The sequence below is a fragment of the Mycolicibacter nonchromogenicus genome (assembly GCF_002101775.1).
Lineage (GTDB): Bacteria > Actinomycetota > Actinomycetes > Mycobacteriales > Mycobacteriaceae > Mycobacterium > Mycobacterium nonchromogenicum.
Window position 1 is genome coordinate 1 of sequence record NZ_LQPI01000033.1, and the last position, 56,503, is coordinate 56,503.

Sequence of the window (56,503 nt, forward strand, 5' to 3'; positions counted from 1 at the left end):
GGGTGGGTACTTTTATCTGGCCACCAGCGGGGACTTCTACGTGGCCACCAGTGGGTACTTTTTCATGGCCACGGACACCCTCGAATGCCGACGGTGGTGCGGGCGCGCTGGGGTACGCAGCCGCGCTGGCCGCAGCGGACATCGGCGATGCGGCCGCCACAATCGGCACAGCGGCCGCGACAATAACGCCACCCACCTTGCCGAGCGACTTCGGCAACATCGCAATCTCGATCAGCGGTCTCGATCTGAGCCTGGGCACCGCGTCCGCGTCGTCGAGCTTAGGCAACTTCGCGTTCGCCTTCGGCGACTCTGCCAGCGCCTACGCCAACGACGGGTACTTCAACTTCGCCTCTGCCTTCGGCGACCAGACTTCCGCGGGTAACAGGTCAGACGGATCGTTCAACTTCGCCACCGCGATCGGATTCGGCGCCGGTGCCGGAGTTTTCGGGGGCGACAGCAACACCGCGACCGCGATCGGCGACGGCGCATTCGCAGCCGTCGGCCCATACATGCTGGGTAATAATTACGACTTCAGTTTCAACACCGCCACAGCCGAAGGCGCGGGAGCCCTCGCCTGGGCCGGCTGGGAGGCGACCAGCGGCAACGTCGCTTCGGCGATCGGTGACAATGTCCAAGCCGTCACGCCCAACGGTGATCCCTATGGACCCTGGCCCGCCGCCGCCGATGTCGATCTGATCAGCGGAGACAGCGGCGCCGACTTCTGGACCGCCCTGTGGGACCTGTTCACCGGTTAGCCGAATCCATTCGGGAGCAAAATATTTCGGGGTGAATACGTCAGCCGCCGAACAGATCCATCAGGTCGAAGCTCGGGGTGCCGGCGATCAGGTCGGCCATGTTGGCCCACTGCTGGGCGGCCTGCTCACTCAGCTCGGTCGGCCATGCGTCGTTGGCGGTCAAGATCACCGTCGCCAGATCGTCCCGGGCGTTGAGCAGTCCGGCCAGGATGCTGGTGTTCGGGTTGAACAGCGCGTCGTTGATCGCGGTCATGAACATCTGCGGCATCACCACCGACAGTGCGGTCTGCGTCATCGCCAGCGCGATGGGCAAGGTGATGTCGCTGGCCAGCACCGGCAGATTGTTGAGCACCGCCGAAAGGCTCTCGGCCGGGTTCTCCACGACGCTGTTCCAGACGGCGCCCCAGTCCGGGCTGAGCGCGTCGGTGAATCGCAGCTCGATCGGGGTGGAGGGCTGGATGCCGAACACCGACTCGTAGTCCTCGCTCCCCATCAGCGCTTCCATCACGTTCATCACCAGATGCTGCAACACCCACGCAGGCTGGGCGCCCATCCGGGACACGTCCAGGGCGTAGTCGTAGGAGAACACCCGTTGGGCCATGTCGGCGGCGAATTCGGCGGGGCTGACGGTGGGAGTGTCGCTGGGCAGATATTGCGCGATGTCGCTTAGCGGCACCACCTGAGCGCTCACACCCAGACCGATGGCGGCGTCGCGGTCGTCGACGTTTTCGTAGCGCGCGAAGATCTCTCCCCGGGTCAGGCCACCGGTGTCGAGCCAGTTGGCCACGCCCGGATTGGTCGCGCTGACAACGTAATAGGTGTAGCCGTCGTCGGCGTTGTAGGCCGTGGCGTGGTTGAGGGTGGTCTGGGCCATGACGAAGGGCAGCGCGCCACCGTAGACATTCATCAGCTCGATACCGCGATAGGCCGCGTCCACGGTCGGCAGCTTCAGGATCAGCGCCTCGTCGGGATCCAGATCCCAGTTGCCGCCGGTGACGATCGCGGATTCCAGACCGACGCCGTAGCTGGTCTCGGGTGCCAGCGTCATCATGGTGTTGGCGGGCACCTCCATGCCCACCGACGCGCCGCCCTCGATGCTGCGCTGGTTGAACGGGCCGACGATCTGAGCGAAGGCGCTGAACAGCATGGTCAACACATCATCGACGGAGCCGATACTGCCCGGCTCGGAGGGGGCATCGCTGTCACCGTCGGTGGGGAAGAAGCCGCCGGCGGGGATGGCGAAGAACGGCGGGCAGTCCGCCACGCACTGAATGCTGACGTTGCCCGGCCCCTTGGCCCAGTCGCCCAGCATGTCGCGGATCAGCAGGGATGCGGCGCCACCGACCGTGGCATCGGTGGTGTCCAGGAAGTTGACCGCTCCCGGCGGTGCCTCCGGCCCGATGTAGACGGTGAAGTTGCCGTTGGCGTCGACCACCAGACCGTGGCCCAGTTCCAGGTCTTCGATGGCGTGGGCTGTGGCACCGGTGACCGCGGTGGTGCTGATCGAGAAGTGCTCGGTGCCGCCACCGAGGTTTCCGGTGAGCACGTAGGTCGCGCCGGGTGCCAGCCCAGCGGTGACGTGGTAGTAGATGTCCGGGGTGAAGTAGTCGAAGTACTGGCGCGAGTCGGCGACGGTGCCGGCAACCACTTCCGGGGATTGGAAGAACACCCCGTTGAACAACTCGGTGACCCGTGACAGCCCGGCGGTGAACAGCTGATAGTTGGTGTTCCGCAGCATCGTCATCAGCACGTCAGCGTCGTCGGGCGAGGCGTAGGGCAAAGACAGATCGAAGGTGCGCGCCTGCTCCATGGCGGCGAGCAGATCGTCGAGAGCCTGCTGATATCCGGCGGTCAACACCACCCCGGGGGAGGCGCTGCCCGCGGTGTCCGGCGCGGTGGCCACGGTCAGCGCCAGCACACTGCTGATAGCCGCAGCAGCTACGCCGACCCGCCTCGCGCGGCCCGCAGGGGAAGGCCACGCAGACGCCCTGACATGGCGATTTGCTTCGACATTGCCCGAGACGTCCACGGCCGCTCCCCGCTCCCGCTCATTGTTTTCTATTTTTACTCACGGTGATTTTTTAATATTTGCCGACGATACGTCCGCGCCTGAGGCGTTGCAATAGCCGCCGCACGTTTATCCCGCCGTGTCGACAAACCCATTGCCGACACCGGCTAGAGCCGACCCGGTAGGTTGCGCTGCATGTCCATGCGATGGCTTTCTGCATGCGCCGCGGCGACGATCACCCTGGTTCTGAGCGGATGTGGGCTCACGGTGACCAAGACCGGCACCGACCCGGTGGCGAACCTGGCTCCGCGCAGCACCCCCAATGGCATGGTGTTGGTGTCGCCGGACAATTTCGTGCGGGCCGCCACCGACCAGGAATTCACCAACATCGTCAACGAGAACGGTTTCGGCCGTTTCTTCCACATGCGCGACGTCACCCCGGTCGACCGCCAGCTGGTGGTCCGCCCCAACCGGGACACCTTGTATTCGGCGGCGGTGTTCGACCTGCAGGCCAGTCCGGTGACACTGACCCTGCCCGAACCCGGTCAGCGGTACATGTCGGCGCAGGTGATCAACCAGGACGAATACGTCACGGACATGTTCTACGGAGGCGGCGAACACACGCTGGATCAGCAGCATGTCGGCACCCGCTATGTGGCCGTTGCCATTCGCATCCTGGCCAACCCCAACGATCCCGCAGACCTCGCCGCAGCACATCGCCTGCAGGACGCGATCACAGCGCACCAAGACGACACGGGCAGCTTCGACGTGCCCCGATGGGACCCCGTCACCCAGAAGAAGGTCAGCGATGCGTTGTTGGAGCTGGCCCAGACCATTCCCGACACCCGGGGCATGTTCGGCACCGAAGCCGACACGGACCCGGTACGGCATCTGATCGGGGCCGCCGCGGCGTGGGGCGGCAACTCCGAGAAGGAAGCGCTCTACCTCAACGTCAGCCCGGCCCGCAACGACGGCAACACGGTGTACCGCCTGACCGTCAAAGACGTTCCGGTGAAAGCGTTCTGGTCGGTCACCGTCTACAACAAGAACGGGTATCTGACGGAGAACCCCCAGCAGGCGTACTCGGTCAACAACATCACCGCGAACAAGGCAGCCGACGGATCGGTGACCGTGCAGTTCGGGGGTTGTTCCGACGACGTCGCCAACTGCCTGCCCACCACACCGGGATGGAACTACCTGGTCCGGCTCTACCAGCCGGAAAAGGAGATCTTGTCCGGCAAGTGGGTATTCCCGGCGGCGCAACCGGAGGAGTCGACGAGCAGCGAAGCCCGGTCTCCGGCACCGGCGCCCCCTGCGGCGCCTCGCCCCGCACCTCCGCCCGCGCCGTCGCGCCCGGCACGCTGACCACGACAAGCCCGTGCTCGGCGGAGCCGGTTGAGGAGGTAATCGGTGGACAAGCAGTTTCGCTTCGGCGTGGGCCTGCACCCGATCCGGTCGGCAACCGAACTCGCCGAGACCGCGCGCCGGCTGGAGGGTTTCGGATTCGATGTCCTGCACGTGCCCGACCATCTGGGCGCCCCGGCCCCGTTCCCCCTACTGGTCGCCGCTGCCGCGGCCACCTCGACCATCCGGGTGGGCACCTACGTGCTCAACGCCGGCTTCTACAAGCCTGCCCTGCTGACTCGCGACATCGCTGACACCGATGTGCTCTCGGATGGCCGACTGGAGGTGGGTCTGGGTGCGGGTTACGTGCGCGCGGAATTCGAGGCCGCCGAGCTGCCTTTTCCGATCGCCGGTCGCCGCATCGATTACCTCGAGCACATGGCGGAATACGTGACGATGCACCAGCCGCGGGTGCCGCTCCTAATCGCCGGGAGCGGTGATCGGCTACTGACGGTGGCGGCTCGCCACGCCGACATCGTCGGATTGACCGGCGCGCGGGTGGACGGTGCCGACGATTCCCTGGCTGATCGGATCGGCTTGATTCGGGCGGCCGCCGGTGAGCGCTTCGATGCCCTGGAACTGAACCTGGCCATCACTGCGGTGCCGACCGACGGCTCGGGTATGCCCAACCTGTCGCTGACCCGCCGATTCGCGCCCACCCTGTCGGACGAGGAACTGCTGGCCTCCCCCGCGGTGCTGTCCGGGTCAGTCGACGACATGGCCGATACGCTGCGCGAATGCCGCCGCCGCTACGGCATCAGCTACTTCACCGTCCAGCAGGCGCACGCCGAAGCATTCGCAGCCGTCATTGCCGCACTGCGGTGATCAGTGCCCACGACGAGAACACCAGTGCGCCCACCGCGGCGACGGCGCCGATGTAGAGCCCGTAGCCCGCGGTGATCGGTGCAGCGACGTTCAGCCGGTAGTACCAGATGCCCAGTGCGGCGATGAGCGCCGAGTCCAGCACGGCGACCACCGCGGCCAACCGGGTGAAGAGTTCCCGGGCCACCATCGCGCCGGCCACCAGGAGAACCGACGCCAGCAGCACGATCAGCTGACCGACCCCGAAGCGGGGCGGTAGCTCGATGGCACCGGCGCTGCCACCGATCGCGCTGGCATGCCCGCCGCCGTTGGCCGAGGTGCTCAACCACGGCAGCCATGCGCTGCCCGACAGCAGGGCCGCGCACAGCGCGATCAGCCATCCGGGACGCGCGTGAGTCATGTTGTGACACTAACGCGTATCGGCTACCACCCCACTGCGCGACATCGTCAATGTTCGCCTCAGGTGCAGCCGGGCCAGGAACTCGTCGTCGTGGCTGACCACGATGAAGGCGCCGCGATAGCCTGCCAGCGCGTCGACAAGCTGACCGACGCTGTTCAGATCGAGGTTGTTGGTCGGCTCGTCGAGCAATAACAGCTGCGGCGGCGGATCGGCGAGCAGAAGCTGGGCCAGCGCGACACGGAATCGCTCACCACCGGAGAGGGTACCGATAGGCCGGGCCACCGCCTCAGCGGTCAACAGGAACCGGGCCAGCTGGGCCCGCACCGCCTGCGGTGTTCTGCCGGAGACCGCCGACACCGCGTCGAATGCGGACACGGTGTCGTCCAGATGATCCAGACGTTGCGGCAGGTATCCGACTCGGTCGCTCAGCAGGCGCCCGGCGTCACCGGTCAACAGCGCTTCCAGCAGCGTCGTCTTACCCACGCCGTTCGGGCCGTGCAGGGCAATACGTTCCGGTCCCTGCACGATGATCGGCTCGTCGGCGCCCGGAAGCTCGGCCAACCGGCGACTGGTGGGCACGTCCGGGTCGGGCAGGTCGAGGCGAATGTGGTCGTCGTGGCGAACCCGAACGGTCGCGGCATCCAGCTCGGCTTGCGCGTCGCGGACCCTCCCCTCAAGGTGCCCCCGTAGTTTGCCCGCCGAAACCTGGGCATTGGCAGCGTTCTGGTTCATCACGATCTTCGCGGCACGCTTGTTCTGGCGGGCGACCTGGGCCGCCCGGTTACGTCTGGCCAGTTTGGTCTCGGCTTCCACGCGTTGGCGCCTCTTGACCTTGACCAGTTGTTCTGCGGCGCGCGTCGCCGTCCGGGCGGCGGCCTGCTCGGCATCCAGGTGCGCCCGCCAGGCGCTGTAAGGGCCGCCGTAGGTGCGGAGCCGACCGTCGTACAGCTCTGCGGTGCAGTCCATCTGCTCCAGCAGCGCCGTGTCATGGCTGGCGACGATGAGCGTTCCCGGCCAGGTGTCGACCAGCCGCGCCAGCCCGGCACGCGCGGCGCGGTCCAGATTGTTGGTCGGCTCATCGAGCAGGGTGATCGGGGCGGCCGCCTGCCGCAGCCCGGCCAACGCCACCAGCATGACCTCCCCGCCGGACAGCTCGGCGACGCGGCGGTCGAGGTCGCCCGACCCGAACCCGATGTCGCGCAATGCCGCATCGGCGCGCGAGTCGATGTCCCAGTCGTCTCCGATCACGTGGAAATGACGCTCGGCGGCATCACCGCCCTCGATCGCCCGCAGCGCGGCAACTTGATCGGCGACCCCGAGCAACGCCGCGACTGAGGCGTCGGTGTCGAGGGTGAGCAGCTGCGGCAGGTAGGCCAGTTGCCCGGCCACCGCGATATGTCCGGTTGTGGGCCGCAGTTCGCCGGCGATGAGCCGAAGCAGGGTGGACTTGCCCGCGCCGTTGGCGCCGACCAGGCCGGTACGGCCGGCACCGAACGACCCGGTGATGTCGGCCAGCGCTGCACTGCCGTCGGGCCAGGTGAAGCTGACATCTGTCAGGGTGACGACAGCCTGGGAGTCAGAAAATGGGAAAGACATGCGGTCTCCGGGAGGGTCAGCGGGGACGCTGACGACCGGGACCGGGCTACGGCAACTCGGCGGTGATCAGCGCGCGGACAGCGGCGTGAGACCGACGATGCCTGTCATTCCATGACCTCCTGTGCGGGGACGTCCGTCACCCTAGGGCGCGACCGCACGATGAGCAACCGATTAATTCGGCGCGAAGACCGTGACGAACTTGTGCAGCGACTCGTTGATGTCGCTCTTGAGCGCAGCGGCCACCAGCATGCCGATCGGGCCGAACAACGCCGGACCACCCAGGTGCACGTCAAAACTGACCTTGGACCCGTCGCCTTCCGGTGCGACCTTGGCGAGCAGCTTGATCTTGACCCCACCCTTGCCGTCACCGTTGAGCGTCATGCCGGTGGGCGGCTTGTAGTTCACGATCGTCCACGAGATCCTGTTGTACATGCCCTTGACCTCGACGATCGACTCCAGCTTGGTGCCCTTTTCGAGGGTCTCCGGCAGCGTGCTGCGCCACACCCGGTGAATGGTCAGCCACTCTTTGTAGCGGGATAGATCCGAGGCGTGTGCCCAGGCCTCTTCGGGAGGCAGCGGGACATCGATGGATCCGGAGAGCTTGGCCATGTCGTGCTTTCCCCTTGTGTCGCGGTTTTATCGCTGGGACATTGTGGCCGGTGCCGACTCCCGCCACAACTTCGGCCGCTCTCCGAGCAGGCCGCCCCTGGCCCACCACATCGCCTCGATGGCGGCCGCCCCGAGCGCGCCGATACCCAGCGCCAGCAGCGTCAGTTCCACATTGGACGGGTCCAGCAGGAACTTCTCCCGGGTCAGCGGCATCGCGAAGATCGCCACATAGGCCAACCCGCAGCAGATCACCAACAGCAGCCGCCACCATTGATAGGGCCGGGCCACCACGGCCAGCACCCAGCCTGCCGTGGTCAGCAGGGTGATCAGCGCGCTGGTGGACGCCTGGATCTGCTGGACCGAGGTGGCTTCGCTGCCGCGGTAGGCCACCAGGTAGGTCGCGAATGTGGCAATACCCACCACCACGCCGGAGGGCAGCGCCCCGCTCATCACTCGCCGTACGAATCCGGGGTGGGCCCGTTCGTTGTTCGGCGCCAGCGACAGAATGAAGGCCGGGATGCCGATGGTGAACCACGCCGCGACCGTGACGTGGATCGGCTGGAACGGATACAACAACGGTTTGGTGCCGAACAGTGCCGAGGCCAGCCCGACCAGCCCGACCAGCAGTGCGAGCAACACGGAGTACACCGTTTTGGTCAAGAACAGGTTCGCCACCCGCTCGATGTTGCCGATCACCCGGCGGCCCTCCCCCACCACGTAGGGAAGGGTGGCGAACTTGTTGTCCAGCAACACGATCTGGGCAACCGCGCGAGCCGCGGAGCTGCCGGCACCCATCGCGACACCGATGTCGGCGTCCTTGAGCGCCAGCACATCGTTGACGCCGTCGCCGGTCATCGCCACCGTGTGGTCGCGTGCCTGCAAGGCGTGCACCATGGCGCGTTTCTGATCGGGTCGCACCCGGCCGAACACGGTGTGTTCCTCCAGTGCACCGGCCAGTCGGTCCGGTTCGGCGGGCAGCTTGCGGGCGTCGATCGCGTCGCCGTCCAACCCGAGTTCGGCGGCCACCGCACCCACCGAGATCGCGTTGTCGCCGGAGATGACCTTCACCGACACTTTCTGCGCGGCAAAATAATCCAGGGTCTGACGGGCGTCTGGTCGTATTTTCTGCTCCAGCACCACCAGTGCCACCGGGGTCACCCGGCCCGGGGCGTCGGGATGGTCGACGGGCTGGTCGCTGACACCCAACAGCAGGACCCGCAGGCCGCGGGCTCCGATCTGTTCGGCCTGCTCGGCGGCCGCTGAGGACGGCTCCAGCAGCACGTCGGGGGCCCCGATCACCCAGTTGCCGTGCTCGGAAAAAGAGACACCGCTCCATTTCGTGGCCGACTTGAACGGCGCACACGCAGTCGACGTCCACCCCGGCGCTGTCGGGAACGCCTCGGCGATGGCCTGGATGCTGGCATTGGGGCGGGCATCCTCGGCGGCCAGCGCGGCCAGCGCTTGCTGCACCGGAAGGCCTTCGGCGCCATCGAGTTCGGCGACCTCCGACACCCTCATCCCGGTCTCGGTGAGGGTGCCGGTCTTGTCGGCGCACACCACGTCCACGCGGGCGAGGCCTTCGATCGCCGGCAGTTCCTGTACCAGGCACTGCCGCTGTCCCAGCCGCACCACCCCCACCGCGAACGCCAGCGACGTCATCAGCACCAGGCCCTCGGGAACCATCGGCACCAGTGCGCCCACCATCGCCAGCACCGAGGCCCGCCAACCCACGTCGGTGGTGAACAGCTGCGTGTAGATGATCAACAGACCGGCCGGGATCAACAGATAGGTGATGAATTTCAGGATCTGGTTGATGCCGTTGCGCAGCTCGGATTTCACCAGGGTGAACTTGCTGGCCTCCTCGGCCAGTTTGGCCGCGTAGGCCTCACGACCAACCCGGGTGGCCCGGTAGGCACCACTGCCGGAGATCACGAAACTGCCCGACATCACCGCATCGCCGAGGTCTTTACTGATCGGGTCGGCTTCACCGGTCAGCAGCGACTCATCGACCTCAAGGTCGGATGACTCCACGACCTCGCCGTCCACCACGATCTGGTCGCCGGGGCCCAGTTCGATGATGTCGTCGAGTACCACCTGTCGCGGCGGGAGCTGTCGTGTACCGGACTGCCTGCGCACCAACGGTTTCGCCTGGCCGACGATGGCCAGCTTGTCCAGTGTCTGCTTGGCCCGGATCTCCTGCACCATGCCGATGACGCTGTTGAAGACGATGAGCAGCCCGAACAGTCCGTTGATCAGCGAGCCGGTGGTGATCACGATCGCCAACAGGACACCCAGTATCGCATTGATCCTGGTGAAGACGTTGGCTCGAATGATTTCACCCACGCTGCGCGCGGCGCGGGCCGGAATGTCATTGGTCTGGCCCTGCGCAACCCGCTGGTCGACCTGCGCGTCAGTGAGTCCTGCGGTTCGCGCTGTCGTCAACGGGTGAACCTTCCCAGCTTGTCGTGGTCGAAGTACTCCAGCTCCACCGCGTCGGTGGTGAAGGTCGCTTTGGACACCGTTCCCTCCGGAGCATTCTCGCCCTGCAGGGCGAAGGTGAAGGTGTCACCGTCGTAGTGGCTCAACCGGAATCGTCGGTGTTGCGGCCCGAGCGTGACAACGAGTGCACCATGGTCCTCGGCGACAGTGGCCGGGCCCCAGTAGGGGTTGGCATACTCCCCGACGTAGGCCGACAGTGGCCGGGCGGGAGCCGGATGAGCCGGTGGCGGGGCGCCCACCAGCGCGCCCTCCGGCTGCGACATCGGCTCCAGTACCTGTCGATACAGTGCCGGCCAGTCTTCGCGGATCTCGCCGTACTGGACCAGATCCAGGAATTGGGCGGCCAGGCTCTCCGGAACCCCGACCGGCGTGGCGTTGGTGAGCACGACGATTCCGACGTCCTGCGACGGCAGTGCCGAGAAGGCGGTCGCGGCGCCCAGCAGAAAGGCACCCGAGTGGCTGTACTGGGTGCGCCCCGATGAGGTGATCGACACGTTGAATCCCTCGCCGTAGAAACCGGCCCGGGCGGTGCCCGTCGCGGCGGGGGCACTGATCATCTGCGGCGTGATCGCGGGAAGCAGCGCTTCCGGAGCGATGATCGCGTTGCCCTCGTAGCTGCCGCCGGCCAGCACCATGGCCAACCAGCGGGCCATATCGTTGACCGAGGAACTGACGCCGCCGGCCGGCGACTGGGCGTCCGGATTGCGTTGGTATCGAGGCTGATAACCGTCGTCGGTCTTGACGTGGGTGAGTGCGCGGTTGGGTCGGGCGAGGAAGTCCGCGTAGCGGGAACTGGTCGAGGTCATCCCCAGCGGGCGGTAGAGCACGTCGGCCGATAGCTGTTCCCAGGGGACACCGGCGGCGGCGGCGATCGCCTCGGCGGCGGCGGTCAGGCCGAAGTTGGTGTAGTCGTAGTGGTTGCGGAACGGGGCCAGTGGCAGGTATCTGAGCCGCTGCAACACCTCGCGGCGGTCATAGCCGAGGTCTTCGAGCCGGTCTCCGGCGTGATCAGGCAGCCCGGACCGATGGGCGTACAGGTCGGCGATGGTGACGTGGTCGGTGACGTAGGGATCGGACAGTGCGAACCAGGGCAGCTGCGACACCACCGGGGTGTCCCAGGAGATGTTCCCCGCGCTGATCTGCTGCGCCACCACGGTCGCACCGACGGGCTTGGACATCGAGGCGAGCTGGAACACCGTATCCGGGTTGACCGCGTTGTCGGGCCCGTCGCCGGCGCGAGTGTCCCGAACGCCAAAGCCCTTGGCGTACACGGTCTTCCCACCGTGAACCACCGCGACCGCCAACCCGGGTATTCCGGTGCTGTCCATCAGCTCCCGCGCCAGCCCGTCGAGTTTGGCCACCGCGGCATCGACGCGGCCCGCGGGGATATCAACACCGGACACCTCATTGGGCAAAATGTCGTGCCGCACGGTCGGAGTCGCCGCCGGAGTGCACGCACTCACCGCAACGGCCAGCACAGCGGCCCCGGCCGCAGCCGCCCACCTGGTCATGGCGCTAGAGCCTCCACCAGGCCGTGGGCGCGGCGGCGTCGAGCCTCACTGAACCGCCGGGCCCATCCGGCGGCTCCAGCTTCGCCTCTCCTCCGTCGAGCCTCACTGAACCGCCGGGCCTAGGCACTGCCGTCGCTATCCCCGCGGCGTCGGCGGCGACCAGCAACCGCTCCACCGGCTCGGCCCAGCGGTGCGGCGCCAACCGGAACGTGCCCCAGTGGATCGGCACCAGCAGTCCCGACGCCGAGGCGTTCAGGTCGAGGTGCGCCTGGACCGCTTCCTCCGGGTTCATGTGGACGTCGGGCCAGGCGGTGTTGTAGGCCCCGATCGGCAGCAGCGTGACGTCGAATGGGCCGTGCTGGGCGCCGATCGTGCTGAAGCTGCCGGTGTATCCGCTGTCTCCGCCGAAGTAGACCCGGTGGTCGGGACCGGCGATCACCCACGACGCCCACAGGGTCTGGTTGCGGGTCAGGAATCGTCCGGAGAAATGCCGCGCCGGGGTGCAGGTCACGGTGAGATCGCCCAGCGTGGTGTTCTCGTCCCAGTCGAGTTCGATCACCCGCTCGGGGGGAATGCCCCACGCCCGCAGGTGCGCCCCGACGCCCAGCGGGACCACAAACGGCGCCCGCTGGCTGCGGGCGAGCGCGGTGACGGTGTCGATGTCGAGGTGGTCGTAGTGGTCGTGGCTGACCACGATCGCGTCGACCGCGGGCAGCTTCGCGATCCCCACCGGCGGGGGGTGCAGCCGCCGCGGTCCGACGGCATCCGAGGGCGAGCAGCGCTCGCTCCAGACCGGGTCGGTCAGTACCCGATAGCCGTCGATCTCCACCAGGGCCGTCGCGTGTCCCAGCCAGGTGATCGCCAGTTGCTCGACGTCGATGCTGAAATCGGGCACGTCCAACGGGATCGGCGCCGAAGGTCGCCGGCCGATGCGATCGGCGAACAGCTCGCGCACCATCAGTCGCTGTTGCTCGCGGTCCATGTTGACCATTGCGGCGCGTTCGAGGTTGTGAAAGACGCCGTCGCGGTAGTTCGGCGATCGGGTGGCCACGGCATCGATGGCGGTGGGCGCCGCACCCAAGGCGGCGGGCGTGCCGCGCAACGCACGAACCGTCCAGCCGCCGGCGACCAGCGACACGGTGGTACCCGCCAGTCGAAGTGCGCCACGCAGCATGACAACGAGTCTATGGTGGCGCCCGGCGGGCGCCGGGCCGATTAAGCGCCCTGGAACTTCGGCGGCCGCTTCTCCACCCGCGCCACCTGGGCCTCGATGACGTCCTGGCTGGCCCAGGCCTTGTCGAACAGCTCCTTGTGCACGGGCAGCTGCTCCTCGTAGGCGCCGTCGTCGTTGAGCACCCGCTTGGCGTGCTGCAGCGCAAGCGGCGCCAGCCCGGCGATCTCGTGCGCCCAGGCCTGCGCGTCGGCGAGGGTGCCGATCCGGTTGGCCATCCCGGTCAGCAGTGCCGTGTCGGCCGGCAGCTTCTCGGCGGTCAGCATCATCGCCCGGGCCCGCCCGTAGCCGACCAGCGAGGTCAGCCGCCGAATGCTCCAGTTGTCCAGTGCCAGACCGTACTTGGCGACCGGGAACTGAAAGAACGCCTCGGGGGCGGCAACTCGCAGATCGCAGACCATCGCCAGCTGCAGGCCGGCGCCGATCGCGGCCCCGTTGACGGCGGCGATCACCGGCACCGGAACGTCGGCGATGCTCTGGTGCAGGGCGAGCAGCTTGTCGGGGTAGTCGGCGGCGAAGGCATCCCCGGACAGATCAGCGCCGGCGCAGAACACCGTGCCCTGCCCGGTCAGCACGATGGCCCGCACGTCGTGGGTGGCGGCGTCCAGGACCGCCTCCCGCAACTCGGTGACGAGCTGGGAGTTCAGGGCGTTGCGACGCTCGGGGCGCTGCAGCTCGATAGTCGTGACGGCTTCATCGCGAGTAACACCGATCATGAGACGCCAGCCTATTCAAGCGTGTCGGGCGACTTTGCCCGGGTTTCGGTGATCCCGCTCACAGCGGGAATCTCCCGCCGAACAGCCTGCTTGACCTGATCAGGCTGAACCAACCGGTTCGAGAGACTTTTGGGGGTATCCGAGATGAGCACAGCAACGCTGGCCGGACGGCGAGCACTGGTCACCGGAGGTTCGCGCGGAATCGGCGCGGGGATCGTGCGGCGGCTTGCGGCCGACGGCGCCGCGGTGGCGTTCACCTATGCCTCATCGGCCGTCGAGGCCGACGCGCTGGCCGCCGAACTGACCGCCGAGGGCGCCACGGCGGTGGCCATCCAGGCCGACAGCGCCGATCCGGCGCAGGTGGGCGCCGCGGTCGAGCAGGCCGTGGCTGAACTCGGCGGGTTGGACATCTTGGTCAACAACGCCGGGACCGTGTACGTCGCGCCGATCGACCAATTCCCCCAGGAGCAGTTCGACCGTTTGGTGGCGCTCAATATCGGCGGGGTGTACTCGGCGATCCGCAGCGCGATCGGCCACCTCGGCGAGGGTTCGCGGATCATCAACATCGGCAGCATCAACGCCGACCGCGTCCCGGTGGGCGGGCTGGCCGTCTACGCGATGACCAAGGGCGCGGTCGCCTCCCTGACCCGTGGACTGGCCCGCGAACTCGGGCCGCGCGGAATCACCGTCAACAATGTGCAGCCGGGTCCGATCGACACCGACTTGAATCCCGCCACCGGCGAATTCGCCGACACCATGCGGAAAGTCATGGCGTTGGACCACTACGGGCACACCGGCGACATCGCTGCCGTGGTCAGTTTCCTGGCCGGCCCGGAGTCGGGATTCGTGACAGGCGCCAATTGGAACGTTGACGGCGGATACACCACCTGACGGTTAGCCTCGTGCTGTGAGCCGGACCGGGGCCGACGACGTGCGCGACGCCGTGCTGGATCGCGGCTCGTTCCTCAGTTGGGACGCCGCTGCACTGACCGTGCCGGTCAGCGACAGTTATGCCGCCGAGCTGGCCGCGGCGCGGGCTGCCACCGGCCGCGACGAAGCCGTCCTCACCGGCGAGGGCCGGATCAACGGCCGCCGGGTCGCGGTGATCGCCAGCGACTTCGACTTCCTGGCGGGCTCCATCGGCGTGGCGGCCGCCGAACGGATCACCGCCGCCATCCAGCGGGCCACCGCCGAGCGACTGCCGCTGCTGGCGTCGCCGAGTTCGGGCGGCACACGGATGCAGGAGGGCACCGTCGCGTTCCTGCAGATGGTGAAGATCGCCGCCGCGGTCGAGCTGCACAAGCGCGCGCACCTGCCCTATCTGGTCTACCTGCGCCACCCCACCACCGGCGGGGTGTTCGCGTCCTGGGGTTCGCTCGGGCACATCACGCTGTCCGAGCCCGGGGCGCTGCTGGGTTTCCTGGGGCCGCGGGTCTACGAACAGCTCTACGGCGCCCCGTTCCCGCCGGGCGTTCAGACTGCCGAGAACCTGCAGGCCTACGGGGTGATCGACGGCGTCATCCCGCTGAAGTGGTTGCGGCGCACCTGCGCACGGGCGCTGAAGGTGATGCTCGACGAGCCGGGTCCGGCCCCGGCGAAGCCGGCGCCGGAGCCGATCCCCGACGTCCCGGCGTGGGACTCCGTGTGCGCCTCGCGACGGCCCGATCGGCCGGGTGTCGGGTTTCTGCTGCGGCACGGTGCCACCGAGCGCGTGTTCTTGGCGGGCACCGGCAGCGCCGATCGCGGCGCCACGATCCTGCTGGCGTTGGCACGCTTCGGCGGGCAGCCCACCGTGGTGTTGGGGCAGCTGCGGGGCGCAGATCAGCTGACCGACCCGGCGGCGCTGCGCGATGCCCGCCGAGGCATGGCCCTGGCCGCGGGCCTGCGGCTACCACTGGTGCTGGTCATCGACACCCCGGGCCCGGCGCTGTCGGTGGAGGCCGAGCAGGGCGGATTGGCGGCCCAGATCGCGGCATGCCTGGCCGAGCTGGTCACGCTCGAGGTACCGACGGTGTCGGTGCTGCTGGGCCAGGGCAGTGGCGGTCCGGCGCTGGCGATGGTGCCGGCGGATCGGGTGCTGGCGGCGTTGCACGGCTGGCTGGCGCCACTGCCGCCCGAGGGTGCCAGCGCCATCGTGTTCCGCGACACCGAGCATGCCCCCGAGCTCTCGGCGGCTCAGGGCATCCGTTCGGCGGACCTGCAGGCCCACGGGATCGTGGATGTGATCGTGGGCGAGCACCCGGATGCCGCCGAGGAGCCGATCGACTTCGCCAAGCGCATGTCGCGAATCATCGCCGGCGAGCTGTCAGCGCTGCGCGCCGTGCCCGTCGAGGAGCGGATGGCGGCCCGGCTGGAGCGCTACCGCCGGATCGGGCTGCCCGGGACAGCCACCTAGGCGCTAGACGGTGATCATCGCCACGGCCGCCCCTGCCAGGACCATCCCCACCACCTGCCGACGACGCACCCGCTCCCCCAGCAGCACCACCGCCAAGATCACCGTGGTCGCCGGGTACAGCGAGATCAGCACGCTGGCCAGCGAGAGCATGGCGTGCTTCAACGCGAACAGCATGGTGATGTTGGCGGCGGTGTCGAGCAGTCCGATTAGGAACGCCAGTCGCAGCGGGGTGCCTGTCGGCGCAGCGAGGTTGCGGCTCAGCGCCGCGACGACGATCACCAGGATGGTGGCCGCGGCACGCGCGAACAACAGGGGCCACAGCCCGGAATCTGACGGCGTGCGGTCTAAGAAGACGAAGTTCAACCCCAGGGCCACCCCCGCGGCGACCGTCAACCAGAGCGCCCGGTGGGTGAGCCCCGGCCGATGCATGCCGTCGTCGCCGGCGTGCCAGCTGATCAACACCACCGCGGCCAATGCCACCGCGATACCTGCGCTGGCGAGCACGCCGGGACGGTCCCCCAGCATCCGCCCGACGCATACCGGCACGCCGGCGTCCACCACCGCGGCCAGCGGCGATACCACCGAGATGGGTCCTGCGGCCATGGCGGCGTAGAACCACCAGATGCCCAGGGCCTGGCTGAGTCCACCGAGGACGCCCAAGACGACCGTGTTGGTGGTGATGTGCCCGCCGCCGATCATCGCGAGGATTCCGAGCAGCACACCCGAGACCGGGGTGGACACCAAGATCACCCGCAGCGCGGCGACTCGCCGTGACGCGACCCCGCCCACGAAGTCGCTGATCCCGAAACTGGTGGCTGACGCCAACGCCAGTCCCTGTGCGACAGGGGAAACGATCATGAGGCTGCCTCGGCGGCTTCAGTCGGGGTGACGATCACGGCGGACAGCATAGGTGGGCGATTTGCCGGGAAAGTCCTGCGTTTGCGGGATCTTTGCGCCCACCGGCCCGAGGTCGCAGGTCGGCGCCGTGAAATTCATGGGGCGTTCACCCGCTCCGAGGCGCTCGAGGCCGCCGTTTCAGGCCAAGGAGCGCAGCCACGCGTCGTGCAGGGCGGCGTAGTGGCCCTCGGCGCGGATCAGCTCGGCCGGCGCGCCGTCTTCGATGATGCGCCCGTCCTCGATCACCAGCACCCGGTCGGCGATCTCGACCGTGGAGAGCCGGTGGGCGATCACCAGGGCGGTCCGTTGCGCCAGGACGCTGCGCAGCGCCTTCTGCACCATCCGCTCGCCGGGGATGTCCAGCGATGACGTCGCCTCGTCGAGGATCAGCACCGCCGGATCAGCGAGGAAGGCGCGGGCGAACGCCACGAGCTGGCGCTGGCCGGCCGAGAGCCGCCCGCCGCGCTTGGCGACGTCGGTCTGGTAGCCGTCGGGCAGGGCGGTGATGAACGCGTCAGCGCCCACGCTCGTCGCCGCGGCAACCACCTCGTCGTCGGTCGCGTCGGGTCGGCCGAAGCGGATGTTGTCGGCCACGCTGCCGGTGAACAGAAAATTCTCTTGGGTGACCATCACGACGTGACGACGCAGCGTCGCCTGGGTGAGCGCCCGCAGGTCAACGCCGTCCAGCGTCACCGCTCCGGAGACCGGATCGTAGAAGCGGGCGATCAACTTGGCGATGGTGGACTTTCCCGCGCCGGTGCTGCCGACCAGCGCGACGGTCTGGCCGGCCGGGATCTCCAGCGACAGGCCGGCCAGCACCGGCTTGCCGCCCCGGTAGCCGAAGTGCACGTCGTGCAGGGCGATCTCGCCGCGCACTGCGCTCAGAGCGGTCGGCGGGCCGGGTGGGTCGGTGACGGCGGGCGTTTCGGCCAGCACCCCGGACAGCTTCTGCAGTGCGGCGGTCGCCGAGGAGAAGATGTTGAGGAACTGGCTGATGTCCTGCATCGGATCGAAGAACATCCGCAGGTACAGCAGGAACGCGGTGAAGGTCCCGATCGTCATGTGCCCGTGCAGAACTCGCCAGCCCCCGTAGAGCAGCACAACGCCGGTGGTGAGGTTTCCCACCAGTTTGATGCCCGGCGAAAAGATCGCCACCAGTTTGAAGGCCCTCTCGTTCACCGCCCGGTAGCGGTCGGCCACGCTCGCGAAGATCTCCTGATTGCGGGCCTCACGCCGGTAGGCCTGGACCGCCTTGATCCCGGTCATGGTCTCGGTGAACTGGACGATCACCCGTGCCGCATGCTCGCGCACGGCGGTGTAGGTCTTGGCGGATTCGTCCTGGAACCAGCGCAGCAACACCACCAGCGCCGGGAAGGCGGTCAGGCACATCAGGCCCAACCGCCAGTCCAACACGATGAGCAGCGTCGCCGTGCCTGCCATCGTGAGCGCGGCGCTGACCAGTCCGTCGAGCCCGGACTGCAGCAACTCTTGGATGGCGTCGACGTCGTTGGTCAGCCGGCTGACCACTCGGCCGGAGGTGTAGCGCTCGTGAAACCCCACGTCCAGCCGCTGAAAATGCCGGAAGAGCCGTCGGCGCAACTCCAGCAGCACCTGCTGGCCGATCTTGCCCGACCACTGCAGAAAGACCATCCGGGTGCCGGCCTGGGTGAGCACCACGATCGCCAGCGCAATCACGATCACGCTCAGCTGCCGAGTCGACCCGTCGGCGGCGATCGGCGGGATGCCCCGGTCGATACCCCGCTGCGCCAGCAGCGGAACCGCCAGCCGGGCAGCGTTTTCCACCACCACGGCCAAGCTCAGCAGCAGCGCCGCGCCGCGGTGGGGACGCAGCAATGACCACAGCAGGGCCCGCGCCGCGGCCCGGCCCGGCTCGGCCGTCACCGTTGCGCCCAATTGACGAGGTGTTCCGCGCCGTCGTCGAGCTCGTCGTCGGCCGCCAGCAGGTGGCGGTACCGCGGCACCGTGGCCAGCAGCTCGGCGTGGGTGCCGACCGCGGTGATGGTCCCCTCTTCGAGCAGCGCCACCCGATCGGCCAGTGCCACGGTGGATGCCCGGTTGGCCACCACCAGCCCGGTGATCGGCTGCGGCCCGGATGCCAGCACCCGCCGCAGCGCATCGGTCACGGCGGCCTCGGTGTGCACATCCAGGGCCGACAACGTGTCGTCGAGCACCAGGATCGTCGGCGCCGCCACCAGCGCCCGGGCCAACGACAGCCGCTGGCGCTGCCCACCGGACAGGCTCATCCCCTGCTCCCCGATGCGGGTGTCCAGCCCGTACGGCAGGTCGTAGACGAAATCCGCCGACGCCACTGCCAGAGCACGCGCCAGCTCCGCCTCGTCGGCATCGGGGCGCCCCAGCCGCAGGTTCTCGGCCACCGACATGGAGAACAGCGTGGGGTCGTCGAAGGCGGTCACCACCGCCGAGCGCAGCGCCGCCAGCGTCAGCGTCCGAATGTCACGCCCGCCGATGAGGATCTGTCCCTCGGTCACGTCGTAGAGCCGCGAGAGCAGCATCGCCAGCACCGATTTCCCGGAGCCGGTGGCGCCCACCAACGCGACGGTCTCGCCGGGCTCGACGGTGAGGTTGACCCCGCGCAGCACCCAGGGCGCAGTCGAAGCGGCGGGATCCGCCTCGGTGGCAAACCGGAATCCGACGTCGCGCAGCTCCAGCCGGCCCGACGGCGGCACCGGGTCGTCCTCCCCGTCGGTGATCTCGATGGGCGCCCGGAAGATCTCGGTGATCCGATCGGCGGCGGTCATGGCCTCATGGGTGGCCGACAGCAGAAAGCCCAGCGCCGACAACGGCCAGATCAGCGACAGCATCAGCGTGATGAACGCGACCAGGGTGCCCATCGTGACCAGCTGGTGCCCGGCGGCGTACGCGCCGAACGCCACCACGGAGATCAGGGTGAAGTTCGGGATCACTTCCAGCAGCGTCCAAAACTTCGACGACACCACCACCTTCTCCACGCCCAGGTCGCGCAGCTTCGCGGCCTGGCGGTCGAAACGGTCGAACACGTAGTCCTCGCGTCCGAACGCCTTGATGGTGCGCAGGCCCACCGCGGACTCCTCGACCACGGTGGCCACCTGGCCGGCCTGATCCTGGGCTTGGCGGGTGAGCCGGGTGTACTGGCGCCGGAAGTGCCCGATGGCCAGCATCACCGGCAAGATCGACGCGGTCACCACCACACCCAGCGGCCAATAGAGCACCAACAGAATCGTCGTCACCACGATGATCTGCACCGTGTTGAGCACCAGGAACACCACCACGAACGACAGGAAGCGCCGCACGGCCGACAGGTCGTTCATGATCCGCGACAGCAGCTGTCCGGACTGCCAGCGGCCATGAAAGGTCAGCGGCAGAATCTGCAGCCGGGCGTACAGGTCCTTGCGGATATCGGCTTCCACGCCCATGGTGCCGTGTGCGATCAGCCAGCGCCGTACGAACCACAGCAGCGCCTCGAGGACCCCGAGCGCAGTCGCCGCGGTGCCCAGCGTCCACAAGCCGCGCTGGTCCTGGTGCAGCACCGGCCCGTCGATGACGGCCTTGGTCATCAGTGGGATCACCACGGCGGCGCCCAGGCAGAGCACCGCCGCCGTCACCATGGTGATCCACCGTGCCCGGTAGGGCCGCAGGTAGGGCAACAGGCTGCGCAGCGCTGATGCCGAGGTCACAGATTCGACCCTAGATGCGACAGCGCCGACCCGCCGCACCCGACTCCGTCGCGCTTGCGATCGGCGCGATCGATGGCGCCGACCCGCGGCACATCCCCCGCCAGAGCCCCACGTTCAGGCAAAATGGCGTGCATGGACAACGCCGCTGCCTCGCCCCGAGTCTTGGTCGTCGACGACGACTCCGACGTGCTCGCCTCGCTGGAACGTGGACTGCGCTTGTCCGGCTTCGAGGTGGCGACGGCCGCCGACGGCGCCGAAGCGTTGCGCAGCGCCAAGGAAACCCGTCCCGACGCCATCGTGCTCGACATCAACATGCCGGTGCTCGACGGCGTGAGCGTGGTGACGGCATTGCGGGCCATGGGTGACGACGTGCCGGTCTGCGTGTTGTCCGCGCGCAGTTCGGTCGACGACCGGGTGGCCGGGCTCGAGGCGGGCGCCGACGACTACCTGGTCAAGCCGTTCGTGCTCGCCGAGCTGGTGGCGCGGGTTCGGGCGATGCTGCGCCGGCGCGGGTCGGCGGCCAGCTCCTCCTCCGAGACGATCACGGTGGGTCCGCTGGAAGTCGACATCCCGGGCCGGCGGGCCCGGGTCAAGGGTGTCGACGTGGACCTGACCAAGCGGGAGTTCGACCTGTTGGCGGTGCTCGCCGAGCACAAGACCGCGGTGTTGTCGCGCGCACAGCTGCTCGAGCTGGTCTGGGGCTACGACTTCGCCGCCGACACCAACGTGGTCGACGTGTTCATCGGTTACCTGCGCCGCAAGCTGGAGGCCGGTGGCGCGCCGCGGCTGTTGCACACCGTGCGCGGGGTCGGCTTCGTGCTGCGAACGCAGTGAGGGCCGGCATGAATGTCATGAAGCTGTTGCGGCGCGTGTTCGCCCGAACACCGTCGCTGCGGACCCGGGTGATGCTGGCGACGGCGATCGGCACCGCGATCGTGACGGTCATCATCGGCGCCATCGTGTGGGTCGGTATCACCAACGACCGCAAGTATTGGCTGGACCGCCGCCTCGACGAGGCGGCCGGTCTGACCGTCCCGCTGATCGGCCTGGGTGAACTGCCCCGGTCTGCCGGCGGCACCGACGCGGTGATCACGCTGCGGCGGGCCAACGAAGTGACGTCGAACTCCGCGGTGGTGCTGCCGGAGCTGCCGCCGGGTTACGCCGACACCGAGATCGACGGCGTGCGCTACCGGGTTCGCACCGTCGACATTCCCGGACCGGGCCCGCGGACACTGGCCGTCGGCGCCACCTACGACGCCACCCTTGCCGACACCAACAACCTGCACCGACGGGTGATCCTGCTCTGCACAGCCGCGATCGGGGCGGCCGCGCTGCTGGGCTGGCTGCTGACCGCCTTCGCGGTCCGGCCGCTGCGACGGCTGGCACAGCAGGCGCGATCGATCGACGCCGGCGATGAGCGGCCCGACATCGAAGTGCGCGGCGCCACCGAGGCGGTGGAGATCGCCGAGGCGATGCGCGGCATGCTGCAGCGGATCTGGACCGAGCAGGACCGGACCAAAGAGGCGCTGGCCTCCGCCCGCGACTTCGCCGCGGTGTCCTCCCACGAGCTGCGGACCCCGCTGACCGCGATGCGCACCAACCTCGAGGTGCTGACCACCCTGGACCTGCCCGACGACCAGCGCAAGGAGGTTCTGCACGACGTGGTGCGGACCCAGACGCGCATCGAGGCGACCTTGTCGGCCCTGGAGCGACTGGCGCAGGGCGAGTTGTCGACCTCCGACGACCACGTTCCGGTCGACATCACCGATCTGCTCGACCGGGCGGCGCATGACGCCATGCGGGTCTTCCCCGACCTGAATGTCTCGCTGGTGCCGTCACCGACCTGCATCATCGTCGGGCTGCCGGCCGGATTGCGGCTGGCCGTGGACAACGCGATCGCCAACGCGGTCAAGCACGGTGGCGCAACCGAGGTGCAGTTGTCGGCGGTCACCTCGCGCGACGGGGTGGAGATCGCCATCGACGACAACGGCGGCGGGGTGCCAGAGGAAGAGCGTCGCGTGGTCTTCGAGCGGTTCTCCCGCGGGTCGACAGCCTCGCATTCGGGCTCCGGCCTGGGACTGGCCCTGGTGGCGCAACAAGCCGAACTTCACGGCGGCACAGCGTCTTTGGAGGAAAGCCCGTTGGGCGGGGCACGCCTGATGCTGCGGCTGCCACCGCCGCGCTGACCGAACCTGCGTCGGCGATCAGTCGTTCTCGGAGGGCTTTTCCCCGCGCTGCGAACCGGTTGCCAGGTCATTGACGATGTGGGCCCGCGTCCAGGCGTCTTCGGCCGCGGACTGCACCGCGTCCCCCTCATCGGCCTTCGCCGCGGTCCCGCGCAGGGTCACCGTGTCGCCGGTGATCTCCACGCTGAAATCGCCGATGCCCGCAGCCGCCTCGAATACCGGTGCGGCACCGGTGAAGTCGATGTTCGCCGCGGTGGGCGTCACCCGGAGCAGGTCGACGACGGTCACGTCGTCGCTTGAGGCGATCACGGCGTCCAGCAGTTCTCGCTTGGCTGCCGGATCGGCGACGTCGCCGGTCAGGGTGAATTCACTGCCGCGCCGGATCACCGACACCGGTGCCGGCGCTGCCGGCGCGGCGGCGGGCTGCGCAGCAGCGCCGGGCCGGTGCGCACGTTCGGCCAGGCCGTAACCGATCCCGGCCAGCAGGACCGCTGCCAGCGCCGCTGTGATCAGCCGGGCACGCACTCAGCGGGTGCCGAGGAGGTCGATCACAAAGACCAGGGTCTTACCGGCCAGCGGGTGTCCGGTTCCGTCTGGTCCGTAGGCCAGCTCCGGCGGGATCACCAGCTGACGCCGGCCGCCCACCTTCATGCCCGGAATGCCGTCCTGCCAACCGGCGATGAGGCCGTCCAGCGGAAATTCCAGCGATTCGCCGCGATTCCAGGAGCTGTCGAACTCCGCGCCGGTGTCGTAGTCGACGCCGAGGTAGTGCACGTTGACGACCCCACCGGGGACGGCCGCGGGGCCTTCCCCGACGACGATGTCCTCGATGACCAGGTCGGCGGGCGCCGGGCCGGTCGGAACGGTGATCTGCGGCTTGCCCGAATTCGTCATGGAGTTACCGGCCGCCGATGCCGACGTAGTCACGCTCGGTGTAGCCGGTGTAGATCTGGCGGGGACGGCCGATTTTGCTGTCGCCCTCGTCGTGCATCTCACGCCAGTGCGCGATCCACCCGGGCAGTCGGCCCAGCGCGAACAGCACCGTGAACATCTGGGCCGGGAAGCCGATCGCCCGGTAGATCAGGCCGGTGTAGAAGTCGACGTTCGGGTAGAGCTTGCGCTCGACGAAGTAGTCATCGGTCAGCGCGGCCTCTTCGAGGTCCTTGGCGATGTTGAGCAGTTCGTCGTCACCGCCGAGCTTGCCGAGGATCTTGTCGGCCTGCTCCTTGACGATGCGCGCCCGCGGGTCGTAGTTCTTGTAGACCCGGTGGCCGAAGCCCATCAGCTTCACGCCGTCTTCGCGGTTCTTGACCTTGCGAACGAAGTCGGTGACGTTGCCGTCCTGCTGGTCGCGGATCTGCTCGAGCATCTCCAGCACCGCCTGGTTGGCGCCACCGTGCAGCGGGCCCCACAACGCGTTGATGCCACCGGAGATCGAGGTGAACAGGTTGGCCCGCGAGGAGCCCACCAGCCGCACCGTCGACGTCGAGCAGTTCTGCTCGTGGTCGGCGTGCAGGATGAACAGCATGTCCAGGGCGCGGACCACCTCGGGGTCGGCTTCGTAGGGCTCGGCCGGCAGACCGAACGTCATCCGCAGGAAGTTCTCCACCAGGGTCAGCGAGTTGTCCGGGTACAGGAACGGCTGGCCGGCCGACTTCTTGTAGGCGTAGGCGGCGATGGTGGGCAGCTTGCCCAGCAGCCGGATGGTCGACAGCTCCACCTGGTCGTTGTCCGACGGGTCCAGCGAGTCCTGGTAGTAGGCGCTCAACGCGTTGACCACGCTGGAGAGCACCGGCATCGGGTGGGCGTTGCGCGGGAAACCGTCGAAGAACCGCTTCAGGTCCTCGTGCAGCATGGTGTGCCGCTGGATCCGGCCGGTGAACGCGGCCAGCTGGTCAGACGTGGGCAGTTCGCCGTAGATCAGCAGGTAGCTGACCTCGATGAAGGTCGACTTCTCGGCCAGCTGCTCAATCGGGTAGCCGCGGTAGCGCAGGATGCCCGCGTCCCCGTCGATGTAGGTGATGGCGCTCTTGACCGGCGAGGTGTTGGCGTAGCCGTTGTCGAACGTGGTGTAGCCGGTCTTGGCGAGCAGCGAACCGATGGCGAGAGCGTCGGACCCCTCGGTCGCCTCAACGATCGGCAGTTCTAGCTCGCCGCCCGGATACCGGAGAGTGGCGGTGTCATCAGTTGCGGCCACGGAGTACCCCTTTGCGCTTCAGGCTGACCAGATTGGGCGTGTACTAGGAAAAGGTAGTCGGTTCCTGGCCGACGCGCCCGCCCGGGGGCGAGGTAGCTTCCAATCTGCGCTACGGTGGCGGCCCTCGGTGTACCTCGCCGGGCCGCCGATAACGCAGGAATGCGGGCGCCGCCAGGGCCGCGATCACCACGCCCACCACCACCAGCGCCCCGCCGCCGGCCGACGCCGCGGCCGTCCCGACCACCGCGCCGGCGGCGCCGTGCACGGCATCGGCGAGCCGCGGGCCACCCGCGACGATCACGGTGAACACCCCCTGCAGCCGCCCGCGGATCTCGTCGGAAGCGGCCTGTTGCAGCATCGTTGAGCGGAACGCCGCCGACACCATGTCCGCGGCCCCACCGACCGCCAGGAACAGCAGCGCCACCCACAGCGCACGGCCCGCGTGCCCTCCCCCGTGTCCGACCGCGAGCCCGAAGCCGATCATGGCCACTCCCCAGACCACGATCGCGGCCACGACCGCCAGGCCTTGACGGGTGATCCGCGGCAGCCATCCCGAGAAGACCCCGCCGAGCACCGCTCCAGCCGACATGGCCGCCGCCAGCAGCGCCATGGTGGTGCCGCCCTCGATCGGACCGCCGAAGTCCGCGCTGGCGATCTGCGGGAACAGCGCCCGCGGCATCCCGAGGATCATCGCGATCAGGTCCACGACGAACGACATCAGCACCACGGTGTTGCCGGCCAGGTAACGGAACCCGTCCAGCACCGCCGCGATCCCGAAGCTGGATGGTCCGGCCGATTCGAGCGGTGGCATGGGCACCAGTCGGACCGTTGCCCAGATCGGGAAGATGCAGGTCGCCGCGTCGATCAGGTACAGGGTGGACAGATCCACCCAGCCGAGCAGCAGCCCGGCCAACAGCGGCCCGACGATCGCCCCGAACTGCATGACGGTCATGTTCAGCGAATTGGCGGCGGGCAGATCCCTGCCTGCCACCAGTCGCGGGATCGCCGCGGATCGAGTCGGGGCGTTGACCGCGTAGAACCCCTGCTGCACGCCCAGCAGTACGAGCACTACCCAGACGTTGTCGACGCCGGCCGCGGCCTGGATCCAGAGCAGCAGTGAGGCCACCGCCAGCCCGCAGGAGGCGATGATCAGCAGCTTGCGGCGGTCCATGGCGTCGGCCCATGCCCCGCCGAGCAGACCGAAGACCACCAGCGGCACGAGCGCGAACAGGCCCGCCAGTCCGACGTAGGCCGAACTTCGGGTCAGCGCGTAGATCTGCACCGGCACCGCGAAGATGGTCAGGTTCGCCCCGATGACGGTGGGAATGCCGGCCATCCACAGCCGCCGAAAGTCGGGGCTGCGCAACGGTGTGGTGTCGGCGAAAATACTCACCGCGGCGGTACCGGACTCACGGCTGGAGTCGCTCCACCCGCCCGCCGATCACCCGAATCCGGTTGTGCAACCGGCCTTCCCGGCCCTGCCAGAACTCCACCACTTCCGGGGCGATCCGGTACCCACGCCAGTTCGGCGGTGCCGGGATCGTCTCGGCGTCGGCGAATTGCGCTGTCACCGCCTCCAATTGCTGCAGCAGTGCGGCGCGCGACGCGATCGGCTGCGACTGCTGCGATGCGCAGAAGCCCAACTGGGATGCCCGCGGCCGATGCGCCCAGTACTCGGCGCTGACCGACTCGTCGAGCTGGGTGACCGGTCCACGAATGTGGACTTGGCGGCCCAGCTGGTACCAGGGAAATGTCGCCGATGCGTAGGGGGTCGCGGCCAGCTCGGCCGCCTTGGCGGAGTCGGAGTCGGTGAAAAACGTCACACCGTGCTCGTCGAGGTTCTTGCACAACACCGAGCGGCTGACCGGGCGGCCGGCGTCGACGGTCGCCAGCACCATGGCGTTGGGTTCGGCGATCCCTGCGCGCTCGGCGTCGCCGATCCAGTTGCGCAGCAAAACCTCCCAGCCTGCCTCGAGCCAGTCCGCGTCGAGGTCGCCGCTGTTGTCCTTCTCCTGGTATTCCACTCGCATCGCCGCCAAGTGCTCGTTGTCGGGGCCCGTCCTGTGCACCGCCCAACGCTACGCCCCGCCGCAGACCAGCTGTCGTTACCGGCCGGTAGCCATCGCCGGGCGCCGAGGTGGAAGAATCCCAGGCATGACTGCTGCGGTCCCGGAGAACTTTGTCCCCGGTTTGGAAGGCACGGTTGCCTTCACCACTGAAATCGCTGAACCGGACAAGGACGGCGGCGCGCTGCGCTACCGCGGTGTCGACATCGAGGACCTGGCCGGCCGGGTCGGCTTCGGCGATGTGTGGGCCCTGCTGGTCGACGGAGACTTCAGCCGTCCGCTGGCGCCCGCCGAACCGCTGGAGGTGCCGATTCGCACCGGCGACGTCCGGGTCGACGCCCAGGCCGGGGTGGCGATGCTTGCGCCGCAGTGGGGCTTTGGTCCGTTGCTCGACACCGACGACGCCACCGCCCGCGATCAGTTGGCCCGCGCGTCGGTGATGGTGCTGTCCTTCGTCGCGCAGTCGGCTCGGGGCGAAGAGCCTGCGGTGTCGCAGCAGACGATCGACGGCTGCTCCACCATCACCGAGCGGTTCATGACCCGCTGGCGTGGCGAGCCGGACCCGCGGCACACCGAGGCGATCGACGCCTACTGGGTGTCGGCGGCCGAACACGGCATGAACGCTTCGACCTTCACCGCCCGGGTGATCGCCTCCACCGGCGCCGACGTCGGCGCAGCGTTGTCCGGTGCGATCGGCGCGATGAGCGGCCCGCTGCACGGCGGCGCCCCGGCGCGGGTGATCCCGATGATCGCCGAGGCCGAACGCACCGGTGACGCACGCGCGGTGGTCAAGGGCATCCTGGACCGGCGCGAGAAGCTGATGGGCTTCGGGCACCGGGTGTACCGGGCCGAGGACCCGCGCGCCCGGGTGCTGCGGGCCACCGCCAAGCGACTGGCGGCGCCGCGTTTCGAGGTGGCCGCGGCGTTGGAGCAGGCGGCGCTGGCCGAGCTGCGGGAACGTCGCCCCGACCGGGCAATCGAGACCAACGTGGAGTTCTGGGCGGCGGTGATCCTGGACTTCGCCGAGGTGCCCCCGGCGATGATGCCGGCGATGTTCACCTGTGGCCGCACCGCGGGCTGGTGCGCCCACATCATGGAGCAGAAGCGACTGGGCAAGCTGGTGCGCCCGTCGGCGATCTACGTCGGGCCTCCGCCGCGCAGCGCGGAATCCGTTGCGGGCTGGGAACACGTCACCACGGCCTGACCCGCTGGGTCAGCCCGGCGCCACTGCGCCGAACGTGTAATCAGGGCGAGACTCTGCGCGGCGAATTTCTGGTCTGATTGCAGGCTCGGCGCGAGTGTGCGACTGAAACTCAGTGCCGCCGCAATGCGGCGAGCAGGTTCTGCAACAGCGGCAGATCCGCGTGATCCTTGACCACCTCGAGCATGTCGGGAACCCGGGTGAATTTCACCCGCGGCCGGTCCTGCGCTTCGCCGCGGACGATCTCGGCCTTGTCGATGGCCTTCCAGCCGGCGGCGTCGATGACGTCGGGCTGACGCTCATGCACCAGCCGGGCGATTGCCCGGGGTCCAGCGATCGGCTCGGTCAGCAGGTCTGCGTTGTAGTCGGCGGCCAGCGTCTGGATCGTCTTGAGCGAGTCCGCCTTGTTGGAGCCGATAAACCCATTGGTACCGCGCTTGATCCAGCCAGAGACGTAGGCTCCCGGGATTCGCTCGCCGGTCGCCGGGTCGATCACGCGGCCGCCCTCGTTCGGGACGACGCCGGCGGCCTCGTCGAACGGCAGGTCGGCGATGGGCGTGCCGTGGTAGCCGATCGATGACAGCACCATTCCCGCCTCGATGCGCTGCACCTCGTCTGTTCCGGTGACGGTGAACTCCACTGCGCTGCACCGGCCATCACCGAGAACCCGCGCCGGGGTCAACTCGAAGGCGAATCGAATCCGGGGGCGAGTGATCGGCGCCGAGGCATCGCCCAGCTTGCTCAATACCTCCAGCTTCTGCCGAGTCAAAGTGTCGTGAACCTTCGTCAGGTCCTCGCGCACCCGAGCATGATCCTGCGCGTCGAGGACCACCTCGGCGGTCTGGGTCAGCCCCACCAGTTCGGGCAGTGTGAACGCAGAAGCCGCCGGACCACGCCGGGCGACGATCACCACTTCCGATACCGCCGAGTCGCGCAGCGCCGCCAGCGCGTAATCGGCGATGTCGGTGCGGGCCAGCCGGTCCGGATCGGCGGTGAGAATGCGTGCCACGTCGAGGGCGACGTTGCCGTTGCCCACGATCACCACCCGGCCGCAGCTGAGATCGACCGGCACATCTGCGAACTCGGGATGACCGTTGTACCAGCCGACGATCTCGGTCGCCGTGCCCGTTCCGGGCAGACCCATCCCGTCGATCTCGAGCCGCTTGTCGTGCAGCGCGCCTGAGGCGTAGAGCACGGCGTGGTGGTGTTGCAGCAGGTCAGTGTGGCTCAGATGCTTGCCGACCTCGACGTTGAGGAAGAACTGGAAACCGCGGCGCTGCGAGATCTCGTCGAACAACCGGGTGGCCAGTTTGGTGCGCTGGTGATCCGGTGCCACGCCGGCACGGACCAATCCGTAAGGGGTGGGAAGCTTCTCGAACATGTTCACCAGCACGCCCTGCTGGGTCAGCAGTTCGTCGGCCGCGTACATGGCCGCCGGCCCGGAACCGACGATCGCCACGGTCAGCGGATATTTGCCGCGCTGGTGCAGCTCGGCGGCCGGCAGGATGGGCGCCAGCTTGGAGGTCGGCGGCAGCTTCACCCCAGCAGGTCGTTCCGGGTAGAACGACCGGTTGATCTCCACGAACGGCAACTGCTCGGTCATCACCTTGGTGTGCGGGACGATCGCGTCGACCGGGCACGCGCGCACGCAGGCCCCGCAGTCCACACACGCATCGGGGTCGATGTAGAGCATCTCCGACGTGGCGAATTCGGGCTCGTCCGGTGTGGGGTGAATGCAGTTGACCGGGCAGGCGAACACACACGACGCGTCGTTACAACACGCCTGGGTAATTACGTGCGGCATGACCTGAGGGTGCCGCTACGCGACCGACGCCACGGGCGTGAGGTGCGCGCGCTGCGGCTGGCTGCGGAACCGGGACGGCTCGCCGTGGATCCGGCAGATCCGCCACATCAGCTTGGCGACCGGGTTCATCAGGCCCGTGTCGTGGCAGAGCATCCGGACGTCGCCGAACATGTCCTGCAACATCTGTCGAGCTTCCGCCGACCGGAAGAAGATGTCCTTGCGGACCTCACGCGGGATGTTGAACTCGGTCCAGAACGCCTTGGGCGGCACCACGATCGCCGAACACAGCACGCGCATCACGATCGGCACGTACAGCGACAGCCAGAACCGCTTGCGACGAGGCAGATTCGGAATGCGCTTCTGCAGGTACTCGTGCGCGAACGAGATGTGTCGCGCCTCCTCGGCCACGTGGATGGCCATCACCCGTTCCATGATCGGGTGCAGGGTCTTGCCCTCGCGCAGGATGGCCTTCTGGATGTGGTCGATCGGCTCCTCGCCGGCCAGGATGCCGAACCAGAACGGGATCGGCAGCGGCCCGGCAACCAGCGGGATGGTCGGCTGAATCCATTTGAGCAGCCGCGGCATGCCGGGCACGTCAGCGCCGATGTGGTTCACCATCTCCTGGAACATCATGGTGTGGTTGCACTCCTCTACCGCCTCGTGCAGGCAGTAGCGGTATTCGGGTGAGCCGTTGGGCACCCAGAACGCGTATTCCATCAGGCCGCGGATCAGGATCGACTCGAAGTGCAACCCGACCTTGGCGACGTTGGCCTGGCGCCACATCCCGATCTTGATCTGAACGTCCTGCGGCTGGGACTGGTACCACCAGTGCCGGCCGATCGGGTCGGTGCCCGGCAGGATCCAGCGCGGGTCGTTTTCGGTGACCTTGAACTCGGGGCTGTCCCAGTCGATGTCGGTGTACGGATTGAAGTTCCGTCGGACCGACCCTTCCGACAAGGTGTTGAGCATCTCGACGTACTTCTTGTCGTCGGTCACGTCCATGTTGGCTCGCCACCGGCGCACAATACGGGTTCGAGCGGCTTTCTGAGCCATCGGAGACACCTCCACCTGTCGTTTACATTTACTAGGCTTATGTATAACGGTACCGCAGGTACTGGGTACCCGTCCAGGCTGCGAATTAACACTGTGGGCGTGACAGGTGTCGAGTACGTTCGGTGATTTAGATCACACTAAACCTGCCCTGCGAGGTCGTGTCGTCCGCTGTCTACGCTAGAGGCCATGGCTGAGCAGCTCACGATCCCGGACTCCATCAAACCCGCCGACGGACGGTTTGGCTGCGGCCCGTCGAAGGTCCGCCCGGAACAGTTGAATGCGCTGGTCACCACCGCCGCGCCGCTGTTCGGCACCTCACATCGGCAGGCACCGGTCAAGGATCTGGTCGGCCGGGTCCGCAGCGGGCTGCGCGAACTGTTCTCGGTGCCCGACGACTACGAGGTGGTGCTGGGCAACGGCGGCTCCACCGCATTCTGGGATGCCGCCGCATTCGGCCTGGTCGACAAGCGCTCGCTGCACCTGACCTACGGCGAGTTCAGCGCGAAGTTCGCCTCGGCGGTGGCCAAGAACCCCTTCGTCGGCGACCCGATCATCATCAAGGCCGACGCGGGCAGCGCCCCCGAGCCGGTGTCCGATCCGTCGGTCGACGTGATCGCCTGGGCACACAACGAGACCTCGACCGGCGTGGCGGTGCCGGTGCGCCGGCCCAGCGGCTCCGAGAACGCCCTGATCGTGATCGACGCGACGTCGGGAGCCGGCGGCCTACCGGTCGACATCACCGAGGTCGATGCCTACTACTTCGCACCGCAGAAGAACTTCGCCTCCGACGGCGGGCTGTGGCTGTCCATCATGAGCCCCGCCGCGCTGGCCCGCATCGAGGCGATCGCCGCGTCCGGCCGCTGGGTGCCGGAGTTCCTGTCGCTGCCGATCGCGGTGGACAACAGCACCAAGAACCAGACCTACAACACCCCGGCGATCGCCACCCTGGTGCTGCTGGCCGAGCAGCTGGACTGGCTGCTGGGCAACGGCGGGTTGGACTGGGCGGTCAAGCGCACCGCGGACTCGTCCCAGCGGCTGTACTCCTGGGCCGAGGAGCGCTCGTTCACCACCCCGTTCGTCGCCGACCCGGCCCTGCGCTCGCAGGTGGTCGGCACCATCGACTTCGTCGACGAGGTGGATGCGGCGGCGGTGGCCAAGGTGCTGCGGGCCAACGGCATCGTCGACACCGAGCCCTACCGCAAGCTGGGCCGCAACCAGCTGCGGGTCGCGATGTTCCCGGCGGTGGAGCCCGACGACGTCAGCGCCCTGACCCAGTGCGTGGACTGGGTGGTCGAACGCCTCTGAGCGCAACCTCCGAGCTGAAGCGGACCACGCCGTAATCGGATCGTTATAACCCCCGCGTGTCACGGCGGGCGGGGCCATTCACTGGACTAGAGTCCGCACGTAACCGGGCGTTCGCGAGGAGAAGTCATGCGGGAACTGAGGGCCATCGGCCTCGACGTTGACGGCAAGCACATCATCTGCGAAAGCGCCGGAGACGGCGAAGAGCACACCGAGATGTTCCGGGTCCGCATCGACGACCGGCTGCGCGGTGCGGTCCGCGGCGAGGGTCACCGAGTCGGTCAGAGCTCGGCGGATGCGGGCAGCAGCATGCTGCGCCCCAAAGACATCCAGGCACGCATCCGCGCTGGAGCATCGGTGGAACAGGTGGCCGCCGCGGCCGGTGTGGACGTCGCCCGCGTGGAGCGCTTCGCCCACCCGGTGCTGCTGGAGCGGTCCCGCGCCGCAGAGCTCGCGACCGCTGCCCACCCGGTGTTGTCCGACGGCCCAGCGGTCCAGACGCTGCTCGACGTCGTCACCTCCGCACTGGTGTCGCGGGGCCTGAACTCCGACAGCACCAGCTGGGACGCGTGGCGCAATGACGACGGACGCTGGACGGTGCAGCTGGGCTGGAAGGCCGGCCGTTCGGACAACGTCGCACACTTCTGGTTCACCCCGGGGGCGCACGGCGGGACGGTGACCGCGGTCGACGACGCGGCCAAGGAGTTGATCGACCCCGGTTTCGGTCGTCCGCTGCGGCCGGTTGCTGCGGTGGCCGAGTTGGACTTCGAAGCTCCGGCTGCCCCCGCGGTGGTCGAAGAGGAGCCGGTGCAGCAGCGCGCGGGCACCCGCGCCCGCCGCAGCAAGCCCGAAGTCCCGGGGTGGGAGGACGTCCTGCTCGGGGTCCGCTCGACCGGTCAGCGCTGAGCAGCCAGCGCCAGCAGCACCAGCCACCCGCCTGCCACGCCGATTCCGGCCCCCAGGGCCAGCCATCGCAGCACCGGAGTGCGACGCCAGCCCCACACCGTCGGCGCCAGGCCGCCCACCGCAATCAGATTGAGCACCACCGCCACTGCCGGATGCACGCGCAGCAGGCCCAGGCTCAACACCGCGATCGCGGTTCCGGTCACCGCCGCGACGAACCCCGCCACCGTCAGACCCGTCCCCCACGGCGTACTCGGGGTGGACGTCATTCCGGCAGCCTAATGCGCTCGTAGAAGGCCAGCGCGGCTGCGGTGGCGACGTTGAGGGAATCGGTTCCCCGCGACATCGGAATGCGGACCCGCATGTCGCTGGCGCGCATCGCCCGCTCTGAGAGGCCCGGTCCCTCCGCACCGACCAGCACCGCCACCGGCTCATCGCGCAGCTTCGTCATCGCGCTCGACAACTGCTCGGCCCGCGGGTCCGGAGTCATCGCCAGCAGACGGAAGCCCTGCTCCCGCAGCATCGTCAGATCCCCGGGCCAGTCCGTCGAACGCGCGAAGGGCACCAGCAGGGCGTGCCCCATCGAGACCCGCACCGAGCGCCGGTAGAGCGGGTCGGCGCAGCCGCTGCCGAACACCACCGCATCCACGCCCAACCCGGCACCGTTGCGAAAGATCGAGCCCAGATTCTCGTGGTCGTTGACGCCCTCGAGCACCGCGATCGTCCGGGCCCGGGCGACCAGGTCAGCCACCGACGGCTCGGGCACCCGCGAGGCGGCGGCCAGCACACCACGGTTGAGGTGAAATCCCACCACCTCGGCCATCACCTCGGCGGACACCCGGTAGTACGGGACGGCCGGCGCATCCGGTGCGGTCAGGTCGGGAGTCAACTCTGTCAGCCGGCGGTCGGTGCCCAGCAGCGCCCGCGGGGTGAACCGCGATGCCAGCATCCGCTGCACCACCAGCACCCCTTCGGCGATCACCAGCCCCTTGCCGGTGGGCAGGTCCGGGCGACGATCGATGCTGTTCAGATCGCGGAAGTCATCCAGCCGGGAATCGCCGGGGTCATCGATATCGACTACGTCGACGAGCCTGGCCACTGCGGGAACTTTACCGGCGAGGCGCTAACGTCAACGGCGATGACCCCTCAGCCCGCCCCGGAGCCCGCCCCCGAGCCACCACCGCTGCCGACCGCGCTTCTGCGGGTCTGGCCGGTGATCGGCGCCGGGGTCACCGGTTTCTGCGTGGCGACCATCGCCGCCTTCACGGTGCCGGCACTGGAGGGATGGCGTCCGGTGAGCGTTGCGGGGCTCGGTGTCGGGATGGTGGGCACCACAATCTTTCTGGTGCAACGCGGGGCGGCACGACGCGGTGCGCGCGGAGCCCAAACCGGGCTGGAACACGAATAGAGTCAGATCCGACGATTCGAGGAGGAATGCCATGGCAGCCCCGCTGTTGACGGCACAGGTCGACATCAATGCACCGGTGGCCAAGGTCTGGGCGCTGATCTCCGACTTCCGAAAGATGCCCGAGTGGAGCCCGCAGTGCCGGTGGATGAAGCCGCTCGGTGCCGTGCGCCAGGGAACCCGCACGATCAACTTCAACCGGCGCGGCCGAATGTTCTGGCCCACCACCTCGGTCATCACCGAGTACGTCCCGGAGCGCAAGCTGGCCTTCCGCGTCGCCGAGAACCGCAGTGTGTGGACCTATGAACTCGAGCCGACTGCCACCGGCACGCGGGTGACCGAGAGCCGGCGCGTCGACAACGGCCAGACCACCGCCGTCTCGGCGTTCTTGGTGGACAAGTTCATGGGCGGGACACCCACCTTCGAACACGAACTGGTCGAGGGTATGAACGCGTCGCTGAGCAAGATCAAGGCCGCCGCAGAGAACGCGTGACGGCGCTGCGGGGGCGGAGTAGCGTGCCCTGATACGGCGGGATATTGGGAGGGATCCATGGAAACCGTGAAATCCGTAGTGCGAATGCCCAGCGTCGCCTTCGCAGCGACCGCTCTGGTGGCCGCCGGCCTGACTCCGCTGGCGGCGCCGCCCGAGATCAGCACGCGCGCCGTGGCTGCGGTGTCGAACGAGGTGGCGCTGACCGCCAACGCGGTCGTCGACAGCTATGAGACCCTCGCCGGGCTCGCGCCGTTCGACATCTCCGGCATCGCAGAGGAACTCAACGCCGCAGACGCTGTCGACCTGTCCGAATTGCTGCCCGGTTCGGTCGACCTGTCCGACGTCCTGCCCGGCACGGTCGACCTGTCGGATGTCCTACCCGGCGCTGCCAGCGCGTTCGACGTGCCCGGCGCCGCCGAGGCCTTCGACATCATCGGCCTGATCAACGCGGAAGTGGCGGCCGCCGTAGGGCTGTTCAACCGCTTCATCAGCCTGCCGTTCACGTTGTACAACGACTTCTCGAACGTGGTGACCAGCCTGCTCAACCTCGACTTCGGGATGGCCTTCAGTCAGGCGGTCACCATCCCGTTGGACGTCGTCAACTACGTGCTCGGCCTACCGGGAGCGGTGGTCAACACCGTCTTCAACATGCTCTTGGTGATCCCAGGCGAGTACCTGTTCAACTTCGGCTAGGCGTTTACAGGTCGCCGGATTCCCCTGGGGCATCCGCGATGTCGGCGGGCGCTTCGACGACGGCCTCTGCTGCCTCGGTCTCGGTTTCGGCAGGTTCCTGTGGCGCTGCCGTTTCGGCGACAGGCTCGGTCGGCGCTTCGACGACGGAATTCTCCACCGGCTCGGCCTGGGCTTCCGTGATGGCCACCGGCTCAGCCTCGGCCACCTCTTGCGCCGCGTCGGTCAGCCCGTCAGCCGGCTCGCTCACGTCTTCAGCCGCGCCGATCGCGTCTTCAGCCGCGTCGGGCGCCGCGTCGGACGCTTCGGCCACCTCGTCAACCGTCTCGGTCACCTCGTCAGCCGGCGCGGCGGCGGGAAGCGCGGTGACATCGACGATCTCCACCACACCGTCGTCGAAGGGCTCGTAGGCCGGCGACCCGGTTCCTGCCGGCGCGGGCGTGTCACTGTGCGCGCCGCAGCCGTATCGGTTGTCGACCACGTGTCCGTCAGCGGACATTTCATTGGCGCAGACGCCGAAGACCGTGCCCAGCTCACCGGCGAGCGGCAGATAGAAGCCACAATCACGGCAGATCCGTTTGGTGGATCGTGCCATCGCCGAATCCGGACCGTGCTCGCCGTCGTGCCAGCGCTGCGCGGCCGCGGCGCGGCCCACCGGGCTCATCAGCCAGCGTCGGCCCAGACCGATCTCGCCGGCCACTTCGTCGAGCTGCGGGTCGCCGCTCGAGGTGTAGCCGGGAACCAGTCGCGGATCGCCTGCGGGCGGGGCCAGCAGATCGCCCGGACCCAGGTCGCCGGGCCGCACCCGCTGATCCCAGGGCACCCACTCCGGAGCCAGCAGGGCCGTAGGCCCGGGGACCAGCACAACCTCGCTGACGGTGGGCTCTGCGGCGCCCGGAATCGCCGCGACCACGACAGCCCACTGCCAGCCCCCATAACCGGGCAGCACCGCAGCGAACCGGTGCGTGGCGGCGGTCGGGTCTTCGTAGTCGACCCCCAGGTGCTCGCCGACGGTGTCGGCGCCGCTGAACTCGGCAATAGCCGAGCGAGCGCGCTCGACGGCCTCGGCCAGCACCGTGGGCACGGCGATGGTCGCGGTGGCTGATTCTGCGCTGGGTCCGGTCACGCGGGTCCCTTCCGTTCAACTGACGTCACTCATACTGCCGCAGCCCGGCTCCATCAGCCACATGCAGGCACGATCGCGCCTACGCGGTCGGGCGGCAGACATAGGGAAGAATCGCGGATGTGTCTGCACGGCGTCGCGATCTCCCCGAACCGGGTCGGCGCAGCCGTCCGTCTTCGGTCTCCGGCCGAGGTGCGCGCAACGGCTCGGCCGATCAGCATCCCGGCATGGCCAACTACCCCAGCAGTAACGCCGGTGGCCAGCGGCCGCGCAAGCCCATGCCCAGCGCCAATCGCTACCTACCACCGCTACGTGAAAACACCGGCACGTCACGCCGCCCCGAGCCATCGGGCGGTTCCGGGGACAACGATCGCGTCACAGTCACCCGGGCTGCGGCGGCGCGCAGTCGCGAAATGGGCTCGCGGATGTATGGGCTGGTGCAACGGGCCGCCACCGCCGACGGCGCCGACAAGTCCGGGCTGACCGCACTGACCTGGCCGGTGGTGGCGAACTTCGCGGTAGACGCGGCGATGGCCGTCGCGCTCGCCAACACCTTGTTCTTCGCGGCGGCCGCCGGCGAGAGCAAGGGCCGGGTGGCGCTGTATCTGTTGGTGACCATCGCACCGTTCGCGGTGGTCGCACCGCTGATCGGTCCCGCCCTGGACCGCGTCCAGCACGGCCGGCGCGCAGCATTGGCCATGTCGTTCTCGTTGCGGACCCTGCTGGCCCTGGTGCTGATCGCCAACTACGACGGTGTCGCGGGCACCTTCGGCTCCTGGGTGCTCTACCCGTGTGCGTTGGCGATGATGGCGCTGTCGAAGTCGTTCACGGTGTTGCGCAGCGCGGTGACGCCACGGGTGATGCCGCCGTCGATCGATCTGGTGCGGGTCAATTCCCGGCTGACCATGTTCGGTCTGCTCGGCGGCACGATCGTCGGCGGTGGTGTCGCCGCGGCAGCCGAGTACATCTTCACCCGCCTGCTCCAGCTGCCCGGGGCCCTGTTGGTTCTCGTGGCGGTCTCGATCGCCGGGGCGGTCCTGTCGATGCGGATCCCGCGATGGGTGGAGGTGACCGCCGGCGAGGTCCCGGCCACGTTGAGCTACCGCTTCGACGAGCGGCCCCGAAGTTGGCCCGAGCAGGTCCGGCGGGCCGGCGGGGCGCTGAGCCAACCGCTGCGGCAACCGCTGGGCCGCAACATCATCGCCGCGCTGTGGGGCAATTGCACCATCAAGGCCATGGTCGGGTTCTTGTTCTTGTACCCGGCGTTCGTGGCCAAGCAGCACAATGCCACCGGCTGGGTGCAGCTGGGCATCCTGGGACTGATCGGTGCAGCCGCCGGGGCAGGAAATTTCGCCGGCAACTTCACCAGCGCCCGACTGCAACTGGGCCGCCCCGCGGTGCTGGTGGTGCGCTGCACCATGGCGGTGACCGCGGTCGCGGTGGCGGCAGCGGTGGCCGGCACGTTGGTGATGGCCGCGATCGCCGCACTGGTGACGTCGGGGGCCAGTGCGATCTCCAAGGCCTCGCTGGATGCCGCACTGCAGGACGACCTGCCGGAGGAGTCGCGGGCGTCGGCGTTCGGCCGCACCGAGTCCACCCTGCAACTGGCCTGGGTGTTGGGCGGCGCGCTGGGCGTGCTGGTATACACCGATCTGTGGGTGGGCTTCACCGCGATCAGCGCGCTGCTGATCCCGGGTCTGGCCCAGACCATCCTGTCGTTTCACGGTGACTCGTTGATTCCCGGCCTGGGGGGCAACCGGCCGGTGCTGATCGAGCAGGACGGTTCCCGCCTCGATCCGGCAAGACAGGGGTGATGTGGCAGTGAAACGCTCGACGGCGGTGCTGGTGGCGGTGCTGACGGCGGTGACCGCCGTACTCGCCGGATTCGGCACCTGGTGGTTCACCCGGGCCGAGGAGCCGCTGCCGCCGCAGATCAGCGCGTACTCCAACGGCCAGCTGGCCCGCACCGGACCGTACCTGTACTGCAGCGTCCTCGACCTGGGCGAATGCCTGCTGACCGAAGACCGCGGCACGTTGGCGGTCGACTCACGGCACCCGGTGCAACTGGCGGTGGACAACCGCATCGGCCGCGCGCCGTGGCAGCTGCTGCGGCTCTACGACGACCCCGCCGACTCCACCGGCCAGATATATCCGCCGGGCAGCACCCTGGCGGTCACCGTCCCCACCGTCGATCCCCAGCGCGGTCCGCTGCGCGGGCTGGTGGTGCAGCTGCTCACCCTGGTCGTCGACGCCGGTACCGGCGAGCCGTTCGCGGTGCCGCACGCCGAGTGGGCGGTGGGCATGCGCTGGAAGCCGCATCCGGCGACGGTCGGCTAGGGCTGAGCCCCGTGGCCGGGTGGTACCTGCTCGCCGTCAGGCACCGGTCCCGGCGGAGTTCCATCGCCGAACGGCCTGCCGCCCAATGCTTCTCGTCCATGCGGTGACAGCCAGTTCGTCAGATCCGGCCCATCGGGGACGATCTGCGACGGGTTGATGTCGGCGTGCACCACGTAGTAGTGCTGTTTGATCTGGACGAAGTCGATGGTGTCTCCGAACCCGGGCGTCTGGAACAGATCCCGGGCGTAGGCCCACAGCACCGGCATCTCCGACAGCTTCTGCCGATTGCACTTGAAGTGGCCGTGATAGACCGGGTCGAACCTCGCCAATGTGGTGAAGAGTCGCACGTCGGCCTCGGTGATGGTGTCCCCCACCAGGTATCGCTGGTCGGCGAGCCGGGCGCTGACCCAGTCCAGCGCGGTGAACAGCCGGCCGTAGGCGGCGTCGTAGGCCTCCTGGGTGCCGGCGAAGCCGCACCGGTAGACCCCGTTGTTGATCTCGGTGTAGATCCGCTTGCTCACCTCGTCAATCTCGTCACGCAGCGGTTCGGGATACAACTGCGGAGCCCCGTCGCGGTGGTAGGTGGTCCACTCGGTGGAGAAGTCCAGGGTCATCTGGGCGAAGTCGTTGGTCACCACCGCGCCGGTGGGCACGTCGACCAGCGCCGGAACGGTGATCCCCAACGGATAGTCCGGAATGCGCTTGAAGTAGGCGTCTTGTAGTCGTGGGATCTGCAGCACGGGGTCGACGCCACCGGGATCCAGATCGAAGGTCCAGCTGCGCTGATCGTGGGTGGGTCCGCAAAAGCCAATGGAGATAACCTTTTCCAGACCCAGCAGCCGCCGCACGATTATGGTGCGATTGGCCCACGGGCAGGCCCGCGCGACCACCAGCCGGTACCGGCCCGGTTCGACGGGATACCCATCACGGCCGTCGGCGGTGATCCGGGTGGAGATGTAGTTGGTGTCGCGCGTGAAATCGCCGCCGGCGAGGTAGCTGGCCATGAGATCCAGGGTGCCACGGTTCGAACTCTGCGGGCCGGTTTCACGGCGCCGCGGCTGGTCAGCCGGTCGGTGTCGCTGCGTGCAGGTTTCGCACCGTCGGCGAAGATTCCACCGTGCGCGGATCGGGGTAGGTGCCGAGCAGACGGTCGGCGGTCCCGGAGCTGGTCACGGTGAACCAGTAGTGCTCGTTCTTGAAGTGGTGGTACCGGTGGTTGCGCCACACTGCGCGGTAGATCGCATGGCGGGGCTTGTAATCCGTGTGGACCAGGTAGTGAATCCATTCGTAGAACACCAGGAATGTCGCGATGGTGAGGACGAACGTCAGACCTTTCCCGGTGTTGGGGAAGGCGAGCAAGGCCAAGGGCGTCAGGCCCACGATGATCACGATCAGGCTGGGCCACGGAATGAAGATCAGTGGAATGTCGCGCGGGTCGCGGTGATGCCGACGGTGGTCACGCGCCAGGCGCGAGTCGATCTTCACGCCGGCCACAGTGCGCGGACGCCAATGCAGGATTCCGGTGTGAATCAGCCATTCACCCAGGGGTGAAATACCTACGAGGGCAACCGCAATGATCGCATCGCCGATCGACCATCCGCCCACCGCCAGGCGTGCTGCCCACAGTGCGCCCGCCCACGCGACGAGCATCCAGGGGCTGGGGTGCCGAATGAACTCGGCGAAGGCCTGGGGCAAGGTCAGCTGCTTGCGGGTCATCACGGCCCCTCCAACTGGTTGGCCAGCGCGGTGAATGCGGCACTGCCCAGTTCAAGCATCGCCGTGGCGGCCATCCGAGCGGCGTCCGCGTCGCCGGCGGCGATGGCATCGGCGAGCACTCGATAGTGCTCGATATCGGTGACCTCGGCGGCCATCACGTTGACGAGTACGTCGAGTGCGGGGACGTAGGCCTGACGCAGCGTGTTGAACAGCAGCCGGAACGCGATGGATTCCGCGCTGTCCACGATCAGCTCCCAGAAGCCCAGCGCACGCCACATCCGTTGCACCGGGTCTGACTCGGTCGCCAACTCGTCCACCATGCCGCGCAGCCGGGCGCGAGCGTCGTCGGTGGCCCGGCCCGCCGCCAGCGCGGCCACCTGGGCGCCGATGATGGCGCGAGCCTCGATGACGCTGGCCAAGGTGGCGCGGTCGACGTCGCCGCCGTGCACGAGCAACAGCGGCAACACGTCGAACCCGGCTTCGGCACGGAAGTCACGGACCACCGTGGAGCCGCCCTGACGGACCTGGATGAGGCGCGCCCGATCCAGCCGGCCGAGCGCCTCGCGCACCGCGGGCCGCGATACCCCGAGCGCCTCGGACAGGGTTCGCTCACTGGGCAGGGTGTCACCGGGCGTCCGGTCACCGGAGAGCACCTGGGCGGCGAGCTGGGCGAAGATCTCGTCGGGGATCGACTGCCGCGTGATCGGCTGGAGCGTCATGCCACGTAGTCTAGCACCAAAATTGGCCAGAGGTCTGGTGGTCAGACCAGTTGCTGGAAACGCCGCTCATCGGCGCCGTTGATCGGGTTAGTCAGTGACTGCTCGGCAGGCCGGCCGGCCTCAGGCGTCGAGCTCGCGCGCCACGGCCTTGACCACCTCGGAGATCTGCCGAGCGGTCTTGCGGTCCGGGTAGCGCCCCTTGCGCAACTCCGGCTGCACCGTGCCTTCCAGCAGGGTGATCATGTCCTCGACCATGCCGTGCAGCTCGTCGGGGGTGTGCCGGTGCTCGACAGCCGGCGCCGCCTCTCGGCGGGTCCGCGACAGGCTCGGCGGCGGGTCGATCAGCTTCACCGTCAGCGCCTGGGGTCCGCGGCGCCCGGCGGCCACGCCGAACTCGACCCGCTGGCCCGCCTTGAGACCCTCCACACCGGCCGGCAGGGCCGAGGCGCGGACGTAGACGTCCTCGCCCTCTTCCTGGGACAGGAAGCCGAAACCCTTCGCGGCGTCGTACCACTTCACCTTGCCGGTCGGCACTGGTCTCACCTGCTTGTCTTGCTGATCACGTACTTGTGGACATAAAGGAAGCGTCCCGCCTGCGCAGGACGCGTCAGTAGCTGATCTTACTAGGACAGCGACCCGCAAAACACCCAGGTTTCCTCGCAGGTTTCCTCGGTAGGCTGATGACGCCGCTGGAGGAGATAAGGACCGGACAACGACGTCGCTGCGACCGCTCCCCGGCCGACCGAATCGGATACGGATATGACGTTGAGGCAAGTGGGTCTGCGCACACCCCCACCGGATGCGGAGGGGGCCGGCGCGGACCACCAGGAGGCGCACCGCAAGGCGGCCTTCCACCAAGCCGTGGAGCGCGCCGTTGCCACGCAGATGCCGACCACCGGGCCGCTGGTGGACACTTTCGGCCGGGTACACACCGATCTGCGGATCTCCCTGACCGACCGCTGCAACCTGCGCTGCACCTATTGCATGCCGGCCGAGGGCCTGGACTGGATTCCCGGTCAGCACCTGCTCAGCGACGACGAGCTAATCCGGCTGATGCGGATCGGTGTCACCCGGTTGGGTATTGCCTCCATCAGGTTCACCGGCGGCGAGCCGCTGCTGGCCCGCCATCTCGAAGGCGTGGTGGCCGGCGCCGCCGCGCTGCGGCCGCGGCCTGAGATCGCGCTGACCACCAACGGTCTGGGACTGGCACGCCGGGCCGACGCCCTGGTCGCGGCGGGGCTGGACCGTATCAACGTGTCGCTGGACACCGTCGACCGCGCCCACTTCGCCGAGATCACCCGGCGGGATCGCCTGCCCGACGTCCTGGCCGGACTGGACGCGGCCGCGCGGGCCGGGATGCGGCCGATCAAGGTCAACGCCGTGCTCGATCCCAAGATCACCGCCGACGACATCATCAACCTGCTGCGCTTCTGCCTGGTTCAGGGCTACCACCTGCGGGTGATCGAAATGATGCCGCTGGACGCCGACCACAACTGGAACCGCGACGCCGGGCTCAGCGTCGAGCAACTGCTGGAGGCGGTGCAGGCCCAGTTCAGCCTGCGGCCCGACCCGAAGCCGCGCGGCTCCGCGCCGGCCGAGATCTGGCTGGTCGACGAGGGCCTGCAGACACCGGCGGGGACGTTCGGGATCATCGCATCGGTCTCGCGGCCGTTCTGCGGAGACTGTGACCGGACCCGGCTCACCGCCGACGGCCAGATACGCAACTGCCTGTTCGCCACCGAGGAGTACGACCTGCGCACCCTGTTGCGAGATGGTTCCGATGACGACGCCATCGAGCAGGCGTGGCGGGCCGCGATGTGGACCAAGAAGGCGGGCCATGGCATCAACGACCCGGACTTCATCCAACCGGACCGCCCGATGAGCGCGATAGGCGGTTGATCGATGAACTATGAGTCCAATGCCGTCGATACCGGCGTCACGGTGACGGTCCGTTATTTCGCGGCGGCACGGGCCGCGGCCGGCACCGAGTCCGAGACCATCAGCGTGCCCACCGGGGGCGGAGTGGGCGCCCTGGCGCACACCCTCGGCGCCCGTAATGAGCGACTGGCTGCGGTGCTGAGCCGGTGCTCCTACTTGCGCGACGGAGTCGCGGTGCGCGACGCCGAGGCGGCGTTGCAGCCCGGCGAGACCGTCGACGTCCTGCCCCCATTTGCCGGCGGATAAGCATGATCTACGTCACATAACGAATTGATCACGGCCCGGCAACAACTTGGTGGAGCACCCTATGAACTGCGTAAACGCAGGCCCTTCCTGGTGGTTTGAGAAGAAACAGCGAGGAAAACGCCGGGGAGCGTCACGGGTGACTCTGCGGGTAAGAGCGGTTACGGTACATCTCCGGGTGTATCGAAAATTTTCCGTTCGATCCGCCTGTCCTCACCCGTAGCGCCGGACTCCATCCAGCGGGCGAGGAACAACACAAATACCTGATGGATGGAGACGGGGGACCCACTGGGTCCGCCAAGAGCGGCCCTGAGGCTATGACCGGCCTCTTGGGGTGAAGCCGACGACGCACAGCGTGCAACGACGCACCGTATGCATCCAGGCCGGGCAGACCCCTCTGCCCGAACCCGACGCTGACCTCGCAGGCGTAGACAGAGAGGATTTCACCACCGTATGAGTGGACGGCATCGCAAGCCCACCCAATCGAACGTCAACATCGCCAAAATCGCTGTCACCGGAGCCGTGATCGGTGGTGGCAGCCTGGCCCTCGCCGGGACCGCCGCCGCGGCCACCGATGACGAATGGGACCACGTAGCCCGGTGCGAATCCGGCAACAACTGGGGTATCAACACCGGCAACGGCTACCAGGGCGGGCTGCAGTTCTCGCCGAGCACCTGGAGCGCGCACGGTGGTGGCAAGTACGCCCCGTCGGCACACATGGCCAGCCGCGAACAGCAGATCGCGATCGCCGAGCACGTGCTGGCAACCCAGGGCCGTGGCGCCTGGCCGGTCTGCGGCCGCGTGCTGTCCGGCGCCTCGCCGCGCGACGTTCCGGCTGAGCCGGCGGCTGACGCCCCGATCGACAACCCCGAAGTCAACGGCGAGGCCGTGGCCTTGGACAACCCGCTGGCTCCCCCGCCCGCTCCCGAGCCCGCACCGTGGTGGCTCCCGCCGGCCCCGGAGGCTCCGGCTCCCGCCGAAGACGCCGCACCGGTGGCTCCCGCAGGCTGGTTCCCGGAGGCTCCGGCCCCCGAGGCTCCGGCTCCGGAGGCCCCGGCCCCGGCAGCTGAGGACCTGGCTCCGGCCCCGAGACGCCCGCACCTTGGTGGCTCCCGCAGGCACCTGAGGCTCCGGCCCCCGAGGCCCCGGCGCCCGCCGACGAGGCGGCTCCGGCTCAGGACGGCGAGCGCCAGGAAGCCGTCTCGGTCGGCTTCCACCAGCAGCTGTGGCAGGCCGTGCGCTCGGAGAACATCAACGGCAACGACGCGCTTGACGCGTTCGCGCTGCAGCCCAGCCGGGTTATGTAACGCGGCTATCGCACCTACGAAAACGGGGGCCGGTCATCCGGCCCCCGTTTTTCGTGCCCAGCGTGACCGTCAGGCCGAGCCGACCCACTCCTCGGTGTCGTCGGCGAAGAACTGGTGCTTCCACACCGGCAGCCGCGCCTTGATGGTGTCGACCAGCAGCGCGCAGGCCTCGAACGCCTCCCGGCGATGATCGGCCGCCACAGCGGCCACCAGCGCTGCGTCACCGATGTGCAGCACACCGATCCGGTGACTGGCGGCCAGCGCGCGCACACCGACGGCCCGCTCGGCTACCTCGGCCAGCACTTCGGCCATCACCTGCTCCGCCGACGGGTGCGCGGAGTACTCCAGCCTCCGCACCTGCTGACCGTGGTCGTGGTCACGGATCATGCCGACGAACCCGACAATCGCCCCCGCGGCCCGGTGGCCCACCAACTCCTCGTGTTCGGACAGCACGACGGGCTGCTCGGTGATCGCCGCCCGCAGGACCAGCGCCGCGGGGCCCGTCACCGGTGGTCTCCACCGGCGAGCTGATCCAACGCATGATCGAGGACATCGGCGAGCACGCCAAGCCCGTCGCGTACCCCACCGGATGATCCGGGCAGGTTGATGACCAGGCTGCGGCCCGCCACCCCGCACACGCCGCGAGACAGCACCGAGGTCGGCACCTTCGGCAGCCCGGACCGGCGGATGGCATCGGCCAGGCCGGGGATCTCGTAGTCGAGAACGGTGAGCGTCTGCGCGGGGGTGTCGTCGGTCGGCGAGATGCCGGTTCCACCGGAGGTGATGATCACGTCGGCCCGCTCGGCCACCGCGGCGCGTAGGGCCACACCCACCGGCGCGCCGTCAGGCACTACCTCCGGCTGCACCGGGGCGAAGCCGCGCTCGCCCAGCCACTCGGCGATGATCGGACCGGTGCGGTCGGTGTACTCCCCGGACGCGGCGCGGGTGGAGGCGATGATGACGCGGGCGGTCCGGGCGCTCACGAGCGCTCCCAGGCCCCGGTACGGCCGCCGTCCTTGCTCAGCACGCGGATGTTGTCGATCACGGCGGCCCGGTCGACGGCCTTGATCATGTCGTAGAGGGTCAGGGCCGCCACGCTGACCGCGGTCAGCGCTTCCATCTCGACCCCGGTGCGATCCGTGGTCCGGACGGAGGCGCTGATGTCGATCTGGGATTCGCCGATCGCGAAGTCCACGTCGACACCGGTCAGAGCCAATTGGTGGCAGAGCGGAATCAGATCGCTGGTGCGTTTGGCGGCCATGATGCCGGCCACCCGCGCGGTGGCCAGCGCGTCCCCCTTGGGCAGCCCCCCGGCCGAAATCAGCTGAATCACTTCGGCGGTAGTGCGCAGCACACCGCCGGCGACCGCCACACGCTTCGTGGTCGCCTTGGCGCTGACATCGACCATGTGGGCCGCTCCCCGGTCATCGAGGTGTGAGAGCGGCCCGGTCATGGCGTCACCGCTACCGGTTGACGACCGTGACCGGATGCAGGTAGGGCAGCTCTTCGGACGGCAGCGGGAACACGAGGTCCCCGAACGGCGACAGCGCGCCGGTCCGATCGGTGCGCAGCTCGCTGACGGCGGGTTCGCCGTCGGTCTTCGGCCAACCGTTGTCGACGTACCGGTTCTTGTTGTCCAGGTTTCCAGCCACGGATCCATTCTGACAGGTCGCGATCGGCGACGTTCACCGGTTGGGCCTTACGCTGGTCGTCGATGACCGAACGCGCCCGAGGTGTACCACTGGGGTCGTGGCTGGCCGACCTACCCGATGAGGATCTGATCCGGCTGCTCAAGCTACGGCCCGACCTCGCCCAGCCACCGCCGGGCAGTATCGCCGCCCTGGCCGCGCGGGCCCAGGCCCGTCAGTCGGTTCGGGCCGCCACCGACGAGCTGGATTTTCTGCGGCTCGCCGTCCTCGACGCGCTGCTGGAACTGCATGCCGACGGCTCCGGCGTGCCGGTCGCCGATCTGCTGGCCCTGCTGCGCGAGCGCGCCCCCGCCGACGCGGTGACCGAGGCGCTGAACGACCTGATCGAGCGGGCGTTGTGCTGGGGCTCGCATCAGCCGGATCAGCACGACGGGGTGCTGCGCGTCGTCGCCGAGGCGGGCGCCGGCCTGCCGTGGCATCCGGGTCAGGTGACCCGAGAACAACCGGCCCACGGTGAACACGACATCGCCGCGCTTCGCGACACCATCGCCGACCTGGATGCAGCGCAGCGTGATCTGCTGGACAAGCTGCTGAGCGGCTCGCCGATCGGGCGCACCCGCGATGCCGCCCCCGACGCTCCCCCGGATCGTCCGGTGCCCAAGCTGCTGGCGGCCGGACTGCTGCGCCGGATCGACGACGAGACGGTGATCCTGCCGCGGCTCGTCGGTCAGGTGCTGCGCGGGGAGCAGCCGGGCCCGGTCGCGTTGCATGAGCCCGACCCGGTGGTGTCGCAGACGACCGCGGCCGATGTCGACGCGGCGGCCGCCGGGGCGGTGATCGACGTATTGCGCGAACTCGACGTCATTCTCGCCAATCTGAGCGAAACGCCGGTGCCGGAGCTGCGCAGCGGCGGCCTGGGTGTGCGCGAGGTCAAGCGACTGGCGAAGGCCACCGGGGTCGACGAGGTCCGGCTGGGCCTGCTGCTCGAGATCGCCGCGACCGCCCGGCTGATCGCGGCCGATTTTCCGGACCCCGCAGTTGCCGATCAACGGGACTGGCCCGATGCCGACGGTCCCTACTGGGCGCCGACGGTGCTCGCCGACCGATTCGCCGAGCAGTCCACCGCCCAGCGTTGGCATCTGCTGGCCGCCACCTGGCTGGATCTGCCGGCCCGGCCGGGTCTGATCGGCAGCCGCGGCGCCGACGGCAAGCCCCGCGCGGCGCTGTCGACGCCGTTGTTCTCCACCGCCGCCCCGCTGGATCGTCGGCTGCTGCTGGGCATGCTCGCCGAACTTCCGGTCGGCGCCGGGGTCGACGCGGTCAGCGCGTCGCGGGCGCTGATCTGGCGCCGGCCGCGCTGGGCCAACCGGCTACAGCCGGGCCCGGTCGGCGAACTGCTCGATGAGGCCCATGCCCTGGGTGTGCTGGGTCGCGGCGCGCTCAGCTCGCCGGGCCGGGTCCTGCTGGCCGGTGGCGCCGAAGGCACTGCGCCCGACGCCGCGGAGGCCGCCGCGGTAGCCGCGATGACCAAGGCACTGCCCGAGCCCATCGACCACTTCCTGGTGCAGGCCGACCTGACCGTGGTGGTGCCGGGGCCGCTGAAACGTGAACTCGCCGAGGAGCTGGCCATTGTCGCGACCGTGGAATCTGCCGGCGCCGCAATGGTCTATCGGGTCTCCGAACAGACCATCCGGTCGGCGTTGGACGTGGGCCGCACCGGCGCCGGGCTGCGCGCGTTCTTCGAGAAGCACTCCAAGACTCCGGTGCCGCAGGGGCTCACCTACCTGATCGACGACGTCGCGCGCCGGCACGGGCAGCTGCGGATCGGACTGGCGGCCTCCTTCGTGCGCTGCGAGGATCCGGCCCTGCTGGCCCAGGCGGTCGCCGTTCCGGCCGCCGAGGCGCTGGGCCTGCGGATGCTGGCCCCGACGGTGGCGGTGGCGCAGGCTCCGCTTGCCGACGTGTTGGCGGCGCTGCGCGACGCCGGTTTCGCCCCGGCCGCCGAGGATGCCACCGGAACGATCGTCGACATCCGGCCACGCGGGATGCGGGTGCACACCCCCGCGGAGCGTCGCGGGCATCGACCGCACACCGGACCCGGTGACGACAACCTGACCGCGCTGGTGCGGGTGCTGCGCACGGTGACCTCGGCGCCGTTCGACAACATCCGGCTGGATCCGGTGACCGCGATGATCATGCTCAAGCGCGCCGCACTGGAGCGGGCCACGGTCATGATCGGCTATGTCGATGCCGCCGGGGTGGCCACCCAGCGCGAAGTGGCCCCCACCCAGGTGCTGGGTGGGCGGCTGGTGGCGTTCGATTCGACGTCGGGGCAGATGAAGGACTTCGCGATCCACCGCATCACGTCGGTGTCGTCGGCGGGCGAAGACTCGGCGCCCTGAGCAAGGTGTCGGTCGGCTCCGGATAATGGGCCTCATGCGTGCTGCCGACTGCAGAGCGCCGGGGTACCCCAGCTTGCTGGGGGACGATGATGGGAGCAGCGCATGAGCGGTGTCGACGGGCCGTTGATCGTCCAATCCGACAAGACCGTGCTGCTCGAGGTCGACCACGAACAGGCCGGTGCGGCGCGCGCTGCCATTGCGCCCTTCGCCGAGCTCGAGCGCGCCCCGGAGCACATTCACACCTACCGCATCACCCCGCTGGCGTTGTGGAACGCCCGAGCTGCCGGCCACGACGCCGAGCAGGTGGTGGACGCCTTGGTCAGCCACTCCCGGTATGCGGTGCCGCAGCCGCTGCTGGTCGACATCGTCGACACCATGGCGCGCTACGGGCGCCTGCAGCTGGTGAAGAGCCCGGTGCACGGCCTGACCCTGGTCAGCCTGGATCGTGCGGTGCTCGAAGAGGTGTTGCGCAACAAGAAGATCACTCCGATGCTCGGCGCCCGCATCGATGACGACACCGTGGTGGTGCATCCCAGCGAACGTGGCCGCGTCAAGCAGATGCTGCTCAAGATCGGTTGGCCCGCAGAGGACCTGGCGGGGTATGTCGACGGCGAGGCGCATCCGATCGAGCTGGACCAGAACGGCTGGGAGCTGCGCGACTATCAGGAGATGGCCGCGGACTCGTTCTGGTCGGGCGGTTCCGGGGTGGTGGTGTTGCCCTGCGGCGCCGGCAAAACCCTGGTCGGTGCCGCGGCAATGGCCAAGGCGAAGGCCACCACCTTGATCCTGGTCACCAACACCGTCGCGGGCCGACAGTGGAAACGCGAACTGGTGGCACGCACCTCGCTGACCGAAGAGGAGATCGGCGAGTATTCCGGCGAGCGCAAGGAGATTCGCCCGGTCACCATCGCCACCTATCAGGTGATCACCCGGCGCACCAAGGGTGAGTATCGGCATCTGGAGTTGTTCGACAGCCGCGACTGGGGACTGATCATCTACGACGAGGTGCATCTGCTGCCGGCGCCGGTGTTCCGGATGACCGCCGATCTGCAGTCTCGCCGCCGCCTGGGCCTGACCGCGACGCTGATCCGCGAGGACGGCCGCGAAGGCGACGTGTTCTCGCTGATCGGGCCCAAGCGCTACGACGCGCCGTGGAAGGACATCGAGGCGCAGGGCTGGATCGCCCCGGCCGAGTGCATCGAGGTCCGGGTCACCATGACCGAGAGCGAGCGGATGACCTACGCGGTCGCCGAGCCCGAGGAGCGCTACAAACTGTGTTCCACGGTGCACTCCAAGATCGCGGTGGTGCGCTCCATACTCAAGCAGCATCCCGGCGAGCAGACCCTGGTGATCGGCGCCTACCTCGACCAGCTCGAAGAACTCGGCCAGCAGTTGGACGCCCCGGTGATCCAAGGCTCGACGCGTACCGCCGAGCGCGAGAAGCTGTTCGATGCCTTCCGCCGGGGCGAGATCTCCACCCTGGTGGTGTCCAAAGTCGCCAACTTCTCCATCGACCTGCCGGAAGCCTCAGTGGCCGTGCAGGTCTCGGGCACCTTCGGCTCCCGGCAGGAGGAGGCTCAGCGGTTGGGCCGGCTGCTGCGCCCCAAAGCCGATGGGGGTGGGGCGATCTTCTACTCGGTGGTCGCCCGCGACAGCCTGGACGCCGAGTACGCCGCGCACCGGCAGCGTTTCCTGGCCGAACAGGGCTACGGCTACATCATCCGCGACGCCGACGATCTGCTGGGCCCGGCGATCTGAGGAAGCCGCCATCGCGGCTGTCGCATCGCGGCTAGCCTCGGACCATGGCCCTGTCGAAGGACGAACGCGAACAGTTTCTGGCCGAACCGCACATCGCGGCACTCTCGGTGAGCGCCGGGATCGGCCGCGGCCCCCTGACCGTGCCGATCTGGTATCAGTACGCACCCGGCGGTGAGCCCTGGGTGATGACGGCCGCCGGGTCGCGCAAAGCCAAGCTCATCGAGGCGGCGGGATGCTTCTCGCTGATGGTGGAGCGCACCGAGCCCACGTTGCGCTACGTCGCCGTCGACGGCACCGTCAGCCGCATCGAGCCCGGTACCGAGGAACTCCATGCCGAGCTGGCGCACCGCTACCTGCCGCCGGAACGAGCCGAACGCTTCCTTGCCTACGCCGCGGCCGAACTGGGCGAGCAGGTGGTCATCTATCTGCGTCCCCAACACTGGATTTCGGCAGACCTGAGGGCCATCTGAGCCCAGGCCGGCTCAGCGCACGCAGACGTCGGCCGGCAGCAGCAGCATCACCGGCCACAGCGCCACCGAGGTCACCGTCGCCACCTCGTAGACACTGGACGGTGGGATGCCGTACTGCCGCTCGGCCTGCGCTTGGAGGCGCTCGACACCGTCGGGGTGACCGAACAGCCACACCACCCCGGCGATCACGTAGACCAGGCCGAGCCACAGCCCCGCCTCGACCAGCGCCCCCACACTCACCTTTCGGTTGAGCAAACGCAGAATCCCCCGAAACCGCGGGGTTTCGGGGGATTCCACGTTGTCAGCCTGACTACAGCAGCGACGCCGGCGGGTTGAACCGTTCGCCGTACTTGGCGGCCAGTTCCTTGGCCCGCTCCACGAACGCGGCCTTGCCGCCCGGGTAGCCGGTGATGAACTGGGCGGTGCCACCGGTCCAGGCCGGGAACCCGATGCCCATGATCGCGCCGATGTTGGCGTCGGCGGTCGACTTCAGCACGCCCTCGTCGAAGCACTTCTGCGTCTCGAGCACCTCGGCGAAGAGCATCCGGTCGATCATGTCCTGCAGCGGCGGGTTCGAGCTGCCGGAGTTGAACGTCTCCCGCAGGCCCGGCCACAGACCGGCGCGCTTGCCGTCGACGTACTCGTAGAAGCCGGCACCCTTGAGGCGCGACGGACGGCCGATTTCGATCATCTTGTCGACGACCTCTTCGTTGAGCTGCCTGGGCAGCGTGCCGCCGGCCGCCTCGACACCCTCGCGGGTGGCGATGGCGATCTTCTGCATGAGCTCCAGGTTGAGCTCGTCGCAGAGCTGCAGCGGAGCGGCCGGGTAGCCGGCCTGCAGACCGGCCTGCTCGATGCTGGCCGGCTCCACGCCCTCACCGAGCAGCATCAGGGCCTCGTTGACGAAGGTGCCGATCACCCGCGAGGTGTAGAAGCCGCGGCTGTCGTTGACCACGATCGGGGTCTTCTTGATCGCCAGCACGTAGTCGAACACCCGGGCCAGCGCCTCGTCGGAGGTCTTCTCACCCGTGATGATCTCCACCAGCGGCATCTTGTCGACCGGCGAGAAGAAGTGGATGCCGATGAAGTCTTCCTGGCGCTTCACGCCGGTCGCCAGACCGGTGATCGGCAGGGTCGAGGTGTTCGATCCCAGCAGTGCGTTGGGCTCGACGATGTCCTCGATCTCCTGGAAGACCTTGTGCTTGAGCTCCTGGCTCTCGAAGACGGCCTCGATCACGAAGTCGACACCGGCCAGATCCTGCACATCGGCGGTCGGGGTGATCTTGTCCAGCAGCGCCTGCGACTTCTCGGCGGTGGTGCGACCCCGCTCGAGCGCCTTGGCCTCCAGCTTCTCCGAGTAGCCCTTGCCCCGCTGGGCGGCTTCCAGGGTGACGTCCTTGAGCACCACATCGAAGCCGGCCTTGGCCGACACGTAGGCGATGCCGGCACCCATCATCCCGGCGCCGAGCACACCGATCTTGCGGATCGGGGTCTGCCCGATGCCCTCGGGCCGGCTTCCGCCGCCGTTGATGTGCTGCAGGTCGAAGAAGAACGCCTGGATCATGTTCTTGGCGACATTGCCGGTGACCAGCGAGACGAAGTAGCGGGTCTCGATACGGCTGGCGGTGTCGAAGTCCACCTGCGCACCCTCGACCGCGGCGGCCAGGATCGCCTTCGGCGCCGGCATGTTGGCGCCCTTGAGCTGCTTGCGCAGCAGAGCCGGGAACGACGGCAGGATCGCCGCCAGGGCCGGGCTGGACGGGGTGCCACCGGGCATCTTGTAACCCTTGGCGTCCCACGGCTGCACGCCGCCGTCCGGGTTGGCCTTGATCCACGCCTTGGCGGCGGGCACCAGCTCCTCGACGGTCGGCACGACCTCGTCGACCAGGCCGATTTCCTTGGCCTTGGCCGGCTTGAACCGGGTGCCCTGCGCGAGCACGTTCATGAAGGCGTTCTGGATGCCCAGCATGCGCACCGTGCGGGCGACGCCGCCACCGCCGGGCAGCAGGCCCAGGGTGACCTCGGGCAGACCGAGCTGGCTGCCCTTGACGTCCGCGGCGATCCGGTGGTGGCACGCCAGCGCGATCTCCAGGCCGCCGCCGAGCGCGGCGCCGTTGATGGCGGCCACGACGGGCTTGCCCAGGGTCTCCAGGGCCCGCAGGTCGGCCTTGATGCTCTCGCACTGCTCGAACACGGCCTCGGCGTCGTCGGGGCCGACGTGGATCATCGCCTTGAGGTCGCCACCGGCGAAGAAGGTCTTCTTCGCGCTGGTGAGCACCACACCGGTGACCGAATCCTTCTCCTCGATGAGCCGCTGCACCGCGTTGTGCATGGACTCGCGGTAGTGCTCGTTCATCACATTGGCCGACCCGGTCGGGTCATCCAGGGTCAGCGTGACGATGCCGTCCGCGTCCTTGTCCCACTTAATGGTGTTCTCTGCCATTTTTTCTCAAACCTCTCAGACGCGCTCGATGATGGTGGCCACGCCCATGCCGCCGCCGATGCACAGCGTGATCAGGGCACGCTTGGCACCGCGACGCTCGAGCTCGTCGACCATGGTTCCGGTGATCATGGCGCCGGTGGCGCCCAGCGGGTGGCCCATCGCGATGGCGCCACCGTTGACGTTGAGCTTCTCGTCGGGGATCTTGAGGTCCTTCTGGAACTTCAGCACCACCGATGCGAACGCCTCGTTGAGCTCGAACAGGTCGATGTCATCGACGGTCAGCCCGGCCCGGTCGAGGACCTTGACGGTGGCCGGGGTGGGGCCGGTGAGCATGATGGTGGCGTCGGCGCCGCTGGTGGCGGTGGCCACGATGCGGGCCCGCGGGGTCAGCCCCTGCGAGGCGCCGGCCTTCTCCGAACCGATCAGCAGCAGGGCTGCGCCGTCGACGATGCCCGAGCTGTTGCCGCCGGTGTGGACGTGGTTGATGGACTCGACCCAGTGGTACTTCTGCAGGGCCACGTCGTCGAAGCCGCCCATCGCACCGATGCCGTCGAAGGCGGTGCGCAGTTTGCCCAGGCCCTCCAGGGTGGTGTCGGGGCGCATGTGCTCGTCGTGGTCGAGGATCACCAGGCCGTTCTGGTCACGAACCGGGATGACGGACTTGGCGAAGTAGCCGCCCGACCAGGCGGCTGCCGCCCGCTGCTGGCTGCGCAGCGCGTAGTTGTCGACGTCCTCGCGGGAGAAGCCCTCGATGGTGGCGATCAAGTCGGCGCCGATGCCCTGCGGGGCGATGTAGTTGTCGTAGGTGAAGGGCACGTCGGAGAACATCGCGCCGCCGTCGGAGCCCATCGGGACCCGGCTCATCGACTCCACACCGCCGGCCAGCACCAGGTCGTCCCAGCCGGACCGCACCTTCTGGGCGGCGGTGTTGACGGCCTCCAGGCCCGAGGCGCAGAACCGGTTGAGCTGCACGCCACCGGTGGTGTCGGGCAGGCCGGCGGCCAGCACCGCGGTACGGGCGATGTCGCCACCCTGGTCACCCACCGGCGAGACGCATCCCAGGATGACGTCGCTGATCAGGGTCTCGTCCAGGTCGGGGTGGCGGCTGCGCAGCTCGTTGATCAGGCCGACAACCAGGCTGAGCGGCTTGACCTCGGTCAGTGCCCCGCCACGCTGCTTGCCGCGCGGGGTGCGAATGGCCTCGTAGATGAAGGCTTCTTCGGACATGGGAGATTCCTCTTCAGTATTGGTGTTCGATGCGGATCGACTGCGTTCCCCCGCAAGCGGGTGGTGCCCCCAGGTGGGAGCGTAGACCTCTGTTTCGCAGCCTAACAGGCTGGCCTATCAACCGGATGGTTGGTCCGTCTGGATCCTATGCCCGGCCGCTCTCTCGGCCTCGTCGCAGCCGCTTTAGGCTCGGGTTCCATGACGGCGCGGATGGTCTCACGGCTGGAGCCCTATGCCACCACGATCTTCGCCGAGATGTCGGCGCTGGCGGCACGGATCGGCGCGGTCAACCTCGGCCAGGGTTTCCCCGACGAGGACGGACCGCCCGCCATGCTCGAAGCCGCGCGGGCCGCGATCGCCGACGGCGTCAACCAGTACCCGCCCGGTCCCGGCATCCCGGCCCTGCGCCAAGCCATCGCCGGGCAGCGCGCCCGCCGATACGGGATCGATTACGACCCCGACACCGAGATTCTGGTGACCGTCGGCGCCACCGAGGCCATCGCCGCCGCAGTGCTCGGCCTGGTGGAGCCGGGCTCCGAGGTGGTGCTGCTCGAACCGTTCTACGACTCCTACTCACCCGTGGTCGCCATGGCCGGGGCACGCCGGGTCAGTGTGTCGCTGGTGCCCGACGGGCGCGGATTCGCGTTGGACGTTGACGCCTTGCGCCGCGCAGTGGGTCCCGCGACCCGGGCGCTGATCGTCAACTCACCACACAATCCGACCGGCACGGTCTACACCGACTCCGAGCTGGCCGAGATCGCCCGCATCGCGGTGGAAGCCGATCTGCTGGTGATCTCCGACGAGGTCTATGAGCATCTGGTCTTCTCCGGACGGACCCATCGCCCCCTGGCCGCCTTCGAGGGGATGGCCGAGCGCACCATCACCATCTCCAGCGCGGCGAAGATGTTCAACTGCACCGGCTGGAAGATCGGCTGGGCCTGCGGACCGGCGGAACTGCTCGCCGGAGTGCGGGCCGCCAAGCAGTACCTCAGCTATGTCGGCGGGGCGCCGTTTCAGCCGGCGGTGGCGCTGGCGCTGAACTCCGAGGACGCCTGGGTGGCGGCACTGCGCGCGACCATGCAGGCCCGCCGGGACCGGCTGGCCGACGGCCTGCGGGGCATCGGATTCGAGGTGCACGACAGCTTCGGCACCTATTTTCTCTGCGCCGATCCGCGGCCGCTGGGCTACGACGACAGCACGGCGTTCTGCGCCGAACTTCCCCACCGGGCCGGGGTGGCCGCGATCCCGCTGTCGGCGTTCTGCGTGCCCGGTTCGGAAGCGAGCGCTCCGGATGTCTGGAATCACATGGTGCGGTTCACCTTCGTCAAGCGGG

Annotated in this window: 51 protein-coding genes, 4 pseudogenes and 1 riboswitch (1 of these 56 cut by a window edge); of the genes and pseudogenes, 22 read left to right on the forward strand and 33 right to left on the reverse strand. The window is 68.4% G+C overall.

The features are described from left to right. Positions 1-50: 50 nt before the first annotated feature. Entirely contained in the window at positions 51-755 is a 705-nt protein-coding gene (locus AWC18_RS06330) for a hypothetical protein (protein WP_133054983.1), read from the forward strand. Positions 756-795: 40 nt separating this feature from the next. Here the strand turns inward: AWC18_RS06330 and AWC18_RS06335 are convergent, their stop codons facing one another. Beyond that, positions 796-2,673: a hypothetical protein gene (locus AWC18_RS06335; RefSeq protein WP_234806440.1), complete on the reverse strand. Its 1,878-nt coding sequence runs from the start codon at positions 2,671-2,673 to the stop codon at positions 796-798. A gap of 426 nt (positions 2,674-3,099) precedes the next feature. Here AWC18_RS06335 and AWC18_RS06340 point away from each other — a divergent pair, with 426 nt between their 5' ends. Continuing rightward, positions 3,100-4,128, forward strand: coding sequence for a DUF1214 domain-containing protein (locus AWC18_RS06340; RefSeq protein WP_085138258.1), 1,029 nt, complete (start codon positions 3,100-3,102; stop codon positions 4,126-4,128). A gap of 45 nt (positions 4,129-4,173) precedes the next feature. Further along, positions 4,174-4,992, forward strand: a complete 819-nt coding sequence (locus tag AWC18_RS06345) for a TIGR03621 family F420-dependent LLM class oxidoreductase (RefSeq protein ID WP_085138127.1) — start codon at positions 4,174-4,176, stop codon at positions 4,990-4,992. Here AWC18_RS06345 and AWC18_RS06350 read toward each other — a convergent pair. The 8 genes and pseudogenes from AWC18_RS06350 to AWC18_RS06380 all read right to left on the reverse strand — a co-directional run bounded on the left by AWC18_RS06350 (position 4,973) and on the right by AWC18_RS06380 (position 13,551). Continuing rightward, positions 4,973-5,389, reverse strand: a complete 417-nt coding sequence (locus tag AWC18_RS06350; RefSeq protein ID WP_085138128.1) for a hypothetical protein — start codon at positions 5,387-5,389, stop codon at positions 4,973-4,975. The genes AWC18_RS06345 and AWC18_RS06350 overlap by 20 nt on opposite strands. A gap of 66 nt (positions 5,390-5,455) precedes the next feature. Next, positions 5,456-6,355 (reverse strand): annotated as a pseudogene (locus AWC18_RS22370) (ATP-binding cassette domain-containing protein); the annotation flags it as partial. A gap of 111 nt (positions 6,356-6,466) precedes the next feature. Then, positions 6,467-6,985: pseudogene (locus tag AWC18_RS22375) on the reverse strand (ATP-binding cassette domain-containing protein); the annotation flags it as partial. A 171-nt stretch (positions 6,986-7,156) separates the two neighbouring features. Beyond that, positions 7,157-7,594: a type II toxin-antitoxin system Rv0910 family toxin gene (locus AWC18_RS06360; RefSeq protein WP_064998614.1), complete on the reverse strand. Its 438-nt coding sequence runs from the start codon at positions 7,592-7,594 to the stop codon at positions 7,157-7,159. A 27-nt stretch (positions 7,595-7,621) separates the two neighbouring features. Continuing rightward, positions 7,622-10,036 (reverse strand): cation-translocating P-type ATPase, encoded by a 2,415-nt coding sequence (locus AWC18_RS06365; RefSeq protein WP_085138130.1) that lies wholly within the window; start codon positions 10,034-10,036, stop codon positions 7,622-7,624. Next, positions 10,033-11,604, reverse strand: a complete 1,572-nt coding sequence (locus tag AWC18_RS06370) for a serine hydrolase (RefSeq protein ID WP_085138131.1) — start codon at positions 11,602-11,604, stop codon at positions 10,033-10,035. Before AWC18_RS06370 ends, AWC18_RS06365 begins: the two co-directional genes overlap by 4 nt. A 4-nt stretch (positions 11,605-11,608) precedes the next feature. Further along, positions 11,609-12,778: an MBL fold metallo-hydrolase gene (locus AWC18_RS06375; protein ID WP_109560005.1), complete on the reverse strand. Its 1,170-nt coding sequence runs from the start codon at positions 12,776-12,778 to the stop codon at positions 11,609-11,611. 41 nt (positions 12,779-12,819) lie between these two features. Then, positions 12,820-13,551: an enoyl-CoA hydratase gene (locus AWC18_RS06380; RefSeq protein WP_076050332.1), complete on the reverse strand. Its 732-nt coding sequence runs from the start codon at positions 13,549-13,551 to the stop codon at positions 12,820-12,822. A 144-nt stretch (positions 13,552-13,695) separates the two neighbouring features. On the opposite strand from AWC18_RS06380, the gene AWC18_RS06385 reads away from it, so the two are divergent. Together AWC18_RS06385 and AWC18_RS06390 are read left to right on the forward strand one after the other, a co-directional pair. Next, on the forward strand, positions 13,696-14,442 hold the full coding sequence (locus tag AWC18_RS06385; protein ID WP_085138132.1) for an SDR family oxidoreductase: 747 nt from the start codon (positions 13,696-13,698) through the stop codon (positions 14,440-14,442). A gap of 16 nt (positions 14,443-14,458) precedes the next feature. Beyond that, positions 14,459-15,946 (forward strand): acetyl-coenzyme A carboxylase carboxyl transferase subunits beta/alpha, encoded by a 1,488-nt coding sequence (locus AWC18_RS06390; RefSeq protein ID WP_085138133.1) that lies wholly within the window; start codon positions 14,459-14,461, stop codon positions 15,944-15,946. A gap of 3 nt (positions 15,947-15,949) precedes the next feature. Here AWC18_RS06390 and AWC18_RS06395 read toward each other — a convergent pair whose 3' ends face one another. The 3 genes from AWC18_RS06395 to AWC18_RS06405 form a co-directional block, all read right to left on the reverse strand. Continuing rightward, complete coding sequence (locus AWC18_RS06395) at positions 15,950-16,804, reverse strand: EamA family transporter (protein WP_085138134.1); 855 nt, start codon at positions 16,802-16,804, stop codon at positions 15,950-15,952. 177 nt (positions 16,805-16,981) lie between these two features. Further along, positions 16,982-18,745 carry an ABC transporter ATP-binding protein gene (locus AWC18_RS06400; protein ID WP_234806441.1) on the reverse strand — a complete coding sequence of 588 codons (1,764 nt, stop codon included), beginning with the start codon at positions 18,743-18,745 and terminating at the stop codon, positions 16,982-16,984. Next, a complete protein-coding gene (locus AWC18_RS06405) occupies positions 18,742-20,469 on the reverse strand; it encodes an ABC transporter ATP-binding protein (RefSeq protein WP_234806448.1) in 1,728 nt (575 codons plus the stop codon). The genes AWC18_RS06400 and AWC18_RS06405 overlap by 4 nt, the downstream gene beginning before the upstream one ends. Positions 20,470-20,670: 201 nt before the next feature. On the opposite strand from AWC18_RS06405, the gene AWC18_RS06410 reads away from it, so the two are divergent. Together AWC18_RS06410 and AWC18_RS06415 are read left to right on the forward strand one after the other, a co-directional pair. Then, complete coding sequence (locus AWC18_RS06410; protein WP_109470409.1) at positions 20,671-21,372, forward strand: response regulator transcription factor; 702 nt, start codon at positions 20,671-20,673, stop codon at positions 21,370-21,372. A 17-nt stretch (positions 21,373-21,389) separates the two neighbouring features. Next, the gene (locus AWC18_RS06415) at positions 21,390-22,724 is read left to right on the forward strand and encodes a sensor histidine kinase (protein ID WP_064998641.1); all 1,335 of its coding nucleotides are present in this window, start codon (positions 21,390-21,392) and stop codon (positions 22,722-22,724) included. A gap of 18 nt (positions 22,725-22,742) precedes the next feature. Here the strand turns inward: AWC18_RS06415 and arfA are convergent, their stop codons facing one another. The 5 genes from arfA to pdxH all read right to left on the reverse strand — a co-directional run bounded on the left by arfA (position 22,743) and on the right by pdxH (position 26,990). Further along, positions 22,743-23,249, reverse strand: a complete 507-nt coding sequence (arfA, locus tag AWC18_RS06420) for a channel-forming protein ArfA/OmpATb (protein WP_064998623.1) — start codon at positions 23,247-23,249, stop codon at positions 22,743-22,745. Then, on the reverse strand, positions 23,250-23,618 hold the full coding sequence (locus tag AWC18_RS06425) for an FKBP-type peptidyl-prolyl cis-trans isomerase (RefSeq protein ID WP_064998624.1): 369 nt from the start codon (positions 23,616-23,618) through the stop codon (positions 23,250-23,252). A 4-nt stretch (positions 23,619-23,622) separates the two neighbouring features. Further along, positions 23,623-24,921 (reverse strand): citrate synthase, encoded by a 1,299-nt coding sequence (locus AWC18_RS06430; RefSeq protein WP_064998625.1) that lies wholly within the window; start codon positions 24,919-24,921, stop codon positions 23,623-23,625. Positions 24,922-25,030: 109 nt separating this feature from the next. Next, positions 25,031-26,314, reverse strand: coding sequence for an MFS transporter (locus AWC18_RS06435; protein WP_085138137.1), 1,284 nt, complete (start codon positions 26,312-26,314; stop codon positions 25,031-25,033). A gap of 16 nt (positions 26,315-26,330) precedes the next feature. Further along, positions 26,331-26,990, reverse strand: coding sequence for a pyridoxamine 5'-phosphate oxidase (gene pdxH, locus AWC18_RS06440; protein ID WP_272937686.1), 660 nt, complete (start codon positions 26,988-26,990; stop codon positions 26,331-26,333). Between the two features lie 85 nt (positions 26,991-27,075). On the opposite strand from pdxH, the gene AWC18_RS06445 reads away from it, so the two are divergent. Continuing rightward, entirely contained in the window at positions 27,076-28,191 is a 1,116-nt protein-coding gene (locus tag AWC18_RS06445; RefSeq protein WP_064998626.1) for a citrate synthase 2, read from the forward strand. 109 nt (positions 28,192-28,300) lie between these two features. Here the strand turns inward: AWC18_RS06445 and AWC18_RS06450 are convergent, their stop codons facing one another. Together AWC18_RS06450 and AWC18_RS06455 are read right to left on the reverse strand one after the other, a co-directional pair. Continuing rightward, positions 28,301-29,992: an FAD-dependent oxidoreductase gene (locus tag AWC18_RS06450; RefSeq protein WP_085138138.1), complete on the reverse strand. Its 1,692-nt coding sequence runs from the start codon at positions 29,990-29,992 to the stop codon at positions 28,301-28,303. 15 nt (positions 29,993-30,007) lie between these two features. Beyond that, positions 30,008-31,045 (reverse strand): AurF N-oxygenase family protein, encoded by a 1,038-nt coding sequence (locus tag AWC18_RS06455; RefSeq protein WP_085138260.1) that lies wholly within the window; start codon positions 31,043-31,045, stop codon positions 30,008-30,010. Positions 31,046-31,231: 186 nt separating this feature from the next. Here AWC18_RS06455 and serC point away from each other — a divergent pair, with 186 nt between their 5' ends. Together serC and sepH are read left to right on the forward strand one after the other, a co-directional pair. Further along, positions 31,232-32,350, forward strand: a complete 1,119-nt coding sequence (gene serC / locus AWC18_RS06460; protein ID WP_085138139.1) for a phosphoserine transaminase — start codon at positions 31,232-31,234, stop codon at positions 32,348-32,350. A 126-nt stretch (positions 32,351-32,476) separates the two neighbouring features. Next, entirely contained in the window at positions 32,477-33,253 is a 777-nt protein-coding gene (gene sepH, locus AWC18_RS06465; protein ID WP_064998629.1) for a septation protein SepH, read from the forward strand. On the opposite strand, the gene AWC18_RS06470 is transcribed toward sepH, so the two are convergent. Further along, positions 33,244-33,519, reverse strand: a complete 276-nt coding sequence (locus AWC18_RS06470) for a DUF2537 domain-containing protein (protein WP_064998630.1) — start codon at positions 33,517-33,519, stop codon at positions 33,244-33,246. The two genes, sepH and AWC18_RS06470, sit on opposite strands and share 10 nt — an antisense overlap. Next, entirely contained in the window at positions 33,516-34,349 is an 834-nt protein-coding gene (locus AWC18_RS06475; RefSeq protein WP_085138140.1) for a TrmH family RNA methyltransferase, read from the reverse strand. The genes AWC18_RS06470 and AWC18_RS06475 overlap by 4 nt, the downstream gene beginning before the upstream one ends. Before the next feature lie 39 nt (positions 34,350-34,388). Here AWC18_RS06475 and AWC18_RS06480 point away from each other — a divergent pair, with 39 nt between their 5' ends. Genes AWC18_RS06480 through AWC18_RS06490 form a run of 3 tightly spaced genes read left to right on the forward strand, consistent with a single transcriptional unit; the run spans position 34,389 to position 35,841 of the window. Next, on the forward strand, positions 34,389-34,658 hold the full coding sequence (locus AWC18_RS06480; protein WP_085138141.1) for a DUF2530 domain-containing protein: 270 nt from the start codon (positions 34,389-34,391) through the stop codon (positions 34,656-34,658). Positions 34,659-34,689: 31 nt separating this feature from the next. Then, entirely contained in the window at positions 34,690-35,148 is a 459-nt protein-coding gene (locus AWC18_RS06485) for an SRPBCC family protein (RefSeq protein WP_085138142.1), read from the forward strand. Positions 35,149-35,205: 57 nt separating this feature from the next. After that, the gene (locus AWC18_RS06490; RefSeq protein ID WP_133054984.1) at positions 35,206-35,841 is read left to right on the forward strand and encodes a hypothetical protein; all 636 of its coding nucleotides are present in this window, start codon (positions 35,206-35,208) and stop codon (positions 35,839-35,841) included. A gap of 381 nt (positions 35,842-36,222) precedes the next feature. On the opposite strand, the pseudogene AWC18_RS06495 reads toward AWC18_RS06490, so the two are convergent. Continuing rightward, positions 36,223-36,964, reverse strand: a pseudogene (locus AWC18_RS06495) (DUF3027 domain-containing protein); the annotation flags it as partial. A gap of 224 nt (positions 36,965-37,188) precedes the next feature. Between AWC18_RS06495 and AWC18_RS06500 the strand changes: the two are divergent. Together AWC18_RS06500 and AWC18_RS06505 are read left to right on the forward strand one after the other, a co-directional pair. Beyond that, complete coding sequence (locus AWC18_RS06500; protein WP_109560007.1) at positions 37,189-38,775, forward strand: MFS transporter; 1,587 nt, start codon at positions 37,189-37,191, stop codon at positions 38,773-38,775. Positions 38,776-38,782: 7 nt separating this feature from the next. Further along, entirely contained in the window at positions 38,783-39,298 is a 516-nt protein-coding gene (locus AWC18_RS06505) for a DUF2771 domain-containing protein (RefSeq protein ID WP_085138261.1), read from the forward strand. Here AWC18_RS06505 and AWC18_RS06510 read toward each other — a convergent pair. The 4 genes from AWC18_RS06510 to AWC18_RS06525 all read right to left on the reverse strand — a co-directional run bounded on the left by AWC18_RS06510 (position 39,295) and on the right by AWC18_RS06525 (position 42,267). Beyond that, complete coding sequence (locus AWC18_RS06510; RefSeq protein WP_085138146.1) at positions 39,295-40,302, reverse strand: glutathione S-transferase family protein; 1,008 nt, start codon at positions 40,300-40,302, stop codon at positions 39,295-39,297. The two genes, AWC18_RS06505 and AWC18_RS06510, sit on opposite strands and share 4 nt — an antisense overlap. A gap of 58 nt (positions 40,303-40,360) precedes the next feature. Next, complete coding sequence (locus tag AWC18_RS06515; protein ID WP_064998740.1) at positions 40,361-41,014, reverse strand: sterol desaturase family protein; 654 nt, start codon at positions 41,012-41,014, stop codon at positions 40,361-40,363. After that, positions 41,014-41,733, reverse strand: coding sequence for a FadR/GntR family transcriptional regulator (locus AWC18_RS06520; protein ID WP_085138147.1), 720 nt, complete (start codon positions 41,731-41,733; stop codon positions 41,014-41,016). Before AWC18_RS06520 ends, AWC18_RS06515 begins: the two co-directional genes overlap by 1 nt. 120 nt (positions 41,734-41,853) lie before the next feature. After that, entirely contained in the window at positions 41,854-42,267 is a 414-nt protein-coding gene (locus tag AWC18_RS06525) for a cold-shock protein (RefSeq protein WP_064998738.1), read from the reverse strand. Between the two features lie 351 nt (positions 42,268-42,618). On the opposite strand from AWC18_RS06525, the gene moaA reads away from it, so the two are divergent. From moaA to AWC18_RS06540, 3 genes and pseudogenes are all read left to right on the forward strand, one after another. Beyond that, on the forward strand, positions 42,619-43,632 hold the full coding sequence (gene moaA, locus AWC18_RS06530; RefSeq protein WP_234806451.1) for a GTP 3',8-cyclase MoaA: 1,014 nt from the start codon (positions 42,619-42,621) through the stop codon (positions 43,630-43,632). Between the two features lie 3 nt (positions 43,633-43,635). After that, positions 43,636-43,917, forward strand: coding sequence for a MoaD/ThiS family protein (locus tag AWC18_RS06535; RefSeq protein WP_085138149.1), 282 nt, complete (start codon positions 43,636-43,638; stop codon positions 43,915-43,917). A 247-nt stretch (positions 43,918-44,164) separates the two neighbouring features. Further along, positions 44,165-44,358: riboswitch (cyclic di-AMP (ydaO/yuaA leader) on the forward strand. A gap of 9 nt (positions 44,359-44,367) precedes the next feature. Further along, positions 44,368-45,221 (forward strand): annotated as a pseudogene (locus AWC18_RS06540) (transglycosylase family protein). A gap of 69 nt (positions 45,222-45,290) precedes the next feature. On the opposite strand, the gene AWC18_RS06545 reads toward AWC18_RS06540, so the two are convergent. Genes AWC18_RS06545 through AWC18_RS06560 form a run of 4 tightly spaced genes read right to left on the reverse strand, consistent with a single transcriptional unit; the run spans position 45,291 to position 46,873 of the window. Further along, a complete protein-coding gene (locus AWC18_RS06545) occupies positions 45,291-45,710 on the reverse strand; it encodes a molybdenum cofactor biosynthesis protein MoaE (protein WP_064998752.1) in 420 nt (139 codons plus the stop codon). Positions 45,711-45,724: 14 nt separating this feature from the next. Beyond that, on the reverse strand, positions 45,725-46,204 hold the full coding sequence (locus tag AWC18_RS06550) for a MogA/MoaB family molybdenum cofactor biosynthesis protein (protein WP_420093316.1): 480 nt from the start codon (positions 46,202-46,204) through the stop codon (positions 45,725-45,727). Next, positions 46,201-46,674 (reverse strand): cyclic pyranopterin monophosphate synthase MoaC, encoded by a 474-nt coding sequence (moaC, locus tag AWC18_RS06555; RefSeq protein WP_064998734.1) that lies wholly within the window; start codon positions 46,672-46,674, stop codon positions 46,201-46,203. The genes AWC18_RS06550 and moaC overlap by 4 nt, the downstream gene beginning before the upstream one ends. A gap of 10 nt (positions 46,675-46,684) precedes the next feature. Continuing rightward, a complete protein-coding gene (locus tag AWC18_RS06560; protein ID WP_064998733.1) occupies positions 46,685-46,873 on the reverse strand; it encodes a hypothetical protein in 189 nt (62 codons plus the stop codon). Positions 46,874-46,935: 62 nt separating this feature from the next. Here AWC18_RS06560 and AWC18_RS06565 point away from each other — a divergent pair, with 62 nt between their 5' ends. The 3 genes from AWC18_RS06565 to AWC18_RS06575 all read left to right on the forward strand — a co-directional run bounded on the left by AWC18_RS06565 (position 46,936) and on the right by AWC18_RS06575 (position 51,500). Then, a complete protein-coding gene (locus tag AWC18_RS06565) occupies positions 46,936-49,272 on the forward strand; it encodes a helicase-associated domain-containing protein (RefSeq protein ID WP_085138151.1) in 2,337 nt (778 codons plus the stop codon). 102 nt (positions 49,273-49,374) lie between these two features. After that, entirely contained in the window at positions 49,375-51,030 is a 1,656-nt protein-coding gene (locus AWC18_RS06570) for a DNA repair helicase XPB (protein WP_085138152.1), read from the forward strand. Between the two features lie 44 nt (positions 51,031-51,074). Next, a complete protein-coding gene (locus AWC18_RS06575) occupies positions 51,075-51,500 on the forward strand; it encodes a pyridoxamine 5'-phosphate oxidase family protein (protein WP_085138153.1) in 426 nt (141 codons plus the stop codon). A gap of 12 nt (positions 51,501-51,512) precedes the next feature. Here AWC18_RS06575 and AWC18_RS06580 read toward each other — a convergent pair whose 3' ends face one another. Genes AWC18_RS06580 through AWC18_RS06590 form a run of 3 tightly spaced genes read right to left on the reverse strand, consistent with a single transcriptional unit; the run spans position 51,513 to position 55,170 of the window. Next, positions 51,513-51,797, reverse strand: coding sequence for a hypothetical protein (locus AWC18_RS06580; RefSeq protein WP_234806442.1), 285 nt, complete (start codon positions 51,795-51,797; stop codon positions 51,513-51,515). Between the two features lie 13 nt (positions 51,798-51,810). Further along, the gene (locus AWC18_RS06585) at positions 51,811-53,943 is read right to left on the reverse strand and encodes a 3-hydroxyacyl-CoA dehydrogenase NAD-binding domain-containing protein (protein WP_085138154.1); all 2,133 of its coding nucleotides are present in this window, start codon (positions 53,941-53,943) and stop codon (positions 51,811-51,813) included. 15 nt (positions 53,944-53,958) lie between these two features. Beyond that, the gene (locus AWC18_RS06590) at positions 53,959-55,170 is read right to left on the reverse strand and encodes an acetyl-CoA C-acetyltransferase (protein WP_064998728.1); all 1,212 of its coding nucleotides are present in this window, start codon (positions 55,168-55,170) and stop codon (positions 53,959-53,961) included. Positions 55,171-55,380: 210 nt separating this feature from the next. Here AWC18_RS06590 and AWC18_RS06595 point away from each other — a divergent pair, with 210 nt between their 5' ends. Next, positions 55,381-56,503, forward strand: the 5' portion of a protein-coding gene (locus AWC18_RS06595; protein WP_085138155.1) for a pyridoxal phosphate-dependent aminotransferase. The gene runs 68 nt beyond the window's last position; only the first 1,123 of its 1,191 coding nucleotides appear in the window; it begins with the start codon at positions 55,381-55,383; its stop codon lies off the right edge, out of view.

Bases quoted from the DNA above. Each gene is read 5' to 3' on its own strand.
- AWC18_RS06350 (WP_085138128.1), bottom strand. From the start codon at position 5,389: ATGACTCACGCGCGTCCCGGATGGCTGATCGCGCTGTGCGCGGCCCTG.
- moaC (WP_064998734.1), bottom strand. From the start codon at position 46,674: ATGACCGGGCCGCTCTCACACCTCGATGACCGGGGAGCGGCCCACATG.
- AWC18_RS06385 (WP_085138132.1), top strand. From the start codon at position 13,696: ATGAGCACAGCAACGCTGGCCGGACGGCGAGCACTGGTCACCGGAGGT.
- AWC18_RS06415 (WP_064998641.1), top strand. From the start codon at position 21,390: ATGAAGCTGTTGCGGCGCGTGTTCGCCCGAACACCGTCGCTGCGGACC.
- AWC18_RS06380 (WP_076050332.1), bottom strand. From the start codon at position 13,551: ATGATCGGTGTTACTCGCGATGAAGCCGTCACGACTATCGAGCTGCAG.
- AWC18_RS06515 (WP_064998740.1), bottom strand. From the start codon at position 41,014: ATGACCCGCAAGCAGCTGACCTTGCCCCAGGCCTTCGCCGAGTTCATT.
- AWC18_RS06360 (WP_064998614.1), bottom strand. From the start codon at position 7,594: ATGGCCAAGCTCTCCGGATCCATCGATGTCCCGCTGCCTCCCGAAGAG.
- AWC18_RS06565 (WP_085138151.1), top strand. From the start codon at position 46,936: ATGACCGAACGCGCCCGAGGTGTACCACTGGGGTCGTGGCTGGCCGAC.
- AWC18_RS06585 (WP_085138154.1), bottom strand. From the start codon at position 53,943: ATGGCAGAGAACACCATTAAGTGGGACAAGGACGCGGACGGCATCGTC.
- AWC18_RS06370 (WP_085138131.1), bottom strand. From the start codon at position 11,604: ATGACCAGGTGGGCGGCTGCGGCCGGGGCCGCTGTGCTGGCCGTTGCG.
- AWC18_RS06510 (WP_085138146.1), bottom strand. From the start codon at position 40,302: ATGGCCAGCTACCTCGCCGGCGGCGATTTCACGCGCGACACCAACTAC.
- AWC18_RS06500 (WP_109560007.1), top strand. From the start codon at position 37,189: ATGGCCAACTACCCCAGCAGTAACGCCGGTGGCCAGCGGCCGCGCAAG.
- AWC18_RS06480 (WP_085138141.1), top strand. From the start codon at position 34,389: ATGACCCCTCAGCCCGCCCCGGAGCCCGCCCCCGAGCCACCACCGCTG.
- serC (WP_085138139.1), top strand. From the start codon at position 31,232: ATGGCTGAGCAGCTCACGATCCCGGACTCCATCAAACCCGCCGACGGA.
- AWC18_RS06590 (WP_064998728.1), bottom strand. From the start codon at position 55,170: ATGTCCGAAGAAGCCTTCATCTACGAGGCCATTCGCACCCCGCGCGGC.
- AWC18_RS06410 (WP_109470409.1), top strand. From the start codon at position 20,671: ATGGACAACGCCGCTGCCTCGCCCCGAGTCTTGGTCGTCGACGACGAC.
- AWC18_RS06485 (WP_085138142.1), top strand. From the start codon at position 34,690: ATGGCAGCCCCGCTGTTGACGGCACAGGTCGACATCAATGCACCGGTG.
- AWC18_RS06535 (WP_085138149.1), top strand. From the start codon at position 43,636: ATGAACTATGAGTCCAATGCCGTCGATACCGGCGTCACGGTGACGGTC.
- AWC18_RS06375 (WP_109560005.1), bottom strand. From the start codon at position 12,778: ATGCTGCGTGGCGCACTTCGACTGGCGGGTACCACCGTGTCGCTGGTC.
- AWC18_RS06570 (WP_085138152.1), top strand. From the start codon at position 49,375: ATGAGCGGTGTCGACGGGCCGTTGATCGTCCAATCCGACAAGACCGTG.
- sepH (WP_064998629.1), top strand. From the start codon at position 32,477: ATGCGGGAACTGAGGGCCATCGGCCTCGACGTTGACGGCAAGCACATC.
- AWC18_RS06445 (WP_064998626.1), top strand. From the start codon at position 27,076: ATGACTGCTGCGGTCCCGGAGAACTTTGTCCCCGGTTTGGAAGGCACG.
- AWC18_RS06450 (WP_085138138.1), bottom strand. From the start codon at position 29,992: ATGCCGCACGTAATTACCCAGGCGTGTTGTAACGACGCGTCGTGTGTG.
- AWC18_RS06455 (WP_085138260.1), bottom strand. From the start codon at position 31,045: ATGGCTCAGAAAGCCGCTCGAACCCGTATTGTGCGCCGGTGGCGAGCC.
- AWC18_RS06425 (WP_064998624.1), bottom strand. From the start codon at position 23,618: ATGACGAATTCGGGCAAGCCGCAGATCACCGTTCCGACCGGCCCGGCG.
- AWC18_RS06520 (WP_085138147.1), bottom strand. From the start codon at position 41,733: ATGACGCTCCAGCCGATCACGCGGCAGTCGATCCCCGACGAGATCTTC.
- AWC18_RS06395 (WP_085138134.1), bottom strand. From the start codon at position 16,804: ATGATCGTTTCCCCTGTCGCACAGGGACTGGCGTTGGCGTCAGCCACC.
- AWC18_RS06575 (WP_085138153.1), top strand. From the start codon at position 51,075: ATGGCCCTGTCGAAGGACGAACGCGAACAGTTTCTGGCCGAACCGCAC.
- AWC18_RS06470 (WP_064998630.1), bottom strand. From the start codon at position 33,519: ATGACGTCCACCCCGAGTACGCCGTGGGGGACGGGTCTGACGGTGGCG.
- AWC18_RS06490 (WP_133054984.1), top strand. From the start codon at position 35,206: ATGGAAACCGTGAAATCCGTAGTGCGAATGCCCAGCGTCGCCTTCGCA.
- AWC18_RS06405 (WP_234806448.1), bottom strand. From the start codon at position 20,469: ATGGTGACGGCGGCGGTGCTCTGCCTGGGCGCCGCCGTGGTGATCCCA.
- moaA (WP_234806451.1), top strand. From the start codon at position 42,619: ATGCCGACCACCGGGCCGCTGGTGGACACTTTCGGCCGGGTACACACC.